This is a genomic window from Sinorhizobium sp. P24N7 (assembly GCF_042436655.1).
Taxonomy (GTDB): Bacteria; Pseudomonadota; Alphaproteobacteria; order Rhizobiales; family Rhizobiaceae; genus Sinorhizobium; species Sinorhizobium meliloti_A.
Map to the genome: position 1 here is coordinate 1 of NZ_JBHMIW010000022.1, position 56,306 is coordinate 56,306.

The 56,306-nt window shown below is 63.8% G+C and carries 50 protein-coding genes (1 of these 50 running past the window's edge); 22 read left to right on the forward strand and 28 right to left on the reverse strand.

Annotation, left to right across the window (positions count from 1 at the left end):
- Positions 1–176: 176 nt before the first annotated feature.
- A complete protein-coding gene (locus ACFHWW_RS29545) occupies positions 177–704 on the forward strand; it encodes a hypothetical protein (protein ID WP_379942759.1) in 528 nt (175 codons plus the stop codon).
- 129 nt (positions 705–833) lie between these two features.
- On the opposite strand, the gene ACFHWW_RS29550 is transcribed toward ACFHWW_RS29545, so the two are convergent.
- The 3 genes from ACFHWW_RS29550 to ACFHWW_RS29560 form a co-directional block, all read right to left on the reverse strand.
- Positions 834–2,795, reverse strand: coding sequence for an elongation factor G (locus ACFHWW_RS29550; RefSeq protein ID WP_379942761.1), 1,962 nt, complete (start codon positions 2,793–2,795; stop codon positions 834–836).
- A 118-nt stretch (positions 2,796–2,913) separates the two neighbouring features.
- Complete coding sequence (gene hutC / locus ACFHWW_RS29555; protein ID WP_234835674.1) at positions 2,914–3,600, reverse strand: histidine utilization repressor; 687 nt, start codon at positions 3,598–3,600, stop codon at positions 2,914–2,916.
- Positions 3,601–3,789: 189 nt separating this feature from the next.
- Positions 3,790–3,978, reverse strand: a complete 189-nt coding sequence (locus tag ACFHWW_RS29560; protein WP_324764410.1) for a hypothetical protein — start codon at positions 3,976–3,978, stop codon at positions 3,790–3,792.
- 370 nt (positions 3,979–4,348) lie between these two features.
- On the opposite strand from ACFHWW_RS29560, the gene repA reads away from it, so the two are divergent.
- From repA to repC, 3 genes are all read left to right on the forward strand, one after another.
- A complete protein-coding gene (gene repA, locus ACFHWW_RS29565) occupies positions 4,349–5,542 on the forward strand; it encodes a plasmid partitioning protein RepA (protein ID WP_379942895.1) in 1,194 nt (397 codons plus the stop codon).
- Between the two features lie 3 nt (positions 5,543–5,545).
- Positions 5,546–6,550 (forward strand): plasmid partitioning protein RepB, encoded by a 1,005-nt coding sequence (gene repB / locus ACFHWW_RS29570; protein WP_379942763.1) that lies wholly within the window; start codon positions 5,546–5,548, stop codon positions 6,548–6,550.
- A gap of 155 nt (positions 6,551–6,705) precedes the next feature.
- Positions 6,706–8,016, forward strand: coding sequence for a plasmid replication protein RepC (repC, locus tag ACFHWW_RS29575; protein WP_379942765.1), 1,311 nt, complete (start codon positions 6,706–6,708; stop codon positions 8,014–8,016).
- A 456-nt stretch (positions 8,017–8,472) separates the two neighbouring features.
- Here the strand turns inward: repC and ACFHWW_RS29580 are convergent, their stop codons facing one another.
- Positions 8,473–9,312 (reverse strand): glycosyl transferase, encoded by an 840-nt coding sequence (locus ACFHWW_RS29580; protein WP_379942767.1) that lies wholly within the window; start codon positions 9,310–9,312, stop codon positions 8,473–8,475.
- A 373-nt stretch (positions 9,313–9,685) separates the two neighbouring features.
- On the opposite strand from ACFHWW_RS29580, the gene ACFHWW_RS29585 reads away from it, so the two are divergent.
- Positions 9,686–10,843 carry an RHE_PE00001 family protein gene (locus tag ACFHWW_RS29585; RefSeq protein ID WP_379942769.1) on the forward strand — a complete coding sequence of 386 codons (1,158 nt, stop codon included), beginning with the start codon at positions 9,686–9,688 and terminating at the stop codon, positions 10,841–10,843.
- 23 nt (positions 10,844–10,866) lie between these two features.
- On the opposite strand, the gene ACFHWW_RS29590 is transcribed toward ACFHWW_RS29585, so the two are convergent.
- Positions 10,867–11,397, reverse strand: coding sequence for a hypothetical protein (locus ACFHWW_RS29590; protein ID WP_379942897.1), 531 nt, complete (start codon positions 11,395–11,397; stop codon positions 10,867–10,869).
- Positions 11,398–11,586: 189 nt separating this feature from the next.
- On the reverse strand, positions 11,587–12,447 hold the full coding sequence (locus ACFHWW_RS29595; RefSeq protein WP_379942771.1) for a DMT family transporter: 861 nt from the start codon (positions 12,445–12,447) through the stop codon (positions 11,587–11,589).
- Between the two features lie 81 nt (positions 12,448–12,528).
- On the opposite strand from ACFHWW_RS29595, the gene ACFHWW_RS29600 reads away from it, so the two are divergent.
- The gene (locus ACFHWW_RS29600; protein WP_379942773.1) at positions 12,529–13,953 is read left to right on the forward strand and encodes a PLP-dependent aminotransferase family protein; all 1,425 of its coding nucleotides are present in this window, start codon (positions 12,529–12,531) and stop codon (positions 13,951–13,953) included.
- A gap of 211 nt (positions 13,954–14,164) precedes the next feature.
- Here the strand turns inward: ACFHWW_RS29600 and ACFHWW_RS29605 are convergent, their stop codons facing one another.
- Entirely contained in the window at positions 14,165–14,884 is a 720-nt protein-coding gene (locus ACFHWW_RS29605) for a cytochrome c biogenesis CcdA family protein (RefSeq protein WP_379942775.1), read from the reverse strand.
- Between the two features lie 3 nt (positions 14,885–14,887).
- A complete protein-coding gene (locus tag ACFHWW_RS29610; RefSeq protein WP_379942777.1) occupies positions 14,888–15,289 on the reverse strand; it encodes a thioredoxin family protein in 402 nt (133 codons plus the stop codon).
- Between the two features lie 211 nt (positions 15,290–15,500).
- Between ACFHWW_RS29610 and ACFHWW_RS29615 the strand changes: the two genes are divergently transcribed.
- Complete coding sequence (locus ACFHWW_RS29615; RefSeq protein ID WP_379942779.1) at positions 15,501–15,953, forward strand: YHS domain-containing (seleno)protein; 453 nt, start codon at positions 15,501–15,503, stop codon at positions 15,951–15,953.
- A 15-nt stretch (positions 15,954–15,968) separates the two neighbouring features.
- Here ACFHWW_RS29615 and ACFHWW_RS29620 read toward each other — a convergent pair whose 3' ends face one another.
- The 3 genes from ACFHWW_RS29620 to ACFHWW_RS29630 are packed head-to-tail and all read right to left on the reverse strand — an operon-like array spanning position 15,969 to position 20,028.
- Positions 15,969–17,252, reverse strand: coding sequence for a CaiB/BaiF CoA transferase family protein (locus ACFHWW_RS29620; RefSeq protein WP_379942781.1), 1,284 nt, complete (start codon positions 17,250–17,252; stop codon positions 15,969–15,971).
- A 9-nt stretch (positions 17,253–17,261) separates the two neighbouring features.
- A complete protein-coding gene (locus ACFHWW_RS29625; RefSeq protein ID WP_379942783.1) occupies positions 17,262–18,419 on the reverse strand; it encodes an OpgC family protein in 1,158 nt (385 codons plus the stop codon).
- Positions 18,397–20,028: a thiamine pyrophosphate-binding protein gene (locus tag ACFHWW_RS29630; protein WP_379942785.1), complete on the reverse strand. Its 1,632-nt coding sequence runs from the start codon at positions 20,026–20,028 to the stop codon at positions 18,397–18,399. Before ACFHWW_RS29630 ends, ACFHWW_RS29625 begins: the two co-directional genes overlap by 23 nt.
- Before the next feature lie 100 nt (positions 20,029–20,128).
- On the opposite strand from ACFHWW_RS29630, the gene ACFHWW_RS29635 reads away from it, so the two are divergent.
- Positions 20,129–20,926, forward strand: a complete 798-nt coding sequence (locus ACFHWW_RS29635) for an alpha/beta hydrolase family esterase (protein ID WP_379942787.1) — start codon at positions 20,129–20,131, stop codon at positions 20,924–20,926.
- A gap of 20 nt (positions 20,927–20,946) precedes the next feature.
- Here ACFHWW_RS29635 and ACFHWW_RS29640 read toward each other — a convergent pair whose 3' ends face one another.
- The 8 genes from ACFHWW_RS29640 to ACFHWW_RS29675 form a co-directional block, all read right to left on the reverse strand.
- Entirely contained in the window at positions 20,947–21,426 is a 480-nt protein-coding gene (locus ACFHWW_RS29640; RefSeq protein ID WP_379942899.1) for a hypothetical protein, read from the reverse strand.
- 66 nt (positions 21,427–21,492) lie between these two features.
- Positions 21,493–22,809, reverse strand: coding sequence for a tetratricopeptide repeat protein (locus ACFHWW_RS29645; protein WP_379942789.1), 1,317 nt, complete (start codon positions 22,807–22,809; stop codon positions 21,493–21,495).
- Positions 22,806–23,057 carry a hypothetical protein gene (locus tag ACFHWW_RS29650; RefSeq protein WP_324764424.1) on the reverse strand — a complete coding sequence of 84 codons (252 nt, stop codon included), beginning with the start codon at positions 23,055–23,057 and terminating at the stop codon, positions 22,806–22,808. The genes ACFHWW_RS29645 and ACFHWW_RS29650 overlap by 4 nt, the downstream gene beginning before the upstream one ends.
- An 81-nt stretch (positions 23,058–23,138) precedes the next feature.
- Positions 23,139–23,717 (reverse strand): RNA polymerase sigma factor, encoded by a 579-nt coding sequence (locus ACFHWW_RS29655; protein ID WP_160167969.1) that lies wholly within the window; start codon positions 23,715–23,717, stop codon positions 23,139–23,141.
- A 183-nt stretch (positions 23,718–23,900) separates the two neighbouring features.
- The gene (locus ACFHWW_RS29660; RefSeq protein ID WP_275599561.1) at positions 23,901–24,761 is read right to left on the reverse strand and encodes a shikimate dehydrogenase; all 861 of its coding nucleotides are present in this window, start codon (positions 24,759–24,761) and stop codon (positions 23,901–23,903) included.
- Between the two features lie 82 nt (positions 24,762–24,843).
- Positions 24,844–25,860, reverse strand: a complete 1,017-nt coding sequence (locus tag ACFHWW_RS29665; RefSeq protein WP_102761510.1) for a TRAP transporter substrate-binding protein — start codon at positions 25,858–25,860, stop codon at positions 24,844–24,846.
- A 60-nt stretch (positions 25,861–25,920) separates the two neighbouring features.
- Complete coding sequence (locus tag ACFHWW_RS29670; RefSeq protein ID WP_379942793.1) at positions 25,921–27,201, reverse strand: TRAP transporter large permease subunit; 1,281 nt, start codon at positions 27,199–27,201, stop codon at positions 25,921–25,923.
- A gap of 10 nt (positions 27,202–27,211) precedes the next feature.
- Positions 27,212–27,775 (reverse strand): TRAP transporter small permease, encoded by a 564-nt coding sequence (locus ACFHWW_RS29675; RefSeq protein ID WP_275599560.1) that lies wholly within the window; start codon positions 27,773–27,775, stop codon positions 27,212–27,214.
- 298 nt (positions 27,776–28,073) lie between these two features.
- On the opposite strand from ACFHWW_RS29675, the gene ACFHWW_RS29680 reads away from it, so the two are divergent.
- Together ACFHWW_RS29680 and aztD are read left to right on the forward strand one after the other, a co-directional pair.
- The gene (locus tag ACFHWW_RS29680; protein WP_379942901.1) at positions 28,074–28,736 is read left to right on the forward strand and encodes a TetR/AcrR family transcriptional regulator; all 663 of its coding nucleotides are present in this window, start codon (positions 28,074–28,076) and stop codon (positions 28,734–28,736) included.
- 224 nt (positions 28,737–28,960) lie between these two features.
- Positions 28,961–30,196 (forward strand): zinc metallochaperone AztD, encoded by a 1,236-nt coding sequence (gene aztD, locus ACFHWW_RS29685; protein ID WP_379942795.1) that lies wholly within the window; start codon positions 28,961–28,963, stop codon positions 30,194–30,196.
- A 24-nt stretch (positions 30,197–30,220) separates the two neighbouring features.
- Here aztD and ACFHWW_RS29690 read toward each other — a convergent pair whose 3' ends face one another.
- Positions 30,221–31,078: a sigma-70 family RNA polymerase sigma factor gene (locus ACFHWW_RS29690; RefSeq protein ID WP_100671016.1), complete on the reverse strand. Its 858-nt coding sequence runs from the start codon at positions 31,076–31,078 to the stop codon at positions 30,221–30,223.
- Positions 31,078–31,551, reverse strand: a complete 474-nt coding sequence (locus ACFHWW_RS29695; RefSeq protein WP_102761515.1) for a carboxymuconolactone decarboxylase family protein — start codon at positions 31,549–31,551, stop codon at positions 31,078–31,080. The genes ACFHWW_RS29690 and ACFHWW_RS29695 overlap by 1 nt, the downstream gene beginning before the upstream one ends.
- Positions 31,552–32,085: 534 nt before the next feature.
- Between ACFHWW_RS29695 and ACFHWW_RS29700 the strand changes: the two genes are divergently transcribed.
- Positions 32,086–33,060 (forward strand): C45 family peptidase, encoded by a 975-nt coding sequence (locus ACFHWW_RS29700; protein WP_379942798.1) that lies wholly within the window; start codon positions 32,086–32,088, stop codon positions 33,058–33,060.
- A gap of 45 nt (positions 33,061–33,105) precedes the next feature.
- Here the strand turns inward: ACFHWW_RS29700 and ACFHWW_RS29705 are convergent, their stop codons facing one another.
- The 4 genes from ACFHWW_RS29705 to ACFHWW_RS29720 form a co-directional block, all read right to left on the reverse strand.
- Positions 33,106–34,611: a tripartite tricarboxylate transporter permease gene (locus tag ACFHWW_RS29705; protein ID WP_275599555.1), complete on the reverse strand. Its 1,506-nt coding sequence runs from the start codon at positions 34,609–34,611 to the stop codon at positions 33,106–33,108.
- Between the two features lie 12 nt (positions 34,612–34,623).
- A complete protein-coding gene (locus ACFHWW_RS29710) occupies positions 34,624–35,085 on the reverse strand; it encodes a tripartite tricarboxylate transporter TctB family protein (RefSeq protein ID WP_100671026.1) in 462 nt (153 codons plus the stop codon).
- 205 nt (positions 35,086–35,290) lie between these two features.
- Positions 35,291–36,268, reverse strand: coding sequence for a tripartite tricarboxylate transporter substrate binding protein BugD (locus ACFHWW_RS29715; RefSeq protein WP_100671028.1), 978 nt, complete (start codon positions 36,266–36,268; stop codon positions 35,291–35,293).
- Between the two features lie 230 nt (positions 36,269–36,498).
- Entirely contained in the window at positions 36,499–37,329 is an 831-nt protein-coding gene (locus tag ACFHWW_RS29720) for a pseudouridine synthase (RefSeq protein ID WP_379942801.1), read from the reverse strand.
- Between the two features lie 147 nt (positions 37,330–37,476).
- Here ACFHWW_RS29720 and ACFHWW_RS29725 point away from each other — a divergent pair, with 147 nt between their 5' ends.
- Positions 37,477–41,094, forward strand: coding sequence for a hydantoinase B/oxoprolinase family protein (locus ACFHWW_RS29725; protein WP_379942803.1), 3,618 nt, complete (start codon positions 37,477–37,479; stop codon positions 41,092–41,094).
- Between the two features lie 138 nt (positions 41,095–41,232).
- Here the strand turns inward: ACFHWW_RS29725 and ACFHWW_RS29730 are convergent, their stop codons facing one another.
- Both ACFHWW_RS29730 and ACFHWW_RS29735 read right to left on the reverse strand, forming a co-directional pair.
- Positions 41,233–41,799, reverse strand: coding sequence for a dienelactone hydrolase family protein (locus ACFHWW_RS29730; protein ID WP_379942805.1), 567 nt, complete (start codon positions 41,797–41,799; stop codon positions 41,233–41,235).
- Positions 41,800–42,333: 534 nt separating this feature from the next.
- Positions 42,334–42,804 (reverse strand): Lrp/AsnC family transcriptional regulator, encoded by a 471-nt coding sequence (locus tag ACFHWW_RS29735; RefSeq protein ID WP_010974948.1) that lies wholly within the window; start codon positions 42,802–42,804, stop codon positions 42,334–42,336.
- Between the two features lie 116 nt (positions 42,805–42,920).
- Between ACFHWW_RS29735 and ACFHWW_RS29740 the strand changes: the two genes are divergently transcribed.
- From ACFHWW_RS29740 to ACFHWW_RS29775, 8 genes are all read left to right on the forward strand, one after another.
- The gene (locus ACFHWW_RS29740; protein WP_324764433.1) at positions 42,921–44,999 is read left to right on the forward strand and encodes a transketolase C-terminal domain-containing protein; all 2,079 of its coding nucleotides are present in this window, start codon (positions 42,921–42,923) and stop codon (positions 44,997–44,999) included.
- Positions 45,000–45,001: 2 nt separating this feature from the next.
- A complete protein-coding gene (locus tag ACFHWW_RS29745; RefSeq protein WP_379942808.1) occupies positions 45,002–46,165 on the forward strand; it encodes a dihydrolipoamide acetyltransferase family protein in 1,164 nt (387 codons plus the stop codon).
- Between the two features lie 130 nt (positions 46,166–46,295).
- Entirely contained in the window at positions 46,296–47,318 is a 1,023-nt protein-coding gene (locus tag ACFHWW_RS29750; RefSeq protein ID WP_379942810.1) for an ABC transporter substrate-binding protein, read from the forward strand.
- Positions 47,319–47,487: 169 nt separating this feature from the next.
- Positions 47,488–48,993: a sugar ABC transporter ATP-binding protein gene (locus tag ACFHWW_RS29755; protein WP_379942812.1), complete on the forward strand. Its 1,506-nt coding sequence runs from the start codon at positions 47,488–47,490 to the stop codon at positions 48,991–48,993.
- Entirely contained in the window at positions 48,993–49,985 is a 993-nt protein-coding gene (locus tag ACFHWW_RS29760) for an ABC transporter permease (protein ID WP_100671042.1), read from the forward strand. Before ACFHWW_RS29755 ends, ACFHWW_RS29760 begins: the two co-directional genes overlap by 1 nt.
- Positions 49,982–50,938, forward strand: a complete 957-nt coding sequence (locus tag ACFHWW_RS29765; protein WP_379942815.1) for an ABC transporter permease — start codon at positions 49,982–49,984, stop codon at positions 50,936–50,938. Before ACFHWW_RS29760 ends, ACFHWW_RS29765 begins: the two co-directional genes overlap by 4 nt.
- Positions 50,935–51,936 (forward strand): LacI family DNA-binding transcriptional regulator, encoded by a 1,002-nt coding sequence (locus ACFHWW_RS29770; protein WP_100671046.1) that lies wholly within the window; start codon positions 50,935–50,937, stop codon positions 51,934–51,936. The genes ACFHWW_RS29765 and ACFHWW_RS29770 overlap by 4 nt, the downstream gene beginning before the upstream one ends.
- Positions 51,937–51,989: 53 nt before the next feature.
- A complete protein-coding gene (locus tag ACFHWW_RS29775) occupies positions 51,990–53,234 on the forward strand; it encodes a Gfo/Idh/MocA family protein (RefSeq protein ID WP_379942817.1) in 1,245 nt (414 codons plus the stop codon).
- Between the two features lie 148 nt (positions 53,235–53,382).
- Here ACFHWW_RS29775 and ACFHWW_RS29780 read toward each other — a convergent pair whose 3' ends face one another.
- Positions 53,383–54,609, reverse strand: coding sequence for an ROK family transcriptional regulator (locus tag ACFHWW_RS29780; RefSeq protein ID WP_275599547.1), 1,227 nt, complete (start codon positions 54,607–54,609; stop codon positions 53,383–53,385).
- Between the two features lie 331 nt (positions 54,610–54,940).
- Here ACFHWW_RS29780 and ACFHWW_RS29785 point away from each other — a divergent pair, with 331 nt between their 5' ends.
- Positions 54,941–55,954 carry a substrate-binding domain-containing protein gene (locus ACFHWW_RS29785; protein WP_379942819.1) on the forward strand — a complete coding sequence of 338 codons (1,014 nt, stop codon included), beginning with the start codon at positions 54,941–54,943 and terminating at the stop codon, positions 55,952–55,954.
- A 93-nt stretch (positions 55,955–56,047) separates the two neighbouring features.
- Positions 56,048–56,306: the 5' end (the start) of an ABC transporter permease gene (locus tag ACFHWW_RS29790; protein ID WP_102761533.1), read on the forward strand. It continues 728 nt past the right edge of the window; only the first 259 of its 987 coding nucleotides appear in the window; its start codon is at positions 56,048–56,050; its stop codon lies beyond the right edge, outside the window.

Genomic DNA, 56,306 nt, shown 5'->3' on the forward strand with positions numbered 1-56,306 from the left:
CATCCGAACCCGCTCTTCCATCCGACAAGTCTCGTTAAACGGCATCAAAAGGTCCCCCTCAGATGCCAATCTAACCTGTCGACAATCATCCCGGTCTAATCTGTCGACAATCTACCCGGTCTGAACCTGCCGTCGCCCTCCCCCGGCTTCGTCCCCCTGCCTCCAGGAGATGCGCTATGATCCCCGGATTTTCCATCGAGACCCTTCTTGCCTTGCATGTCGCGGTCAGTCTGATTGGCATTGCGAGCGGCCTCGTCGCCCTGCACGCGCTCGCCGCCGGCCGCTGGCTCGGCCATCGGCACGCAGTTTTCCTCGTCACCACCGCGGCCACCAGCATCACCGGCTTCCTCTTTCCCTTCAGCGGGATCACGCCCGCACTGGTGGTCGGGGCGATTTCCGTCCTCACCCTCGTCATCGCCTTTGCCGCGCTTTATGCCTTCACGCTCCGCGGCTGGGCGCGGCCGGCCTATGTGGTGAGCGCGACATTCGCGCTCTATCTCAACCTCTTCGTTCTTATCGTGCAGAGCTTCCTCAAGGTTCCGGTGCTGCAGCCGCTGGCGCCGACGCAAACCGAGGCGCCTGTCGTCGCTGCGCAAGCCCTGTTGCTGACGGCAGGCATGGTGCTCGGCGCAACTGCGGTCATCGGGTCGCGACGGGCGGCATTGCCGCTGCCCGTGCGCCCGAGATCCAGGAAAAGTGCGTAGCGGTTTTCCGTCGGCAGTGCGTAGTTTCAAAAAGTTGGAGCGTTCGGTGTTTTAAGGAAACGCTGAACGCTCCAGGCCGGGGATGACCCAACAAGCGCCGTATCGATACGGCGCGCTTCGTGCTGTCGGTCAATGCTCGTTGGCCGGCGCTCCGTGAGCGGTGACGATCGCCTGGGCTTCCTTGCCGTAGAGTTCCTCGAAATGATCGAAACTCTTGGAAAAATAGCCGATGCCCTGGGTGGCGGATCTGAGCGAGCGCGCCAGGTCGTCGAGCGCGCTGCCGGGTAGAAGGGCGCGGAAGATATCCCAGCCTTTCGCCGCTTCGTCCCGATCGAAGCCCAGCACCTGGCCCTTCAACGAGGCAACGATCGGCACGAGACTGCCCGAATAGACCGACGGGACATGGATTTCGACGCGAAAGACCGGTTGCATCAGTACGGAGGCGGCCTGCGACAGCGCCTGCCGCACGCCAAGCTTGCCGGCCGTGCGGAACGCATATTCCGAGCTGTCGACCGAATGGTGTTGGCCGTCGGTGAGCAGCACGCCGACATCGATGACCTTGAAGCCAAGGGGTCCCTTCTCCATCGCCTCGCGTGCGCCCGCCTCGACCGCAGGGATGTAATTGCGCGGCACGGCACCGCCCTTGACCGTCTCGGCAAAGGAAAATCCGTCGCCTCGTCCGTTCGGATGGACGCTGAGCTTCACATCCGCGAATTGCCCGGCCCCGCCGGTCTGCTTGCGATGACGGTAATGGACGTCCGAGGACTTCGAAACGGTCTCCCGGTAGATCGGGCTCGGGGGCCGGTCGCTCACCTCGACATGGAAGACGTCCGACAACGTCCTGCAGACTTCGCGCAGATGCACCGGGCCTTGGGCGCAAACGAGCTGCGCCCCTGTCCCCTCCTCCTGCATCACCTTCAGGCCGCGATCTGTCTCGGCGAGTTTCGCAAGGGTCTCGGAGAGCTTGGTCTCGTCGCGTTCGCTCGCCGGCACCAGTATCCGCTCGAGCATGGGGTTCGGGGGGGTCGTCCAGTCGGGCGGAGCGAGGGCGGCACCGGCCGTCAACAGCGACGGGACCGGCAGGTGGTCGGATTTGACCGCTCCGAAGAGCTGGCCCGCCTCGGTCACGCCCGAACCGATGGGCCGGCCGCTTGCGGGATCCTGCAGAGCGCCGAGACTTCCGCCGCCGAGCGTCGCCCCCTGCTTCACTCCGTTCTGGAGAGCGCGGGCAAGAACCGTCTTGCCGACGCTCTGGCGATAATGGGCATGGAAACTGACTGCAAGGAGCGTCGCCTCGTCGACGCCGGCACCCGCGGCAAGGCGCTTTCTCAGCGCCTCAGCGCGCGGCGCCTCGTGGCGGAGCGCCTTCATCAGCCGCATCAGGCCGTTGCCGTGGCCGGCGGAGCCGAGGAGCACCGGAATGATCTTGTTTTCGTTCAGAACCCGTGTCGAGATCGAATAGATCGCGTCGCTGGCCGGCTCGCGGTCCTCGATGAGCTCTTCCAGCAGCCAATCGTCGAATTCCGAAAGGTGCTCGAGAAGCTCCGCGCGTGCCTCGTGTTCGCGCTCCACCGCGCTTTCGGGGATCTCAAAGAGAGAGGACGGCTGTCCCTCGCGATAGCGCCAGGCCCGCTCCGAAATCAGATCGCAGCTGCCGATGATCCTGTCGCCGTCGCGGATGGGAATCTGCCGCAGGATGAGCGGACGGCTGCAGAAATCCTGCAGGGCGGCGACGATGTCCCTTATGCGCCCTCGCGGCTCGTCCATGCGGTTGATGAAGAGGATGCAAGGCGTGCCGGACGCCTCGATCATGCGCAAGTAAGGGGCGGCGAGAACCGCCTCGTCCAGTATCGGCGAAACACAGAGAACACATGCGTCGCTCGCGAGCAGCGCATGCTGCGCATGCGCCAGGGCCTCGTTATTGCCGGGAACGTCGAGCGCGCACCAGGCCTCGCCGCCAAATTCGAATTCGGTGAGGCCCAGTCCATATGGCGTAACTGATTTTTTCGGCTCGCCTCCCAGCGAGCCCACCCTCTCCACGAGCGTGGATTTTCCGATCTGCGAAGGACCGAGTACAGTAAAGCAGCGCATCGGCGTTCCTCCCTCTGCCAGGATGACACTGCAGACAGGATGCCCTTCGACGAGCCAAAGCGCCAGAGATTGGTGCTTTTTCTTGCAAAAATTGCGCGTTAGCAGGAATTGACGCGGTCTATGCGGGCGCGCTCGGCGCGAACTCCGCAATGAGCTCGTGGCGATCTCCGGGATAGGTGAGCAGCACGCTGGTGACCGGTACGCCGCCGCTCCAGGTCCGTCGCTCGATGACGAGACAGGCCGCGCCGACCGCCACTTCGAGCGCCTGGGCCGTCGGGCGGCTCGCCGCGACGGCCCTGATGCGATGTTCCGCGGTGCTCCAGGGCACCTTACCGAGCAGCCACGAGCCCGGGGCAGCGGTCTCGAAGGTCTCGGTCTCGGCTTCCGGCACCGCCGAAAGATTGATCAACCGCTCCTCGAGGCAGAAAACCCGGCCGCCGGCAAAATGGCGGCAGGTGACATCGAGAAGCCGGGACGAGAGAGGCAGATCGATGCGCCCCTCATCGCCGGCACGCATCTTGCGCACCGCTCGCTCGCCGAGACGGTAGGCGTAGTCGAGCCCGAGGGACTGCACCTCTCGCTTGACGTCGTGAATCTCCATCACCGCGGATTGGACCTGCGGAAAGCTGACATAGCTTCCGGACTTGCGCCGCCGCTCGATCAGTCCCCGCTTCACGAGTTCGCTCAGGGCCTTGTTCACGGTCATTCGCGAACAGCCGTATTGCTCCGTGAGTTCGTGCTCGAAAGGAATGCGGTACCCCGGCGGCCAGTCGCCGGAAAGAATGTGGCCCTCGACCTCGCTCAGAATTTTCTGATGCAGTGACTGAGGCTGTTCCTGACGTTTTTCTTCGGTGTAGGCACGATTGCTGGAAATGGCGGGACCCTCGCTCGTAAACGACCCCGTACCTTACCCATTTCGCGCCAAGACGACAGCCCTCCCGCATGTTTCCCGACACATCGTCGCTTCAAGAGAAGGACTTGCGACAGAGGCGTTTCAATAGAAGAGGTGCCACGGCGCCAGGAAGGCTCGAGCCCACTCCCGATCCACTTCGCCGTCACACAGCGCGTTCTCCCGGTCGGGACGGTCGTTCGCCGGCTCCTTGCTGGCCGCGGGTTTGCGGGCCACGCCGGTGCGCCGAGGTGGAACGAGGTAGCCGAGGGTCATTCCGCCGAGATAGAACATGCCTTATCCTTCTCTTATCCGACCTGCCGCGCTCGATCCTGTCACAATCCGGTCCGCTGTCGATAGTCTACTAAAATTATGATCTATAGCGGCCCCGTGGCGGTTGCACCGTCAGGAGGAGATTTGCGCGACCGCTCGGATGCGCGACGCTTCGCCAACGCCAATGTCGGCCGGATCGGTCCGGCTGGACTGCTTGCGAGTTGTCCGCGGACAACCAATGAACTGCCGGATGACAAAACTGCAGCGCTCCGGCAGCACAACCGAGCTTTTTGTTAAGCGTTTGTAAAATGGCAACGAATCGGCGCATAGTATAACTGCGCAGATCAGCTCCCATTGGGGAATTTTGCGCAGTTTTTGGAGAATAGGAATGTTGCAACAGAGAATCCAGAGTCTTGAGGAGCAGGAGCATTTGCCGTCGCTCTTGTCTGCCGACGCTCAGGAACTCGCACACCAGTTGCAGGAGCATCAGAAGAAGATCTTTTCTCCGTCGGCGCAAAAGACGATGCGGCTCTTCAGTCCGGCAGAGGCAGCGGCCTTCATCGGAATCGGCGAAGGCTATCTGCGCCAGATCGCCTCAGAAGGCCATGGCCCGCAGCCGCTGTCAAACGGCCGCCGCATGTATGCGATGGAGGACATCGACCGTATCCGCCGGGTTCTCGACGAAGGCAGCAAGACCGGCAAATATATTCCGCATCGCCGACCAGGCGAAAAGCTGCAAGTCATCTCCGTCATGAATTTCAAAGGCGGTTCAGGCAAGACGACGACATCCGCTCACCTCGCGCAGTATCTCGCCTTGCGCGGCTATCGGGTGCTGGCGATCGATCTCGATCCACAGGCCTCCCTCTCCGCCCTCTTCGGCCATCAGCCGGAACTGGACGTCGGCGAAGGGGAAACGCTCTACGGCGCCATACGCTACGAGGCCCCCAGGCCGATCGCGGAGGTGGTTCGGTCGACCTATACCGCCAATCTTCACCTCATTCCGGGCAATCTCGAACTCATGGAATTCGAGCACGAGACTCCGAAAGCGATGATCGCGGGCTCCACCGAGACCATGTTCTTCGCGCGGATCGGCGAGGTGCTTTCCGAGATCGAGAGCTTCTACGACATCGTCGTCATCGACTGCCCGCCGCAGCTCGGCTTCCTGACCATGTCGGCGCTTTGCGCGGCGACCTCCGTGCTCATCACCGTGCACCCGCAGATGCTCGACGTCATGTCCATGTCCCAGTTCCTGTCGATGACGAGCGAGCTCATGGCCGTTGTCGAGAACGCCGGCGGGCGCACCAGCTATGACTGGATGCGCTATCTGGTCACGCGTTTCGAGCCGAACGACGGACCGCAGAGTCAGATGACCGGTTTCATGCGCGCGATCTTCGGTAACCGCATGCTGCAGAACGCGATGGTGAAATCGACCGCGATTTCCGACGCCGGCGTGACCAAGCAGACGCTCTATGAGGTGGAGCGCTCGCAATTCATACGCGGTACCTACGATCGGGCAATGGATTCGCTCTCCCTCGTCAATGCAGAGATCGAAGAGATGATCCGCAGGGTCTGGGGGAGGAAGTAACCGATGGCCCGCAAGAACCTGATCGGCATTTCCGACAGCCCCCTCACCTCCGAAGACGGGGAGCGTCCGGCCGTCGGTCGTCCGATCGCGGGCCTTGCGCCCGCCCAGCGCTCCAATGGCCTCGTCGGCGGCATCACCAGATCCCTTTCGAACATCACCCAGAAGGTCGAACGGGCGGAGGAATTGGAGCGCCAGCTTGCCGAGGGGCACGCGATCGTCGAACTGGACCCGGAGCTGATCGATTCCTCTTTCATCATCGATAGGCTGGGTGTCGCCCCCGAGGTTCAGGCCATGCTGGTTCAGCAGATCCGGGACCACGGACAACAGGTTCCGATCCTCGTACGGCCGCATCCGGCGGAAAACGGCCGATATCAGGTCGCCTACGGCCACAGGCGGCTTGCGGCATTGCGCGAGATCGGCACCAAGGTCAAGGCGGTCATCCGGAACCTGAACGACGAGCAGCTCGTCATTTCCCAGGGGCAGGAAAACAACGCCCGCACCGACCTCTCCTTCATAGAGCGAGCCTTATTCGCATCGCGTCTTGAAGATCGCGGCTTCTCGCGGGACACGATCATGTCGGCCCTCGGAGTCGACAAGGCGGCGCTCTCCAAGATGATCGCCGTCGTCCGCCGATTGCCGTTGGAGATCATCGAAGCCATCGGTGCCGCGCCGGGTTTCGGCAGGAGGCGGTGGATCGAACTCGCCGATCTCATCGACCGCGATGACTGGCGTCCGAAGGCATTGGATTTCATCGATGCGCCGGAGTTCAAGGCGCTGGAGAGCGATCAGCGTTTCGAAAAGCTGTTTGCCTTGCTGAGCCTCGCCAGGAAGCCCTCAAAGGCGGAAACCTGGATTGCTCCGGACAGGAGCCGCGCCGTGCGGATTCGTGAAACGGATGCGGAAACGACGCTGGCCTTCAGCAAGAAGGCGGCACCGGGCTTTGCAGAATTCGTGAGGAAGAGGCTTGAAGCGCTCTACCTCGAATATCAACGGGAAACAGGAGACTAAACAGAGCAAAAGAAAAAGGCTTCCGAACGACTAGCGCTGCGGAAACCCTTCTCTCGTGTAGCAACTAGAGAATCCCATTTCCGCGAATCAGTGTCAAGCATTTTTGACGTCGTTTCGGCGAACGAATTTCTTTTGCCTTGGAAAAGGTGAAGAAAATGGAACGTGGAAGTGTGACGACGCCCTTTGGGCGGCGGGCGATGACGCTTGGCATGCTCGCAAGTCAGATCGCCGCCGGCAACGTCCCACCGGACCGGTCGGTGGACAAGTGGAAATTGTTTCGTTCTCTCTGTGAAGCGAAGACGGTGATCGGCGTGTCCGATCGTTCGCTTGCGGTGTTGAACGCCCTTTTAAGCTTCTATCCAGGAGCCGAGCTCTCGGGTGAAAATGGCCTCGTCGTTTTCCCCTCCAATGCGCAGCTCTCGCTCCGAACCCACGGAATGGCGGGCACCACGCTCCGCCGGCATCTTGCATGCCTCGTGGAATCGGGTCTGATCCTGCGGCGCGACAGCCCGAATGGTAAGCGTTACGCTCGAAGGAGCCGCAATGGTGCGGTAGGCGAAGCTTTCGGATTCGACCTCTCCCCACTCGTAGCCCGGGCCGATGAGTTCAAAATCGCCGCTGCCGAACTTGCCGCAGCCAAACAGTATCACCGTCAGATGCGTGAAAGGCTGAGCCTCTGCCGGCGCGACATCGCCAAGCTGCTCGAGCTCCTTCGTGAATCAGGCGTGCCAGCCGGCTGGGAGCAGCAGCAGCGGCGATATGAAGAATTGTCCGCGCCTCTCTCGCGCAAGGCATCGGTCAGCGACGTCGAGGCCCTTCACGACGCTATGGCGGAAATTCGCGCCGATCTGTCCAATCAATTGGAAAAACTACTTAATTCGGAAAAAATGGATGCCAATGATCGCCATAATGGGCAGCACATACAGAATTCACATCCAGACTCTCAATTTGAATCTGAACCTGGCTTGGGAAAAGGGTCGGGGAAATTTTCGGCAAGCGCCCGAAGCTGCAACGTGGATCCTGTAACGCCGAAGGCGAAGCTCTCGGAGGTCTCGACCGATGTCGATGCGCAGACCCCTGTCAGACCGGCGCCTCCATCTCTGCCGATCTCCCGCCTCGCCCGGGAAATTCCCCTGCCCGTCCTCCTATCCGCTTGCCCGCAGATCACCGATTACGGACCACAGGGCCGGATAACGACCTGGAAGGAACTGCTGACCGCTGCAATCGTCGTCAGGACCATGCTGAACGTGAGCACGGATGCCTATGACGATGCATGCACGGTCCTCGGCCAGGAAAATGCTGCCACCGTCATCGCCTGCATCCTGGAGAGAGCCGATTGCATAAGTTCGCCGGGCGGGTATCTTCGGGTTCTTACCGCGAGAGCGCGGCGCCAGGCTTTCTCTGTTGCTCCGATGGTTGCTGCACTGAGGCGCGCGCGAGGGCCAAACATGCCGCTTGCCGGTTGACGCCTCTCGCTCAGCGGACCCCATAAGACAGGGATCTCAAGCGCTGTAGGATCTGTCTGTCGTAAGGTTGGGTCTGGCTTGCGACGCGGACCACTCGCGGTTGCCTTGACGCTCCAGATAGGGGAAACTCGCCTCAGTTGGGGATTCGCATTCGTTTGATTTGCCGCCTTGGTGTCTGTTTTTTAACAATTTTGCTTCTATCGTAAGGTATTGGCGAACAAAGCGATAAATCGGCAATGCGGAAGCTAAATCGCCAATAAGTTCCGTCACGCGGACGGCCCATTGCGAAGCTTGGTAACCGCAACGACGGCGGCCAACCACCTCCCCTATTCTCCAATCGAGCGACGTCGTCCGGACGGCCAACCAATTTGGGAACATCGGGACCGATGATATGCAAGTGTCGATCCCTGCTGCCGTTTCCCCAGTTGACAGCTGTCAACAATGCGAACTTTGCCGTCACTCGCGCCAGTGTTCCGCGACCCATGGGCTCGGGAGAATATAGTGCCGGAGGTAGCGGAACGGGCTCCTTTCTCTTCTGTCTGGAGAGAAGAGCCCGCGAATATGATCGATCGGCGTCGCCACCCGCCCCTTATATCCGAACTGCCCGTCTATCGCATGTTGCGGCAGCAGACCGCGCGGAAAAATAACCACGCGTGCATCCGCCGGCAGCTGGGGCGGCAGGAAGTAGTTCAAGGGGAATGGCCGCCGACAATCCTGGCGGAAATGCAGAACGAAACGCCGCGGGAAGAATTTCGCACCTCCTGGCGCGTTGCGCGTCACGAAGCGTTGCTCGAATTCATATTCGTCCGCCACCTGTTGCGGGTCGGCGCGGAACTTCTCCTGCAATGGGACCAGCTTTCCGACGGGGAAGCGGAACAGCGACGTCTGCCCGAGACGCTCAAGCGGCGTCGTCTGATTGCGGGTCATCACGATATCGTTGGGACCGCCGATCTCGAAAAACGCGTCGAGCGATCCGACGACCACCAGATCGAGGTCGAGAAAGAGCACCGGTCCCTTGAGGTTGCCGAGTTCCGGGCCCCACAGGCGCGCCTTGGGCCAGATTCCCTTGGTATTCACCGGCATCTCGACGTCGAGCGGCGGAAGGTCCTCGCAGAGTATTTCCGACCGAAGGCCTTCCCTATTGTCGGTAAAACAGGTGAAGGTGAAAGGCGGCGTGATGTTGCGGGCGACCATCGCGAAGAGGCGGTTCACGAAAGGTGCGCCGTATTTCGTTCCCCAATTTATACAGATTACCTGCTTGACGCCGCCGGAAGCGGCGAGAATATCGGATACCATAGACGCTTGCCTTCCTTGTGTCTAACGGCGCATCCGCACAGCTGAGCCTTGCCGAGGGGCGACTTGCTCCGGTCCGGAACTCTCCCGCTGTGCAGACAGCCGTTACCTTCTGGAGTTCCGGGAGCGTCGGGCGACCCGAGATCGAGGGCGCTCCGCCATGCCGGCCCGGAGTTGACAGCTGTCAACTCCATCAAGTTGGTTGGTCTTAGGCCGGTCTTAAGATCAACGCCGCCGGCGCGCAAGCGTCCTCGTGGACAGCGTGCGGGGAACAGATGTGAGCGGAGCACAATAGGGGTGGAAAACCTTCGAATAGCTGTGCCGGAACGAAGGCGCGTGTTACCTTCCGTTTCACCGCCAACGCTTTGCTTTCAAAATGAGATATAAGATCCCTGATCCGCTCGATCCGGCGCTGCTGCCGGCCCTGATTGCCGCCGAAGACGGGCTCGCCAGGCTCGACGAGCGGGCAGGCCGTCATGCCGTCGCCGAGGGCTTTCGGGAGCGCGGCCAGTTTTTCGACGCGGCGGCGGCCCTATGGGTCGCCGGTGAACTGGTCCATGTCGAGGACCTGGTTCTACACGATTCGCATATGGACGCGCGCGCTCCGTCGCACGAGCTGACCATCGCGCACGCGGTTCTGAGGGCGCGGCGGCGATTGGATTTGGCTGATGCCGACTGGGCCTTGTCGCCGCCCGGGCTGAGCGCGTTGCGCGGCGAGGCGGGTCCGGCAGTCAGGCATGACTCTCCCGACACTTCGGCTTTCCGGGACGATCCGGACGAAACGGATGCGCCCGACATGGCGGACGGTCCGATGGACAGCTCCCTTTCCGACGCATTCGCCGAGATCGATGCGGCGATTGCCCGGTCCGCGCGGCTGCTGGACATTCATGCTGGAAGCGCGGCCATGGCGGAACAGCCCGCAATCGAAACGCAGTCGCCGAGAGTGGAGCCGACGGGCCAACTCGGCCTGCTTTTCGATGACGACTGGGATGAGGCCGCCCGGCTCGACGCGTGGCGCGCCGTGCTGCCGGTTGCCGACCAACTGCCCGCCGCGCTTGGGGCTGCCGTTCTTTTCGATGCATGGGAGCGCATCGAGCCGTTGCGCCGGCAGCACTGGCTCGGCTCGCTTCTCGTCGGCGCCTATCTTCGATTTCGCGGCAAGGTCGGTTCGCACGTGCTCGCCTATAATACGGGCTTGAAGACGATCCGCCACGAGCGTCGACGCTCAAAGGACCGGCTGACGCGTCTCACCGGTTTTCTGGAGGCGATGTCCGCGGCGGCCGAACTCGGCATGAAGGAACTCGACCGTCTGTCGCTCGCCAGGACGCAGATGGAAATGCGGATCAAAGACCGCCGATCGAACAGCAATCTCCCGGGCCTGATCGATCTCGTTCTGTCGCGGCCGATCGTCTCCGCACCTCTGATCGCGCGCCATCTCGGGGTCACGCCGCGCGGCGCCCTCAATCTTGTGCGCGAACTCGGGGTGCGCGAAATGACGGGCAGGGGGCGCTATCGCGGCTGGGGCGTGCTCTGAAAGAGCGAGGGGAAACGGCCGCTTCAGCTCCGCCGCAGATTGAGCTCGCTCGTCACCACGCGTTTTCCTGTCGCCGGATCCACGTCGACAGTACTGAGGCGCATTCCGTTCTCGCCGCGTTTCTGCACGATGAGCGTCGCCTTGCGATCGCCGTTGACTTCCCTTGCCCAGGTGACGCCGAGATTGATGGCGTTGCCGCGGCGGCTCCCGGACAAGGCGGACCGCCCGCCTCTCGGGCCGACATAGATGCCGGTATAGCGGGTGCCGTCGGATCGCAGATCCGCGCTGATCGAGCGTGACACCACGAGCAGACCGCGGCAGGTTCCTCTCATGGCGAGGGCGGTACCGGTCGCATCCGAGCTGAAATTGCACGAGACATTGATCGGTCCTCGGTCGATGCGAAGCAGCACCGTGCCGCCGCCGGTCCATCGGCCCTCCAGCGAATTGAGAAAGGCGGCCTCGTCGGCCGGGGCAGCGCTCGTCTCCAAGGGAAGTATCCCCCCGACGAGCACGAGCCCCGCAAGCACGAACCGGGATATCTTCCGCCGCATCATCGTCATAAGCCTCCCGTTCTGGAGCGGAGTGAGGAAAGGCACGCGGTCTTCCGCAGACGCTCGTTGAGCGACCGGTCCGAATGAAACGGCGGATGGCTGCGAAGGTTCCGGCGGGCCGTTATCGCAACAGTATCACCGATCGGTCGCGGCGGGCAGACGCCGGATGACTCCAGGAACGCTCGCCGGAGGTCAGGCAAATTTTCTGGCGCCGGCGACGCAGGCGACGATGGCGACCGTCGCGGCAAGCATGCCCCAGCTGACGGTTTCGCCGAGCAATGTCGAAGCCAGCGCAAGACCGAAGAAGGGCTGCAGCAATTGTAACTGGCCGACCGCCACGATCCCTCCCAGCGCCAGACCGCGATACCAGAAGATGAAGCCGATGAGCATGCTGAAGACGGAGACGTATCCGAAGCCGAGCCAGGAAGCGGCGCTCAGGCCCGCAAGAGTCGACGGCATGGTGGCGAGCATCAGGGCCGTCATGATCGGAAGGGAGAGGACGAGGGCCCAGGAAATGACCTGCCAGCCGCCGAGCCTGCGCGACAGCTTCGCACCCTCCGCGTAACCGAGCCCGCACGCGACGATGGCAGCGAGCATCAGGAGATCCCCGATCGGGGAGGCGGAAAAGCCCTGCCGTGCCGCGAAGCCGACCACGATCGCGCTGCCGAGGCCGGAGAACACCCAGAAGGTCGGGCGTGGACGCTCGCCGCCGCGAAGCACGCCGAAAATCGCCGTCGCAAGCGGCAGAAGGCCGATGAAGACGATGGAATGGGCGGAAGTCACGTGACGCAGCGCAAGCGCCGTCAGAAGCGGGAAACCGACGACGACGCCGAGCGAGATCACGGCCAGCGATGCGAGGTCTCCGCGGGCAGGCCGTCTTTCTCGGAACGCGAAGAGCAGGCAGAAGGCGAGAATTCCAGCGATCGTCGCCCGTGCCACGGTCAGGAAGATGGGGTCGAAGTCCATCACTGCGACGCGGGTCGCCGGCAACGAGCCGCTGAAGATCACGACGCCGATCAAACCACTCATCCAGCCACTTGCTGCCTTGTTCATACCTATGCTCCCTTTTCTCCGGTATCGGGCTGGATCGCTGGCCGTTCCAGAGACAGTAGGGTACAGTTGATAAGAACTGTCATGGAGAAAGGGCAAGTACGGATGCAGCTGAAAGCGACGAGTGCCGCTGGCGAAAGCCTGATCGCCAGGGTAATGGGCACGGTGAAGCACCGGATAGCCGCGCGGAGTTTGACGCCCGGCGCGAGGCTCCCGTCCATCCGTTCCTTCGCTTTGACGATGAAAGTTTCCAAGTCCACGGTGGTCGAGGCCTATGAGCGCCTTCAGGCCGAGGGTGTGATCCGCTCGCGGCCGGGCTCGGGCTTCTTCGTAGCGGCGCCGCTCGCGCCGCTCACGCTTGCCGAGATCGGCCCGCGCGTGGACCGGGCCGTCGATCCCCTGTGGATCTCGCGCCAGGCCCTTGAGCCGGGGGAGGGGGTACTGAGGCCCGGCTGCGGCTGGCTGCCCCCGCACTGGATGCCGGAGGAAGGACTACGGCGGGCGTTGCGGGGCATCGCCCGCGGCGGCGCCGCCACGCTCGTCGACTATGGTTCGCCACTCGGATTGCTGCCGCTGCGTCAGCTTCTGGCACGGCGCGTGGCGCAGCACGGCATAGAGGCATCGCCCGATCAGATATTGCTCACCGAATCCGGCACGCAGGCGATCGATCTGCTTTGCCGTTTCCTGCTGAAGCCGGGGGATGCGGTGCTCGTCGACGATCCGTGTTATTTCAATTTCCACGCACTCCTCAGGGCGCATCAGGCAAAAATCGTCGGTGTTCCCTATACGCCCGGCGGGCCGGACATCGGCCGCTTCGCCGAAGCGCTCGCAGAACACAAGCCGCGGCTCTACATCACCAATTCCGCCATTCACAACCCGACCGGCGCAATGCTGTCGCCGCTCGTCGGCCATCGTCTGCTCAAGCTTGCGGAGCAGGCCGGGCTGACGATCATCGAGGACGATATCTTCGCCGATTTCGAAGAGACGCCGGCGCCGCGCCTTGCGGCTTTCGACGGGCTCGAAAGGGTGGTGCACATAGGCAGCTTCTCGAAAACGCTTTCGGCGGCGGTGCGCTGCGGCTTCATCGTGGCGCCTCGCGGATGGGTGGAGGCGTTGACCGACCTCAAGATCGCCACGTGCTTCGGCGCCGCCGGCTTCTCCTCCGAACTGGTGCTGACGCTCCTGAAAGACGGCAGCTATCGCAAGCACATGGAGACGGTGCGTCAGCGCCTGGCAGGGGCGATGGCCGAGACTGCCCGAAGACTCGCCCGGATCGGCATCACGCCCTGGATCGAGCCGCAGGCGGGCATGTTCCTCTGGTGCCGGCTGCCCGATGGCATCGATGCCGCCAAGCTCGCGAGGCAAGCGCTCGCCAGAGGCATCGTGCTCGCACCGGGCAATGTCTTCAGTCATACGCAGACGGCCAGCGGCTTTTTGCGCTTCAATGTCGCCCAGTCGGAAGACGAGCGGCTTTTTCGCGAGCTTGCAGCACTCATGGCCGCTGCGTAGATCACGATCATTCCAGGCCCGTTCTAAGGCCTGTTGCGTCTCGTAAAACGCGCGGCGCTGTAGGAAACTTTTCGGGGGCCTGCAACCTTTCCTCGTTCCTGTGACAAGCACAGGAATGAGGAAATCAAACAAGCCGCTGGGGTGGCCAGATCTCAACAGGCCTTAGCCCGCCACCCCGATGCCTGCACCGGAGAAACCGTGGAGGCCCCTGTCAGAAACGCGTGGTCAGGCTCGTGAGCCAGGCCGGGGAAGCCTCGACCAGCGCGGCCTCCAGCTGCTTGTCCACGCCTGTCAGGATGGCGATCCCGATCACCAGCAACACGGCGCCGAATACGGCTTTTGCGACCTTGCCAAAGCCCAGCATCCGGTCCCGCCAGCGGTTGAGGACCTCACGCGACAGCTGGCCGAGGAGCAATAGCGGCGCGGCGGCCCCAAGACCGAAGGCGGCCATGGTCAGGAAGACCTGAGTGAGGTTCTCGCCCCGCGCTGCCATCAGTGACGCGGCGCCGAGGGTCGGACCGACGCAGGGGCTCCAGACGGTGCCGAGCAAAAGGCCGACGACGAATTGGCCTCTCCAGCCATCGCCCTGTTGACCACCGAAGCGGCGCTCCGTCCAATTGCCGATCGGTCCCGCTGCCGTAGCGAACCGAACCTGCATCGAGGGACGGATGAGGACGACGCCGAGGCCGATCATCAGCAATGCGCCGAACGAGCGGAAAAAGTCGAGGTCGAGCCCGATACCGAAGCCGAGCAAGGCGACGAACATCCCGATCGCCACGAAGGAGCCGGCCAGCCCTGCCGCAAGTGCAAGATGGCCATAGCGGTGCTTGCCGATGGCGGTCGCGAGCACGATAGGCACCAGTGGCAGAACGCAGGGCGACAGGATGGAAAGCACGCCCGCGATCGTCGCGAAAATCAGCGTTGAAATCATCGTTCAGTTCGTCAACGCCGATCTGAACAATGCCTCGATCGAGGCCGGGTCGGTATCGCCGACCGAGCGGGCCGTCTCGGAAGCTCCCTTGAAGGCGATCAGCGTCGACTGGCGCTGTGCACCGAGCGCCTGCACGACGTCCTTCTGCTTGTCGAAATCCACCTTGAAGACCGTTACTGCCGAGAAATCGGGCGATGCGGCGAGCTTTTCGACGATTGGTTCCTGGGCGGCGCAGGTCGGGCACCAGCTCGCCCAGATATCGACGACGATCGGGTTACCCGCCTGCTGCGCCGCCTCGAAAGCTGTGGTTTCGAAGGGTTTCAGTTCGCCCGCGAATGCGGTCGCCGCGGTCAGGGCGACGAATGCGGTACCGGCAAACGCTGCCATGCGTGTGAAAGCTCTCATCTTTGAACTCCTCTCATGAGCCGCTACCCACGAAGCGGCCGCTGCCGAGCGACGGCTCGGGACGGGGATGCCCCGAAGCGCCGTTCGGTGGATTCGACAGGCCATGGCGGGGAAACGTTACGCTTTGGAGGAACACAAGATCGTGATCGGCGGCGGCGAAACGGCAAGCGGCTTTCGTTGGTCTCATCCTCGGAATTTCAGGAGGATACGCATGACAAATTCCCACTGCACGCGCGCCGTTGCCGCCGCCTGCCTGTCGCTCACCCTTGCCGCTGCTCCCGCAGCGGCCGGGGAAATCTTCGAGCTGAACGGCGTGGCCATCTCGGGCTACGATCCGGTCAGCTATTTCTCATCCGGCGGGCCCACCAAGGGCTCGCCCGAAATCAACGCTGCCTACAAGGGTGCGACTTTCCATTTCGCGACGGCGGGCAACCGCACGCTCTTCATAGCGGAACCGGAGAAGTACCTGCCGCAATACGGCGGCTACTGCGCCTACGGCACCGCGCGCGGCTATAAGGCGCCCACCGAGCCACATGCATTCACGGTCGTCGGTGGGAAACTCTACCTGAACTACGACGCGGCAATTCAGGACACCTGGCGTCAGGACAAGGCGGGCTATATCTCCAAGGCGGACCAGAACTGGCCCGCGGTCAAGGATCAATAGGCTGGAGGAGGGCTTTCAGGAGCCCGTTCGCCGATCCGGACCGATATCGCGGGGATGCGGGCACGGCCTCCCTTCGCGGATCACGCCCCCATCGCGGTGGGCCACGTCGCTGCCTTCGACCAGTCCGATGATTTCGGCGCGATGCTGGTCGAGATGCGGCGGAGGGTGCTGGTAGGCAACCGGGGTCGCGGAAAGCTTCAGCGGATTGCCGAGGAGACGCACCGGCCGCCCGTCCTCCTGCTCCATGGTGATGACCATGTCCCGTGCCAATGTCTGCGGGTCGGCGAGCACTTCGTCGACACCGGCGACCTGCCCGGCAGGAACGCCCGCCTTCAGAAGGCGCTCGACCCAGACGTCCGCACCATCCGCCCGGAGCGCTTCAGTTATGATCTTCGCCAGGTCGTTCCGGTTTTCGACACGGTCGCAGTTGGCGCGGAAGCGGGCGTCGCAGCCCAGTTCGGGCAGGCCGATGGCGCGGCAGAAGCGCTTGAACTGCTCGTCGTTGCCGACGGCCACCGCGAGGTCACGATCGGCCGTGGGAAATGTCTGATAGGGGGCGATGTTCGGGTGGGCATTTCCGATCCGCTCGGGTCGCTTGCCCGATACGAGATGGTTGGTGGCGGCGTTGATGAGCCAGGCGACCTGGGTGTCGTAGAGGGAAAGATCGATATATTGCCCCTCTCCCGTCGTCTCCTTATGCCGGAGCGCCGCCAGAATTCCGATCGTGGCGTACATTCCGCACATGACGTCGGCGATGCCCACGCCGACCTTCGTGGGCTGCCCTCCCTCTTCGTCCGGGTGCCCGGTAATGCTCATCATCCCGCCCATTGCCTGGATCAGGAAGTCGTATCCGGTCCTGTCCCGATAGGGGCCGGTCTGGCCGAAACCGGATATGGAGCACCAGACGAGGTCGGGTTTGATGCGCGCCATATCCTCGTAGCCGATGCCGCGGCGGGCGAGGTCTCCCGGCTTGTAGTTCTCGATCACGACGTCCGAGATCGCCACGAGCTTTTTCACGAGTTCGACCTGGGCCTTGTCGGTAATGTCGATGGCAATCGATTTCTTGTTGCGGTTGGCGGAAAGGAAATAGGCGCTGAGGTCGCTATCCGCTCCCTCCGCGCCGGGCACGAAGGGAGGCCCCCAGCGCCGGGTATCGTCGCCGAAAACCGGCCTCTCCACCTTGATGACCTCGGCGCCGAGATCGCCCAGCAACTGCGTCGCCGTAGGCCCGGCGAGAATCCGCGAGAGATCGAGGACCCGAATACCGGCGAGTGCGCCTTTTTTGCTCTGTTCCACCATAAAACTCCTTCACGCCGTCCACGGCGCCCGCTTGAACCAGGCCGCCACGTAGGTTGTCGCCACCAGAATTGCGAAACCGGCGAGATTGGCAGTCGCGACCGCCAAGGCGCCGCGCCCGGAATGGTCAAGAGCGATGCCGATGAGTTGGGCGACCACCATGCCCGTCATGAAGACCGGAAGGGATTGCTGGCCGACCCTGATCAGGATCGCTGTCAGCGGCCGGACCGCCGGATGATGAAGCCGCGCGCCTTTTTCGCCGACGACCAGCATGGCGATCTGCGCAAGGGCCAGAAAATGGACCAGCCGCAGGATACCGAAATCGGTCTTGCTCGTGAGCGGGCCGATCGCCTGCGCTACCTCCCGGAAGAAGGGCGAAGCCGAAAGGATCACATGCCAGGCGAAGGGAACGGTGACGACGACAAAGGCGAGCGAAGTGATCAACAGCTTGCGGCTCCCGACCGGCAGCTTCACCGTCCCGCGCATGAGGAAAAAGCCGAGGAAGAAAATGAGCTGCCAGCCGAACGGGTCGAAGAACCAGGGACGGTCGCTCCAGGGCTCGGCCTGGAGATGAGCGAGGCCGAACTGAGCCGACAGCCACAACGCCGCCATCAGGAAGAAGGGCAGCCAGGCGGCGACGCGCTCGGCGATGAGCATGACCGGCATCAGCGCCAGGATCACCATGTACATCGGCAGGATGTCGAAGTAGTTCGGCACATAGGTGAGCGTCATCAGGCCGATGAGCAGTGGTCCGGGATCTTCGAAGAAGCGGACGAGGTTGAGGCTCTGGATATAGGAGGTGCCGTCAGGCTTGTGCCCCGCCGCCGCCATGATGGTTGCAACCGTCAGGAAGACGGCGATATGCGCCCAATAGATCTGCCAGCACCGGTGAACCACGCGCGCGGTCAGGAGCCCGAAACCTTGCCGGTCGAACAATCTGCCGAAGGCGATCGCCGAGGCCATGCCCGAGAGGAAGACGAACATCTCGGTCGCGTCGGAAAAGCCGAAGCGCGCCGGTATCCAGAGCGCCCAGGGATCGTTCGGCACATGCGCAAGAAGGATGATCAGCATGCCGATGCCACGGAAGACATCGAGCCGCGGATCGCGGGCGCGCTTGCCCGCAATGCCTGAAGCCGGCAGCGTCAGTTCAGAAGGCGTCTTGGTAAGCATCCGCATCAAACCGGCAACTGATGAGAGTGAAGGTCGAGCGGCTTTCGGCCGCCCTGAGTTCGCGCTGCAGGGCAGGGGCATCGTCGACATTGACGCCGTAACCGCCGAACCCCTCGGCAATCCTCGCAAAATCGGTCTGGCCGAGCGCGACGCCGGCGGGCGCGAGCCCGCTTGCCCGCTGCTTCAGGGCTATCAGGGCAAGGCTGCAGTCCTGGAAGACGACGACCGTCAAGGGAAGCGCCAGATCCCGGAGCGTTGCCAACTCGCCGAGCCCCATCTCCAGGCCGCCGTCCCCCATGACCGCTATGACGCGTTGCGACGGATCGGCCACCTTCGCGCCGATCGCCAGCGGCAGCGCGGCGGCCATGGTGCAGAACCCCGCCGACTGCAGGAGCGAGAGCGGGCGCCGGCAGACCCATTTCTGGGAAAGGAGTATGCGGTGGGCGCCGCTGTCCACCGTCACGAGGGCGTCTGATCCGGCCACTTCGTTCAGCGTTTCGATGATCGCATGCGGCCCCCATGCGTGGGGAGCGCGAAAGATTCGCTTCAGTTCGTTCGCGGCCCTTGCGGGTTCCTGTTCAGGCCATGACGGATGGCCGGCAACCGTCTCCGCGAGCACTTGCACCGTTGCTGCCGTATCCGCAACAAAACGGGAGCCGCAGTGATGCATGGCATGGTCGGGGGCCGCTGCCGTCAGCTCGACGATGCGGGCGGAATCAGCTGCATCGAGCCAGCCGAGACGCATTTCGATCGGATCGTAGCCGACCATCAGGACGAGGTCGGCCTCGTTGAAAAGGGCGAGCAGGACCCGGTCCGCCGCGGGCGAGAGCCCGGCCGCACCGAGCGAAAGCGGGTGCGTTTCATCGATCAGGCCCTTGCCCTTGTAGGTTGTGACCACGGGGGCCTCGATCTTCTCCGCCAGAAGGCGGATGGCCTCTCCGGCTCCCTCGCGGGCGGCTTCGAAGCCGGCGAGGATGATCGGTCTGCGGGCCGCATCCAGGCATCTGCCAAGGCTTGCGACAGCCCCGTCGTCGGCGCCGACCGAGGGGCGACGGACGGTCGGCGGCCCGACGATGCGAGGGGCTGGATCGTCCATTGCCGCTACCGCCGGCGAGAGGTCGAGATGCACCGGTCCCATCGGTTCCGCCCTTGCGATGGCGAGTGCCCGCGCAACCGTGGAAGCGGCGCTCTCCGGCTCGACTTCTAATCTCGCCTTGACGATCGGTCGGAGGAGAGCGGCGTGGTCTATCACCTGATGTGTGTAGCGCGCCCGCGTCGAGCGATCGACGACACCCGAAAGTACGACCAGCGGAACGCGTTCCTGCAAGGCGTCCGCAATGCCGTTGACTGCATTCGCAAGGCCCGGTCCGACCGTGGTGACCAGGATGCCGAGCGCGCCGCTCGAAATGCTGGCGCCGGCAGCCATCGAGGCTGCGGCCGTCTCGTGGCGCGCCAGTTGAAAGCGAATGCCGGCCCTTTCGAGCGCATCGACAAGCGTCACCACCTCGCCGCCCGGCATGCCGAAAGCATGCCGGGCGCCATGCGCGTGCAGGGTTGCGGCAATGGTGTCGGCTACTCTCGGAACAGGTCTTTCGCGGCTTTCATTCATGGGGTCGAATACCTTTCGCGACGACGTGAGCGGACGTGAAATTGTTGGCTCGCGGAAAAGGCGCTATGTCTACGGCTGTCCCGCCGACGGAGATCAACGCATGCGCATCGCTCCCCCGGCCGTTCTGGCCGCAATCTGCCTTCTTACGACGGGAACCGGCGCCGTCGCCTGCGGAGGCTCCGTCCCATGCCCCGTCGAAGGCGGTTCTTACCGGATCGAAATGCCCGAGGGGGGCAAGCCCAAGGGCGCCTATGTCTTCTTCCACGGCTATCGCAGCTCCGCGGAACTGCAGATGCGGCATCGGGCGCTGGTCGACACCGCGCGCCGGCACGGCCTGGCCTTCGTCGCGGTGGACGGGGTGCAGGGAACCTGGTCGCATCCGAATGCGCCGGGGCACTATCGCAATGAAGCAGCCTTCGTGCGCCGGGTTCTCGACGACCTCGACAAGCGTTTCGATTTCGACCGTTCCAACACGCTGGTCGGTGGCTTCTCGCAAGGTGCCTCCATGGCCTGGTACAGCCTCTGCCGTTCCGGCGACCGGCTCGCAGGTGCCGTCACCTTTTCCGGCGTCTTCTGGAACCCGCTTCCGAAACCTGAGGACTGCGTACCGGACCTGCCGCCGATCATCCACTTCCATGGCCGGCAGGATGGAACCTTCCCTCTCGCCGGAAAAGCGATCGGGAGCAGGTTCCATCAGGGAGATACGTTCAAAAGCGTCGCTTTCGCGCGTGAGGCCGCCCGGTGCGAGGGAGATGTCGAGACTATCGAAGTCGCCGACCTTTCCTGCACCGTGACCGTCGGCTGCGTACGCGGTGAGGTGACGCTCTGCCTCTACGACGGGGGACATCAGGTGAGGCCGGAATATCTCGACAGGGGCCTGACGCGACTCGGATTCTGAACGATGGGCGCTGCTGATGGTCATTTCCCGCTCTCGCGCCAGTCGACCACAAAGGCAACGACGACGCCGAAGAGGAGGTGGCCGGCGAGCGACACCCAGGTCAGCGGTATGAAGCCGAGGAAGGCGGGAAGTCCGGCGATGAGGTGCGCCATCACGTAGAGCGCGAATATCCAGAGGCCGGTCCCGAAGCCGAGCGCGGTCAGGATCAGGGGCAGTCCGGGCAGAATGAGCCGCTGAAGCGGACGCGCGATGAAGAGATAGCCGATCGGATAGAAGACGACGCCGACGACCGCATGGATGGCTTCCGCCAGGAAACGGTTCTGGAAGCCGAAGACGCTCTGGACGAGAGCCGCCGGCTCGAGCGGGCCGCCGACCAGCATCGGCGTGATGACGCGGGCCCAGAACTCCCAGGCGAGATCGGCGGCAAGGCCGGCGAGAACGATGGTGGCGAGCAATCTTGCGGAAACTGTCGGGAAAAGCGCCTCCCGCCGGGCAGTCATCGTGTGCATGTCGGTATCTCCGATACTGGTGGGGTGAACAGGCGTCCTGTGTCACGGCTTCTCGTTTCACAGGGAGGCATGGGTCTCGATGGAGCCCAGCAGCCGGTCCTCGACTTTGAGGTGGCGGCGCACGCTGCAGATGCGCGAGAATGCGGCCCTGTCGCCGTTGGCACCGGCGGCCTTGGCAAGGGCGAGGACGAAGAAGTCGCGTTGCGCATTGCTGCCGCCGATCTTGGGCAGGTCGGCGAGGATCGCGTCGAGCGAGCGGCGATCCCTGCCCGTCGACAGCCCCGCGATGATGCGGGCAAGGGGCAGCCCGACATCGGCCGCGACGCGCGCCTGCTCGCCGGTGCCTCCGGCCTTCAAGGCGAGTTCCTCGACCATCTCTCGCACGCTGTCGGTTTCGCCGAGGGCGACCAGGGCCGCGAGCGTGTGCAGGGCGGCAAAGACGAGAGTCGTGTCGCGGCGCCGGCTCAGCGCCGTCTCCGCCAGGTCCGACCAGCGCGATCCGACATCGACACCCGTCTGGCCGAGGCGCCAAAGAAGCGAAACGGCATTGGCCATGTCGCGGAAATCGTCGGTCTGCCGCGGGCGAACCTCGTCGTCGTAGATTCTCAGGACCTGATCATGGTCGCCTTGCTCCAGATGCAGAAGCGCCAGATGCCAGGCCATGTGGAAGGAGAAATTGTTGCACCGGGTCCAGGACGCCCGGCCGTGTTCCAGCCAGTTTATCCCCTTCGCCGCCTCTCCGCGCATCTCGTAGACGTGCGACACGGCGTGGCGACCCCAGGCATCATCGGGCTCCAGTCCGACCGCTTGCCGGCCGACCTCCTCGGCCGCATCGTAGAAGCCGAGCTCTTCGAGCGCGAAAGCGTGGCAGCCGAGCATGAATCCGGCAGCCGGCGTGTCCGTGCTCCACTGTTCCATGACCCGGGAACTGGCCGACAGCATGCCGGCAGCATCCCCCAGCATGAACCGCAGCGCATGGGAGATCTTGAACGGTAGAAACGTTGTCGCCCGCTCGAAAAACCCGTCATCGAGCAGTCTCGCCGCTTCGGAGAAGGAGCCGCTGACCGCTCTGTCCAGAGACTCGACGAGAATTCGCTCGTCACGCGTGCCGCCGTCACGGCTGGTCATCGCGCGCCTTGCGGCGATCAGCGCCTGCCCGGCCGGGGCGACGAGTTCCGATCGGGCAAGGATCAGGCTTGCAAATCCCTTGAGCGCGAGCGCCGCCACGTGCCCGGGATCCGCCTGCAGTGCCGCATCTAGCGCTGCACCCGTCGTCGGACGGTGGGCAGCCAGGCCGTAGACGGCTTGCTCGAATGCGGTCTGCGCCTCTTCGCTCGTCGTGCTGGTGGAAAGATTGAAGGCATCCAGTCTCATCGCTTCGGCTCCTGTGCAGGACCTTCGCGATCAGGTGCAGTCAGGCCGAGCTTCGCATAGAGATCGCCTGGAACGTCGTCGTCCAGGCTGGCTGCGGCAAGCCTCGTGGCGATCTTCATGCCCCGCACATAAGTGCGGCAATTTCGGCACTGCAGGAGATGCAGGGCGACCAGCAGGTTGGTTCGCTTCGAGCCGTCCCGGCTGACGAAGTCGCTGGCAAGATCCGGTATTTCCCTGCACTTCAGCATATTGCTCGTCTCACGATGAAGAACCTGATCGGGTCCTTCCCGTGAGACCGGCGAACTGGCCGGACGTTACAGGACAGGGGGTCACGCTTTCGTGAGCGCTGTCCGGTCGCCGGTCAATTGCGTCTCGATCTCGTCGCGGATGCGCGTACGTGCCCGATGCAAAAGGGTCCGCTGGTTTTCGGGAGTAAGGTCCAGGAGGCGGCAGGTTTCCGCAGCGTCTGCCCCTTCGACGTCGCGCATCACCAGGACCGCCTTCTGAGCAGGCGGCAAGCGATCGATCATCTGCCGCACATGCTCCCAGAGATGGCGCCCGGCGACGATCCGCTCCGGCGTGAGACCATCGAAGGAGACCGGCGCCTCGCTCCAATGGCCGCTTTCGTCGAATCGGCTGCGCAGCGTCTGCTCCGGATCCCGCCCCGGGTCTTCCCCCTTTCCCAATGCGGCATAGCGGCTCTCGCGCTTCGCGTGGTTCTTCGCCTTGTTCAGGAGGATGGAAATGATCCAGGTGGAAAGGGCCGATCTGCCTTCGAAGGACCCCAGGTTGGCGATGACGGCGAGCCAGGTTTCCTGGGCGACTTCCTCCGCGACGGCCCGGTTCCTGACGATGCTGTCCGCCAGCCTGACCAAAGCACCGTGGTGCCGTGCGATCAGCTCACTCATCGCCTTCTGGTCTCCCCTGCGGAGGAGGCTCAGAAAATGTTCGTCTATGCTGAACTTGACGGCGAACGCCGCCGCCGATAACCAGAATGTAAGCCCCATCACAACCGCCCGTTGCCCCGCGCCTCCTTGAATGACACGCTACACAAGCCGGTCGTCAAATGAAACCTGCGTGACCGGGCGCCTTCAGGCGGTCATCGCCCTGAAGTGGCCGAGCATCCGCGCCGCGTCGGGTTCGAGCCCGGTGAACAGCCGAAACGCGCCGACCGCCTGGAACACCGCCATGCCGCCGCCGTCGAGCGTTTTGCAGCCACGCCGCCGGGCCTCCCCGAGAAGCGCCGTTTCCAGCGGAAAATAGACGATCTCGGCGACCCAATGGCTTCGCGAAAGAAGCTCCGCGTCGAGCGGCAATCCGGGATATTTCGCCATGCCGGTCGGCGTCGCGTGGATGAGGCCGGCGGCATTTCCCATTTCCGAGGGGAGGTCGGTGCCGGCTGCCACCTCGGCTTTCGGAAAGAGAGGGGAGAGCATCCGGGCGAGCGCCTGCGCGCGGCCGGCCTCGCGGTCGAAGACGACCAGCCGCTGCAAGCCGAGCGAGAGCGCGGCATAGGCCGTGGCGACCCCCGCTCCGCCGGCGCCGAGCTGCACAGCGCAGGAGAGGTCGGCATCCGGCAGGCCGCGCCGGAAGCCTTCGGCAAAACCCCACCAGTCCGTATTGTGGCCGTAACGCCGTCCGCTTCTGAGGACCACCGTGTTGACGGCGCCGAGTTGCCGCGCCTCGGGGGCGAGCTCGTCGAGATAAGGAATGACCGCCTGCTTGCAGGGATGGGTGATATTGAGCCCGGCAACCCCCCGCCGCTCGGCGTCGGCGAGCAGGCGCGGCAGGTCCTTCTCGCTCGCCCCCAGCACGTTGAGATCGATCAGCTCATAATCGTAGCGAATGCCCTGCGCCGCACCTTCCGCCATGTGCATCGCCGGCGTCAGCGATGCCTGGATGCCCGCGCCGATCAGGCCCACCTTCAAGGATCTTACAAGCGTTTCGGTCATGCGTCGGGTTCCGGTTGTTTCGGTTTTCGGCTGCGGCCACGGCGCGCCGGCCCGCCCGGTTGCGGGCGGACCGGCATGACGATCACTGGCCGCGGGCGGTGCCGATTTCCTTGAAGAGCGCCTCGACCGTCTCCTGGCCGATATCGGCACTGAACTTCTCGATCATCGGCTTGACGGCATCGCGCAGTTTCTGCGTTTCCTCGGGGCTCAGTTCGCTGACCTCCATCCCCGTCTTGCGGATCTCTTCGAGTGCTGCGGCATCCTGCTCGCGCGAGACCTTGCGCTGGAAGTCGCGCGCTTCGACGGCTGCCTGTTGCAGTACGGCCTTCTCCTCGTCATTGAGGCCGTCCCAGAACTTCTTGCTGACGAGCACGATCTGCGGATTGTACTGATGACGGGTGAGCGTCATGTACTTCTGCACCTCGTAGAATTTTGCGTTGATGATGTTGGCGGACGGATTCTCCTGGCCGTCGACCGTTCCCGTTTCGAGCGCGGTATAGAGCTCGGTATAGGGGAGCGGCACCGCATTGGCGCCGAGCGCGTTGAAAAGCTCGACCGGGATTGGCGACTGAATGGTGCGGATCTTCAGGCCCTTGATGTCTTCGAGCTTGGTCACCGGATGCCGGTTGTTGGTCAGGTTGCGGAAACCGAGCTCCCAATAGGCGAGGCCTACGAGCCCGGTGTCGGGCAGGCGTTCCATCAGGCCGGTGCCAAAGGGACCGTCCATCACCTTGTCCGCCTCCTCGCCGCTGTCGAACAGGAAGGGGAGGTCGACCGCGCCGAACTCCTTGACATTGCTCGCCAGAATGCCGGCGTTCAGCACCGTCATCTCGATGACGCCGCCCTGCAGCGCCGAAACGGTCTGCACGTCACCGCCGAGCGTCCCGCCCGGGAAGAGCTTCACCTCGATTTTGCCGCCGCTCTTCTCCTTCACGAGCTCGGCGAATTTCTCCATGCCGGTCACCTGCGGATGACCCTTGTTGTTCGCCGAGGCGAATTTGACCGTCTGATCGCGGATTTCCGCGAATGCCGGGCCCGCCGTCATGAGTGCCAGTGGCACCGCCAGGCCCAATGCCATTTTGGTCAGTCTGTCGAACATGTTTTCCTCCCAGGTTGGGCCGGTATCGTGCCGGCCTTGTTGACAGTCGAAAATCGCGCGTCAGCGTCCGAACCAGGAGACCGGAACGGTCACCAGTTCAGGGAACAGGACGAGCAGGAAAAGAACGATCAGTTCCGCGAAGAGGAAGGGCATCACGCCCTTCATCAGATTCTCCATCGAAAGCTTCGACACGCCGCAGATGACGTTCAGGACGGTGCCGACCGGAGGGGTGATCAGGCCGATCGAGTTGTTGATGATGAAGAGGACGCCGAAATAGACCGGATCGATGCCCGCCTGTTTGATGACCGGCATCAGCACCGGCGTCATGATCAGGATCGTCGGCGTCATGTCCATCGCGGTGCCGACGATCACGATCAACACCATGATCGCGATAAGCAGAGCCGTCTGGTTGCCCATCAGGGGCTCGAGGAGTGCGGCGAGCGCGCCGGGAACGTCGGCAACGGTGATCAGCCAGGCCGAAACCGCCGCGCAGGCGACGAGGAACATCACCACGGCGCTGATCTTGGCGGCCGAGACGAAGACGTGGAAGAGTTGCGCCGGCGCCAGTTCGCGATAGACGACCATCGAAACGAAGAGCGAATAGACGGCGGCGATGACACCCGCCTCCGTCGGCGTGAAGACGCCGAACTTCAGACCGACGATGATGATGACGGGCAGGAAAAGCGCCCAGAGGCTGTCGACGAAGGCCCTGAGCCGCAGCCTGCCGCTCTGCCGCGGCGGCAGTTCGAATTGCTCCTTGCGGGCGACGATCAGCCAGGTGATCGAAAGCGCCGCGGCGATCATCAGTCCCGGGAATATGCCGGCGAGGAAGAGTTTGGTGATGGAGACGCCGCCGACCACGCCGAATAGGATGAAGCCGATCGAGGGCGGTATGATCGGGCCGATGATCGAGGCGGAGGCGATGAGCCCGCCGGCGCGCGCCGGGTCGTGGCCGCTTTTCAGCATCATCGGCAGAAGCAGCGCGCCGAGTGCGGCCGCATCGGCGACCGCCGAACCGGAAAGACTGGAGAGAATGCAGGCCGCGAAGATCGCGACGAAGCCGAGCCCGCCGCGGATATGGCCGACCATGGCCATGGCCAGTGCGACAATGCGACGGGAGAGGCCGCCCGTATTCATGACCTCGCCGGCAAGCAGGAAGAAGGGAACGGCCATCAGCGGGAAGCTGTCGGCACCGTTCAGCACGTTCTGCGCCACGATCTGGGCGTCGAAGAGGCCGAGATAGAGCATCAGCGCCACGCCGCTCTGGATGAGGGCGAAGGCGATCGGCACGCCAAGAGCCATGGGTCCGAGAAGGGCGCCGAGGAAGATGGATACGGTCATCGCCGCCTCCTCAATGCTTCGCCGAAAGCGGACCGAGTGCGGGGGCGGAAAGGTCGTCCAGTGCTGCTTCGTCTTCGCTGTCGCGTACGAGATCGGTCGTGGTCACGTCGATGCGGCCGGTCGCGATCGCGAAGGCATCGGCGAGCAGGATCAGGAAGGCCGGAATGCCGAAGGCGAGGCCCGCACCGTAGAAGAAGGCCATGGAGATGCCGGTCGCCGGCGCGCCGACATGGAGGTTGATCAGCGTCTGGGTCCAGCTGCCGCTGATCACCAGCCAGATTGCAAAGAGCATCAGCGCGTGGCCGCAGAGCACGGCCGCCTTCGCGGCGCGCGGCGGCAAGCGCTTGATGAGCGAGTCGACGCCGAGATGGCCGTGCTCGCGCATGGCGACCACGGCGCCGAGAAAGGTGAGCCAGACGAAAAACATCCGCGACAGCTCCTCCGACACCGTTATTCCCTGGTTGAAGGCATAGCGCAGCACGACATTGCCGAAGACGAGAACGACCATGCCGGCAAGCAGCAGCGCGATCGTCACCTTCAACGCGAAGAAATAGAAATCGATGATGCGGCTCATCCGCTCCTCCCAAGCGACAGGCGAGCGACAGCCCAAGGCGCAGACCTGTCGCAGGCTTCTCCTCCCAACCAGGCGGTCGCCCGGAGCCCTCCACCACGCTCCTTCGTGGCGTTCGGCATGTCTCGTTGCAAAATGTACTAACTAGTTCGGAAAATCAATCCCGCGAGGTTGAAAGGGTTCGGCAAGGTGATATGTCTTGATCCATCGTTCGGGAGGTCCGTGGTTCGACCGCCGCCTTGCTTCGGCAAATTGGATCGGTAAACGGCTTGAGGGAGAGCGGGGGAGCAGCGCGGTGAAAATGGCGGAGCGGCAGGCAAACGGCAGGAAGAACGATCCGCAGCGGACGCAGGACGACATCCTCGAAGTCGCGACGGAGGAGTTCTCCACCCATGGCCTCGCAGGCGCGCGCGTCGATCAGATCGCCGAGCGCACCCGCACGTCGAAGCGGATGATCTATTATTACTTCGGCAGCAAGGAAGCGCTGTATCTCGCCGTCCTCGAGCGGTCCTATCGCAAGATCCGCACGCTGGAGGCCGACCTGGAGCTTGCGAACCTGCCTCCGGAAGAGGCACTTCGCACGCTGATCGCGACCACCTTCGACCATGACGAGGCCAATCCGGACTTCGTCCGTCTGGTCAGCATCGAAAACATTCATCGCGCCGCCCACATGCTGCGCTCTGATGCGATCCGCGACCTCAACGTCTCGGTGATCCAGATGATCGACGCGATCATCGAGCGCGGCCTTGGCGACGGGACCTTCCGCCGCAAGGCCGACCCGATCGACGTGCACATGCTGATCAGCGCCTTCTGCTTCTTCCGCGTGTCGAACCGCTACACCTTCGGCACGATCTTCCGTCGGGACCTGTCGGAGCCCGAGACGATCGCGCGGCATCGCACGATGATCGCCGATGCCGTGGTGAGCTATCTGAAGGGCGACGAGCCCGGCGCGGCGCTTCGCTAGATCCTCTCCGTTTTCATTTCTGCGATCAGCAGGGGAGCGAGGGCGAAAAGCATTCGCTTGTAGCGTTCTCGGGATTGACAGGCACGGCTTTGGTAATGTTATTACGTCGCTATCGAGTAATGTAATAACATAGCGACTCCGGGAATATCCGCTGCGCGATAGGCCCGGCCGTGCCGACGGACTGCGCGGACGAAAACTGTTTCAAAACAAAGAAAGGACCCCCCATGACATTGTCTCTCACCCGGGCCCGCCTGATGGCAGCAGTGGCGACCGCTTTCGTCCTGGCCGCACCCGGCGCACGCGCGGATGATCATGAGACGAAGGAGGCCTGGCGCCTGTTCGTCGCCGATCACACGCAGCCGGTGGTACGCGCCATCGACTTTTCGGACGGCAAGGAACTGGGCCGCTACGACACCAAGGGATATGCAGCCCTGACGGTCAGCGCATCCGGTCAGACGGTCTTCGCCGCGCAGTCGGAAGAGGACATCGTACACGTTATCAAGACCGGCATCGGGTTCTCGGATCATGGGGAGCATCGCGATCTGGAAGTCTCCGATGTGGCGCTTCTCCCGGTGGCGCTCGAGGGCAAGCGCCCCGCCCATGTGGTGCCGCATGGCGATCACGCGATCATTTTCTACGATCGCGGCGGCAAGGCGGACATCGTCGATGAAGCCGCACTTCTCGAAGGCAAGGCGCAGGTCAGGACCATCGATACGACCAGGCCGCACCATGGTGTCGCCGTGAGCATGGGGCGCCACGTCCTCGTCTCGGTGCCGGACACGGAAATCGAGCCGAAGCCGGACGAACTGCCGCCGCGCGTCGGCGTGCGTGTGATCGACGAGAAGGGCGGGCAGATCGGCGAGATCAGCAAATGCACCGACCTGCATGGCGAGGCCACATCAGCCCGTCTCGTCGCCTTCGGCTGCAAGGAAGGGGTGCTCGTCGCCCGCCCCGGCGGTATCGACGGGCCGAAGCTCACAATGCTTCCCTACCCCTCGGATTTCCCGAAGGGTCACACCGGCACCTTGCTCGGAGGCAAGGCGATGCAGTTCTTCCTCGGCAATTACGGCGACGATAAAGTCGTGCTCATCGATCCCGACAGCAGCGAACCGTATCGGCTGATCACGCTGCCGACCCGGCGGGTCGACTTCCTCCTGGATCCTGCAATGCCGGCCAATGCCTACATCCTGACGGAAGACGGCGACCTTCATGTGCTGGACGTGATCAAGGGGGAAATCCTCCGCAAGGGCAGGGTCACCGAGCCATACAGCAAGGACGGCCATTGGCGTGATCCGCGCCCGCGCCTGGCGGCAGCCGACGGCCAGATCGTGATCACCGACCCGCGACACGCTCTCCTCCGGGTGATCGATGCAGAGACTCTCAAGGAGACCCGCACGATCCCCATCGAAGGTCAGCCCTTTGCGATCGTCGCCGTCGGCGGTTCGGGCGCCTCGCACTAATTTCGAGCGGCTTTCACGTCGGGCTCAGTGCAGGTGCCTCAGCTTGTCGGGGTTCCTTACGACATAGATCGCAGCGATTTTGCCGCCCTCGATATCGAGGGCGGTGGTCTGGATTTCGCCGTCGGCTTCCATCGTGATGAAGCCGGGCAGCCCGTTGACGAAACCGATGCGCAGCAGTTTCGAGCCGTTCGCCCGAAAAAGCGCAGCCAGCTTCTCATGGACCTTCATAACGGCATCAAAGCCGACGATCGGCATGATCGCTGCCGAGCGCTTGCCGCCGCCGTCCGCATGGATGCTGACATCGGCCGCGAGCATCGCGCCGAACGCGTTCATGTCCCCGCTGCGCGAGGCCTTGAAGAAGGCCTCCGCAAGCTGGAGGCCGCGTTCCTTCTCGACGTGAAAGCGAGGCCTTGCCTCCCGGACATGCGAGCGTGCGCGGGCGGCAAGCTGCCGGCAGGCGGCGGCGTCGCGCTGGATGGTCGCCGCGACCTCCTCGAAACCGAGCCCGAACACGTCGTGCAACAGGAAAGCTGCCCGCTCGAGAGGGGACAACCGCTCCAGCGCCAGCATCAGCGGCAAGGTGACGTCTTCCTCTTCCTCCTCCTCCACGACGGGATCGGGAAGCCAAGGCCCCACATAGGTCTCGCGCTGGCGCCGAGCCGATTTCAGCTGATCGAGGCAGAGCCGGGTGACGGTGCGGCGCAGGAAGGCCTCCGGTTCGCGCACCGCGGCGCGGTCGGCCCCCATCCAGCGGATGAAGGCCTCCTGCACCATATCCTCGGCGTCGGCAACCGAGCCGAGCATGCGATAGGCGACGCGCATCAGCTTTGGACGCAGCGGGTCGAAACTCGCTGCCGCATCCGCTTGCGTAGCCTGTGTCATCAGGCGACCGCCTTCTCGGCGATTGTCTTTGCGGCTGCCGGTTCGACCCACAGGCCGAAGCCCACGGCGAGGCGGTTCCACCCGTTGATGACATTGATCATGAGCGTGAGCTTCACCTGCTCCTCCTGCGTGAACTCGGCCTTCAGCGCCTCATAGGCGGCGGCGTGAGTATGGCCCTCCGACAGCCGCGTCAAAGCTTCCGTCCAGGCGAGCGCAGCGCGCTCGCGGTCGGTATAGCACGGCGCCTCGCGCCATGCCGAGAGCAGGTAGATCCGCTGCTCGCTCTCGCCCTTGGCACGCGCCTCCGTCGTATGCATGTTGATGCAGTTTGCGCAACCGTTGATCTGCGAAGCGCGGATCTTGACGAGCTCGATAAGGCTCGACTCGAGGCTCGAAGCGATCGTGGTCGAGATGCTGAACCAGCTCTTCATCAGCGAAGGGGCGGCGGCAAAGGGATCAAGTCTGGCAGTCATGGTCGGTCTCCTTTTGTTGGTTCCGACACCATGACGAGACAGCGTCCGCCGGTGTGACATCGATGCGAAATTTTTTGTGCGTGGATCGAACTTTTACTGTTCCAGCGAACCGCCGGAGTTCCTCGTATCGTCCGCCCCGGGAGCCATCACGCCAATCCCGAAGGGTTCGAAGTGCTTCAGATTCCTAGTGACCACGACCAGGTCATGGACTTTCGCTGTGCCGGCGATCAGCGCATCGGCCATGCTGGGACTGTGACCGGCCGCGACCGCGATTGCTTCCAGTTGGCCCGATATCGGAGGAATTCAAGGGTCGATCTCGGGCTCGGCCACGCGGCGGGAAGACGACGACGGCGGCAACCGCGATCTTGATGGCCGAGAGGACAACACAGGTGCGATCGCGGCCGCCGAGCCGTGTGCGATAGGCGACGCGCGAAGAACCGTCGCCGGTGCTTCGCTGGATGTCTCCGCGGGTGGAAAGCGGGCATCAAGGCTGCGTTGCCAAGCCAATCATTCCGTCCTTATACTCCTCGGGCTATGGAGAAGACCTTCGTCGCGGCGCAAGAGGAACGGCCTGGGGAAGCTTGGCTTTCGCGGTTTGCCGCCGGTCGAGCCGAGGCGGAGAGCTGGTATTTCGGGCGGGCCCGACGAGCATCGGGTCCGAGCGCCAAAGAATGTCGCGAGGCCTTACGGCAGTACATGCCGGAACTCGTTCCTCACTATGAGCACGCCTGCGCTCTCGTTGGAGATGATGAGGTTGCTCATCGGATGCTCAGTCACTTTCGACCCGCGCCGGATGCTTACGGCTGCAGTCAATCTGTCTGGCTCGGGGAAGGGGGCCCGGCACTGATCCGCAATTTCGACTATCCGCCGAGTGTCGCCTCCGATCGTTTCGAAATGACCCAGTGGTCCGGGACGAAGGTGATCGCGAAGGCGCAACGCCCTTGGGGAGGCTGCGTGGACGGGATGAATGAGGAAGGACTGGCCGCAAGCGTTACTCTTGGGGGCGGACGTTCTCAGGGCAAAGGGTTCTCGATCATCCTCGTGATCCGCTACGTGCTGGAAACCTGTCACCGGGTCGAGCAGGCTGTCAAAGCTCTATGCCGAATACCTGTGGCGCTCGCGCAGAACGTCACCGTACTGGATAGTGCCGGCAATTATGCCACTCTGTTCCTCGGACCGGGCCAGCGCCCGATCATTACGCGCCTGAAGGCATGCGCAAATCATCAGCGGGCGGCACGACCGTCATCATTCTCGGTGGCTCGACAGCAATTTATTCTGCAAGCACTAGAGGATCCTTCCATGTCGCTGGAGAAGCTGACGGATGGCTTCCTTCGGCCGCCGCTTTATTCCGTGAGCGGCCCCCATCCCACCCTCTACACAGCCGTCTATCGACCTGCAAAAGGCAGAGTAGACTATATCTGGCCCGGGAAACGCTGGTCTCAGTGTTTCGAGGATTTCCAGACAGGCGAATACACGCACACCTTCACCGATCGATTTCCCGGTCAGTGAGCGGGCGCATGGGGCCATGCGCCCGGTGCACCAGACCGATCCGGTTCAATCCTCCTCGACGAAGACCTGCTCGCGCTTTTTCTTGATGCTCGGCAGGAAGACAACGACGAGCACGGCGAGGGCGATGAGGAGCAGGGTCGCACTGATCGGCCGGGTGACGAAGGTCGTCGGGTCGCCGCGCGAGAGGATCATGGCGCGCCTGAGGTTTTCCTCGAGCAGGGGGCCGAGCACGAAGCCGAGGAGCAGCGGCGCCGGTTCGCAGCGCAGCTTCAGGAGCAGGTAGCCGACAAGGCCGAAGAAGGCGACGGCGTAGAGGTCGTAGACGTTGGAGTTGACGCTGTAGACCCCGATTGAGCAGAAGGCCATGATGATCGGGAAGAGCACGAAATAGGGGATCTTCAGGAGTTTCACCCAGAGACCGATCAAGGGCAGGTTCAGGACCACCAGCATCAGGTTGCCGATCCACATCGAGGCGATGATGCCCCAGAAAAGCGCCGGCTGCTCCACCGCCACGTTCGGGCCGGGTACGATGCCCTGGATGATCATCGCACCGATCATAAGCGCCATCACCGGATTTGCCGGAATGCCGAGGGTGAGCAATGGAATGAACGAGGTTTGCGCGCCGGCATTGTTGGCGCTTTCAGGTCCGGCGACACCCGCGACAGCGCCGCGGCCGAATTCCTCCGGCCGGTCGGAGAGGCGCTTCTCCACCGTGTAGGAGGCGAAGGCGGCGAGGATCGCGCCGCCGCCGGGCAATACGCCGAGCGCCGAGCCGATGGCCGTGCCGCGCAGGACCGGAGCGACCATCTGCCTGAAGTCCTCGCGCGTCGGCATCAGATCGGTGACCTTCGCCATCAGCACTTCGCGCGTCTTCTCGCTTTCGAGATTGCGGAGGATTTCGGCGATACCGAAGACGCCGACCGCCAGCGCCACGAAATTGAGGCCGTCCGAATATTCCCGAATGCCGAGGGTGAAGCGCGGTGTGCCGGTATAGATATCGGTGCCCACGAGGCCGAGAAGCAGGCCGAGCGCCACCATGGCAAGCGCCTTGATGACCGATCCGTGCGCAAGCGCGACCGAAGAGACGAGGCCGACGATCATCAGCGAGAAATATTCCGCCGCGCCGAACTCGAGCGCGATCTCCGTCAAAGGCGGCGCGAAGAGCGCGACCAGGAATGTCGAGACCGTGCCGGCGAAGAACGAGCCGAGCGCCGCGATCGCGAGCGCCGTGCCGGCGCGGCCCTTGCGCGCCATCTGATAGCCGTCGATGGCGGTGACGGCAGAAGAGGATTCGCCGGGCATGTTGATCAGGATCGCGGTGGTCGATCCGCCATATTGAGCGCCGTAATAGATGCCGGCGAGCATGATCAGCGAAGAGACCGGCTCAAGCTGGAAGGTGATCGGCAGCAGCATGGCGATGGTCGCCGTGGCGCCGATGCCGGGCAGCACGCCGATCAGGGTTCCGAGGAGTACGCCGATCAGACAGAAGAGCAGGTTCGCCGGCGAGGCGGCTGTGGCGAAGCCGAGGGCAAGATTGCTGAAGAGTTCCATCGTCGCCGACTCCTAGAACCGGGTCCACGGGCCGAACCGCTCGAAAGGCAGGTTGAGACCGTAGCTGAAGACGCCGACCGAAAAGATGGTCAAGGCAAGCGAGAGAGCGATCGCCCAGAGCGGCTTCATCCGGCTGGAGGCGAAACAGGCGATCAGCGCCGTGAAGAAGAGGGAGGGGACGAAGCCGAGGCCGCGCACCGTCAGCCCGAAGAAGATCGGCGCCGGCAGGATGAAGACGATGCCGCGGATGGCGATCGGCCCCATCGGCTCGCCGTGAACGCGCGCCGATTGCACCAGGATGATCAGACCGAGCAGGATCAGCACGGCGGAGAGAACCAGCGGGAAATAGCCGGGGCCCATGCGGAAGGCGGTGCCGAGCTCGAGCCCGAGCGACTGCCAGGCGAAGAACAGCCCGACGGCCGTCAGAATGCCGCCGCACAGCGCGTTGGTCGTGTCGAAAGAGATGGATTTCATCGTTTCCCCATTATTTCCGTGAGTGCCGATCCCTTTTCCGAGGAGCGTGCCGCACCGGTTTTTGGCGAATATCTTCGCATGTTCTGCTGGCTGATGCATGTCGCCCGAAAGTGGGAAGCCGAGGCATCGCCTGTTGACAGCTGTCAACGCCGGTGCGGGCGCATTCTCGCTAGGCGCCCGCACGGATTGAAGGCCTGACGCGCGATCAGTCGGCGTACTGGCCGGCGGCCTCGATCACCGGCTTCCAGCGGGCGATCTCGCTTTCGAGCTTGGCCTTCAGCGCCGCTGGGGTTGCGTCGGCTTCGCTCGACGGCTCGGTGCCGAGTTCGCCGAAGCGGGCAACCACGTTCTCGTCCTTGAGTGCCTTCTGCAGCGACTTGGAGAGGCGGTCGGTGACTTCGGCCGGCGTGCCCTTCGGCGCATAGATGCCGTGCCAGATGCCGACCTGGAAGCCGGCAAGGCCCGCTTCCTCGGCGGTCGGCAGATCGGGGAAGATCTTGAGGCGCTGCGGCGAGGTCACCGCATAGGCCTTGATCGTGCCGCCCTGGATCTGCTTCGTCGTGTTCGTCGTCTGGTCGCACATGATGTCGACCTGGCCGCCGAGCAGGTCGGTCATCGCCGGGCCGGTCCCTTTGTAGGGCACGGTCGTCAGCGGCGTTTCGATCGCGCTCATGAACATCATGCCGCAAAGATGCGACGCCGCGCCGATGCCGGCATTGGCGACCGTCACCGTGTCCTTGTTCGCCTTGACGTGTTCGATCAGGCCCTTGAGGTCGGTCGGCTCGAAATCCTTGCGGGCAACGATGGTCATCGGAACTTCGGTGACGAGGCCGACATATTCGAAGGCATTCAGCGTGTCATAGGCGAGCTTGCGATAGAGCGTCGCGCTGGTGGCCATGCCGATGTGATGCAGAAGCAGCGTGTAGCCGTCAGGATCGGCCTGAGCGACGCGGCCGGCACCGAGCGTCCCGCCGGCGCCGCCGACATTCTCGACGATGATCTGCTGGCCGAGATCCTTCGACATGGACTCGGCGACGAGGCGGGCCACCGTATCGGTCGGGCCGCCGGCCGAGAACGGCACCACCATGGTGATCGTGCGCTCCGGATAGGTTTGGGCGTTCGCCGAAGCGGCAAAAAGGGAAACGGCGGCGGCTGCGCCCAGAAGCGCGTTAAGGATTTTCATCTTTTCCTCCCGGATGAAATTATCGACCAGCCGGCATGGTTCCTCCCGCCGGTTCTGGGTTCACCCATTAGCAGGCCGGATTTTAGCACAGACAACCGCTGCCCGACGCCGTTTCATGCATTTACCGACCATCGGCGCGTCAAATGGGTGGATTTGGAAACAAAAGCGCCTGTCGATGGGTGGATTTCGGGACATCGGGCTTGTCGCCCCGGCAGCCGGGGAAAGCCCCGTCAGAGCCCAGTGCGGTGTCTGAGATAAACGATCTCCGCCTCCGTCAGCGGCCGGCTTGCTCCCTTCGGCAGGTCGCCGAGGCTTATGTCGCCGATCGAGACGCGCAGGAGACGCAGGCACTCGAAGCCGAGCGCGTCGAGCATGCGGCGGATCTGACGGTTGCGTCCTTCGTCAAGCTCCACCTCGATCCAACTGTTCCTGTCTCCGCTTTTCAGGAGTTCGACCCGCACGGCGCGCAGCAGTTCGCCACCCTCCGTAACGCCTTCCAGCATCCGTGCGGCCATGGCCTCGCCGAAAATGCCGCGCACCTGAACATGGTATACCTTGCCGAGATGGGTCTCCGGATCGAGCAGACGCTGCGCCAGCACCGTGTCGTTGGTGAAGAGCAGAAGCCCTTCGCTGGCCTTGTCGAGCCTGCCGACCGGCGAGAGGGACGGGACGTCGACATTGTCGAGGCAGCTGAAGACAGTCGGCCGGCCCTCGGGATCGTCGCGGGTGGTCACGAGGCCGCGCGGTTTGTTCAGCATGATATAGACTCTGGCTTGCGCGGCGATGACGGTTCCGTCGACGGCGATCCTGTCCGTTTCGATGTCGACCCAATGGGAGAGATCCGTGATCTTCCGGCCGGCGACGCTGACACGCCCCTCGGCGATCAGCTTTTCGGCCTGCGTCCTCGAGCAGTAGCCGAGCTTGGAGAGCGCCCGGGCGAGCGTCACCCGCTTGCCGGGCAGTTCGCCGGCTTTCGCGCCTCCGATCCGCCTTTTCGCCGTAGGGTGGCGCTGTTTCACCTTTTCCGCCTCCGCGCTGTTGGATCGTGCCTCCTCTGACATAAATGGCGGTGCGAGGCCAGAGATCCGGCAGAGGTATAGGCGCCCTTTTCGATGGTGGCGCGCCTCTTCTTCCCTTGCCTGCCGATCGTCGCCGGCCCATAAAAAGCGCCCATGGAAGCGGCGGGCGGAATTGTGGAGGAACTGGAGATGAGCGTGACGGGAGCTTGGGATTTCTGGGTGGATCGCGGCGGTACCTTCACCGACGTGGTCGGCCGCGATCCGGCGGGCGCCTTGCACGCGCTGAAGGTCCTTTCGGAAAATCCCGGCGCCTATCGCGATGCGGCGGTCCACGGTATCCGGCAGCATCTCGGCCTCGGCCCCCGCGATCCGGTTCCGGCGGGCGTGGTCGGCGAGGTCAGGATGGGCACGACGGTTGCCACCAATGCTTTGCTGGAGCGCAAGGGCGAGCGGCTGGCGCTCGTCACGACGCGCGGCTTCCGCGATGCGCTCAGGATCGGCTATCAGGAACGCAAGAAGATCTTCGCCACCGAGATCATCAAGCCCGAGGCACTCTATTCGGAGATCGTCGAGCTCGACGAGCGGGTGCTCGCCGACGGCACGATCGAGCGGCCGCTCGACGAGGCGGCAGCGGGCCGGGCGCTCGAAGGCTTGAAAGCCAATGGCTACGGGGCGGTCGCCATCGTCCTGATGCACGCCTACAGATATCCCGCCCACGAGGCGATCGTCGCCCGCATCGCGCGATCGATGGGATTCGAGCAGGTATCCGTCAGCCACGAGGTCTCGCCGCTCGTCAAATATGTCGGCCGTGGCGATACGACCGTGATCGACGCCTATCTCTCGCCCGTGCTTGGACGCTATGTGGCGCAGGTTTCGGAAGAGCTGGACGTCGCCCGGTCCGGCGCCCGGCTCATGTTCATGATGTCGTCCGGCGGGCTTACGGCGGCGGAGATGTTCCAGGGCAAGGATGCGATCCTCTCCGGACCTGCGGGCGGTGTCGTCGGTCTGGCGCGGACGGGCGAGGCGGCCGGATTCGGCCGCGTGATCGGCTTCGACATGGGCGGAACCTCGACCGACGTCGCCCATTTTGACGGCGAGTACGAGCGCGCCTTCGAGACCGAGGTTGCCGGCGTGCGGGTGCGAGCGCCGATGATGCTGATCCACACTGTTGCCGCCGGCGGCGGCTCGGTCCTCCATTTCGACGGCGAGCGCTTCCGTGTCGGTCCGGATTCGGCCGGCGCCAATCCCGGTCCCGCCTGTTACCGCAACGGCGGGCCGCTCGCCGTCACCGATGCCAATGTCATGCTCGGCAAGCTATTGCCGGAACACTTTCCGGCGATCTTCGGGCCGGAACAGAATCTGCCGCTCGACGTGGAGACCGTGCGCGAGCGTTTCGTCGCGCTAGCGGCCGAGATCGGCGACGGGCGGAGCCCCGAGGACGTCGCCGACGGCTTCATCCGCATCGCGGTCGCCAATATGGTTGAGGCGATCAAGAAGATTTCGGTGAGCCGCGGCTATGACGTGACGCGCTATGCGCTCAACTGCTTCGGCGGCGCCGGCGGGCAACACGCTTGCCTGGTCGCCGACGCGCTCGGCATGAAGAGTATTCTCCTGCACCCGATGTCGGGGCTGCTCTCGGCCTATGGAATGGGCCTTGCCGACATTCGCGCGACGCGGCAGAAGGCGCTCGGGGCCAGTCTCGACGAGGCCGCGCCGAGGGCGCTTGCCGCACTTGCCCGGGCACTGCAATCGGAATGCCTGACGGAACTCGAGGCGCAGGGGATTTCCCGTGAGCGGATACGCACACATTTGCGCGCGCATATCCGCTATGCCGGAACCGACACGGTGCTGCCGGTGGAAGCGACCTTCCCGGATACGGACGACCAGGCGCGGCTCCGCGCTGAATTCGAGCGTCTGCACAGGCGCCGCTTCGGATTCGTCGCCGAAAACAAGGCTTTGGTGATCGATGCGGTCGAGGTCGAAACGGTCGGCGGCGGGGCTGCGGAAATGGAAGCGGAAGGTCTTGCCGTGACGGCCGGAGATGTCGCCCCGAACCGGCGGACCCGCTTCTATTCGCAGGGTGCGTTTCACGACGCTCCGGTGGGGCTGCGTTCGCAAATCAGGCCCGGCCAGAAGCTCACCGGGCCTGCAATCATCATCGAAGCCAACCAGACGATCGTCGTCGAGGACGGCTGGCAGGCGGAACTGACGGCGAAAGACCATATCGTCCTGAGGCGGATCAAGGCGCTGCCCGAGCGCGCCGCGATCGGCACGAAGGCCGATCCGGTCATGCTGGAGATCTTCAACAATCTCTTCATGTCGATTGCCGAGCAGATGGGCGTGACGCTGCAGAACACCGCCTATTCGGTCAATATCAAGGAGCGGCTCGATTTCTCCTGCGCGGTCTTCGACAACAGGGGAAATCTGGTCGCCAATGCGCCGCATATGCCGGTGCATCTGGGCTCCATGGACGCTTCGGTCGCGACCGCCATCCGTGAGAACCCGGTCATCCATCCGGGCGATGTGTTCCTGATCAATGCGCCCTACAACGGCGGCACGCATCTGCCGGACCTGACGGTCTGCACGCCGGTCTTCGACGAGGAGGGCCACGAGATCCGCTTTTGGGTCGCAAGCCGCGGTCACCATGCGGATATTGGCGGTATCTCGCCGGGCTCGATGTCGCCGCTGGCCACCAATATCGAAGAGGAAGGCGTCTATATCGACAACTTCAAGCTCATCGACCGCGGCCGCTTCTGCGAAAAGGAACTGGAGAGCCTGTTGAACGGAGCGCGCTATCCGGTGCGCAACATCCTCCAGAACGTCAACGATCTCAAGGCACAGGTCGCGGCCAACGAGAAGGGGGTGGCGGAACTCACGAAGATGATCGCGCAATTCGGAGAGGATGTGGTCGAGGCCTATATGGGCCACGTCCAGGATAATGCGGCCGAAAGCGTGCGCCGCGTGCTCGACCGATTGCCGGACGGCGAATTCTCCTACGAGATGGACCAGGGCTGCCGGATCGTCGTGAAGATATCCATCGACCGCGAGAGCCGGGAAGCAACGGTCGATTTCACCGGAACGTCGCAACAGCGCTCGGATAATTTCAACGCGCCGGAGCCGGTGACGCGTGCCGCCGTGCTCTATGTCTTCCGGGTGCTGGTCGAGGCCGACATCCCGATGAATGCCGGCTGCCTGAGGCCTATCCGCATCGTCATTCCGCAAGGCACCATGCTTTCGCCGCGCTACCCGGCGGCGGTCGTCGCCGGCAATGTAGAGGTCAGTCAGGCGGTCACCAATTGCCTCTTCGGCGCCGTGGAGGCGCAAGCCGCCGCGCAGGGAACAATGAACAACCTGACTTTCGGAAACGCCGACTACCAGTATTACGAGACGATCTGCTCCGGCGCGCCGGCCGGCCCCGGCTATGACGGCGCCGATGCGGTTCACACGCACATGACCAATTCGCGCCTCACCGACCCGGAAATCCTGGAGACGCGCTTCCCGGTCGTGCTCGAAGACTTCCATATCCGCAAGGGCTCGGGCGGGCGCGGCAAGTGGTCGGCGGGCGACGGTACACAGAGGACGATCCGCGCGCGCGAGCGGCTGGACTTCGCGATCCTTTCCGGCCACCGCCGCGTCCGGCCCTTCGGCCTGAAGGGGGGCGAGGCGGGGGAAACCGGCCGCAACTTTGTCCGCCGCAATGACGGCCGCATCGAAGAGCTGCCGGGCTCGGCTCATACGGTGCTCGAGGCGGGCGAGACTTTCACCGTCGTGACGCCGACGGGCGGAGGTTATGGGAAGGCTTCGTAACGTCAAAGCTTCACGGATCGCCCCTCTCTCCCGGTTATGACGGAAAGGGGATCCAAGAACGTGCGGCTTGCTCCTTTCTCCCCGCCTGCGGGGAGAAAGTGGCGGTAGCCGGATGAGGGGCAGACTTCGAGTGTCCGCTCAAAGTGCTGCAAGGCAACGTTCGATGCGGCTCCAGGTGAGCCGGGCGGCTTCGGAGTCGTAATCGGTAAGCGTGGCGTCGGTATAAAGATGCCCGGCACCGGGATATATGAAGACTTCCAGTGCCACCGGCGTCCGTTCGGCATCAGCACGCCAGGCGGCGACCTCGTCTGCAGGCTCGAAGATATCCGGGTCGGCGAGATGGACCTGCACCGGCAGCCCGCGACGTGCATTTGCCGGAATTTCGGCGATGCTGTGCAGAAAGAGAATTCCGGCCGCCTCGGGCCGCTTCGGCCACAGGCTGGCGGCGACAGCAGCGCCCATGGAAAAACCGCCGAGAACGGCATCGGCGGGCAGATCCGCGACCGCCCGCTCGGCGCGCTCGCAAAGGGTGCCCCAGCCGATCTCTTCCTTCAGGGCAAAGCCCTCCTCGATCGAGGAAGCAACCCGGCCCTCGTAGAGGTCGGGCGTGAACACCTCGTGGCCCGCGACAGTGAGGCGCTCGGCGACGCCCCTCTCGAACGGGCGCAGGCCGTAGACGGAATGGAAGAGGATCACTGTCGTCACGGCACGGCTCCCTGGGCTGTTGGCGCAGGATGCACTTGAACACGCGGAGCCAGCGACGGCAACGGTGCATCCATGACCTGCAGTCCGTTTCGAAGAAGCGATGGCGGCGCCCCCGAGGGAGGAGAAAGGGCGCCGCCTGTCGGTCGACTCTTCGGGGAGGGGGGAGGGAATGACGAGCCGACCCTCTTACGCTTCCAGTCGCTTCGGGCAAAAGCGACCGCGTCTAACGTCTCGCCCGGCGGATGGTTCCGAGAAAATCGCGACATGTGAGGGGACGTTCGGCGCCGTAGACGGCAAAATGGGAGGGAATGCTCGAGGCGAGGGTCGCAGAGCGATACAGTTGGGGCTGGGGCGTCTTCGCTCTGCGACCCTCGCGCGCCCGGGCGGCAGTTGGGGCTTTCCGTTATCCCGAGAACGCGCAACCACCGGCATAGGTTATGGGAACTCGGCACGCAACGGTCCTAGGACCTATGGCCGGAAGCATCGGACTAAGGTCTTAGAGCATTTCCGGGAAAAGGGCGTCACTTCAACGATCTAGACGGGAACGGCAGTGGAGTATTTGACGCTCTTCAACGCGAAGTGAGACGACGAGTTCGCCACTGCCTCGTGGGTGAGGATGCCGCGCATCAGAAGGCGCTCGTAGTCGGCGACATCGGCAACGAGGACCCGTAGCAGATAATCCCAATCACCCGACATGGAATAGCATTCGAGAACTTCCTCGTGGCTTTCCACGAAGCGTTCGAAATTTCGGCGCGCAACCGGATCATGGGACTTCATGCGCACCTGGCAGAAGACGTTCAATCCGCGTCCGACCAGGTCGGGATTGACGAGGCTCACGGTCTTGACCAGCACCCCCGCCGTCTCGAGCGCCTTGATGCGCCGCCAGCAGGACGCCGGCGAGGCACCGACCGCCTCCGCCAAGGCTGCATGGCTGATGTCGCCCCGGTCCTGGAGGATTCCTAGAATCTTTCGGTCGATCGCGTCGAGATTGAATGAATTCATCATAAACTCCTCAAAACCGAAACATTCTCATCAAAGCCTAGCTAAAAAACGACCAGATTGAAACCGTTTTGCGCGTCGAGCGGCGTAGTCTTGATCTCGGAGGACCGGAGGAGACCCTGATGGCTCAGGCCGCACTCAAAAAGGACCGGCGCAACGCACCGGACGAGAGCATCGACTGGAAAAAGGTCGTGCAACTTCTGCTCCTGTCGCGCGCCCTCGACGAGATGGAAGAGCAGCGGCTGGTCCCGGAGAAAAAGGTCCTCTACCAATTTTCGGCCCGCGGCCATGACATGGCGCAGATTCTCCTGGGGCTTCACCTCACGGGCAGGCATGACGCGGCATGCGGCTATTATCGCTCGCGCCCGCTGCTGCTCGCGCTCGGCGTCGATCCGGCGGACGCGCTCGGCTCGGCGATGGGGCGCGCGGGCGGATATTCCGACGGCCGGGATATCGGTGTCGTCTTCAACTATCCCAACCCGCACGGCGCCTCGGCCCTGCCGATGTGCGGCGGCGTGGGCACCCAGTACACGCCGACGGCCGGCTGGGCGCAGGCGATCACCTATTTCAGCGAAGTTCTCGGAAAGGAGGAATATCGGAAGGATGTTGCCGTCGTGCTGGGCGGTGACGGTTCCGTTGCCTCCAACGGCTTCTGGTCCGCTCTGACGATCGCGACGACGCAGGGCCTGCCGCTGCTCTTCTATATCGAAGACAACGGCTTCGGCATCTCCGTTCCGTCGAGCTTCCAGACACCCGAGGGCAATATTGCCGGCAATCTCGCCGGCTGGAAAAACTTGACCGTTCTCGACGGCGACGGCTCGGATCCCGAAGAGGCAGCCCGGCTGACGAAGGGCGCCGTGGAACTGGTGCGCGAAGGGCGGATGCCGGTGCTGCTCAGGCTCGAGGTGCCGCGCCTCGAAGGGCACAGCTTCCAGGATACCCAGACCTACAAGAGCGAGGAGCTCGTCAGGAGCGAATGGGCACACGATCCCCTGCCGCGGCTGAGGGACTACCTCGTCCCCGCCCTGTTGAGCGCAGAGGAATGGAACGAAGCTGCGAGAGACGCGAAGGCTGCCGCCGAACGGGCGCGCATGGAGGCCGAATCCCGGCCGGTCGCCGACCCCGAAACAGTGACCAGCAATGTCTTCTTCGAAGGCCAGATGCAGGTCATGGGCGGACAGCACTCTGCCGGCTACCGTCCGCCGGAAACGACGGAAACCGTGACGGGCGACGGCCAGAGGATCAACATGGTGACGGCGATCCGCCGCACGCTCGATCACGAGATGTCGGTGAACGAGAGGGTCGTCCTCTTCGGCGAGGATATCGGCCCGAAGGGCGGCGTCCATGCCGTGACCCTCGGGCTGCAGGAGAAATACGGTACCGCCCGCGTCTTCGACACGTCGCTCTCGGAGGAAGGCATCATCGGCCGGGCGGTGGGCATGGCGCTCGCGGGGCTCGTGCCGGTGCCGGAAATCCAGTTCCGCAAATATGCCGAGCCCGCGATCGAGCAGCTCAACGATTGCGGCACGATCCGCTGGCGGACCAGCAACCGCTTCGCCGCGCCGATCGTCGTGCGGATGGCGGGGGGATTCTTCAAATGCGGCGATCCGTGGCACAGCCAGACGAACGAGGTCGCCTTCGTCCACCAGCCCGGCTGGAAGATCGCCGTACCCTCCAATGCCGAGGACGCCGTCGGGCTCCTGCGCACCGCCTTGCGCGGGAACGACCCGGTGATCTTCTTCGAGCACCGGGCCATGCTCGATCATCCCTGGGCGCGGCGGCCCTATCCCGGCGATGCCTTCGCCCTGCCTTTCGGCAAGGCGAAGTTCGCGCGTGAAGGTCGCGACATCACCATCGTCACCTGGGGCGCCATGGTGCCGCGTTGCGAAGAGGCGGCCGAGGGGATCTCCGCCGATGTGATCGATCTGAGAACCCTGATGCCCTGGGACAGGAAAGCGGTCATCGCTTCCGTGCGCCGCACCCGCCGGTGCCTCATCGTCCACGAGGACCTCGCAACGGCGGGTTTCGGCGCGGAGATTGCCGCAGCGGTCGCCGACGAAGCCTTCATCGATCTCGACGCGCCGATCTCGCGTCTCACCATGCCGGATATTCCCAGCCCCCATAATCCCGTCCTGCTCGACTGGGCGGTTCCATCGACGGAACGCATACGCCAGAAGATCACCGACCTTCTGGAGTTCTGAGAATGGGCGATCTCATCGACATTCAGGCTCCGCTGGAGCAGGAGGGGACCAAAGCGGTCGTCCGCAATTGGCTAAGGAAGATCGGCGAGACGGTCAAATCGGGCGATCCGCTGGTCGAGCTCGAGACCGACAAGGTGACCCAGGAGGTGTCGGCGCCCGCCGACGGGGTGCTCGCGGAAATCCTGATGCGAAATGGCGACGATGCCCCGCCCGGCGCCGTTCTCGGCCGGATCGGCAGCGAGGCTGCCGGGGCGGGACACGCGCCGCGTTATTCGCCGGCCGTGCGGCATGCAGCGGAAGAATATGGCCTGGATCCGGCCACCGTCACCGGCACCGGCAGGGGTGGTCGCGTCACGCGCGCCGACATGGACAGGGCGTTCACGGCCCGGCAGGAAGGCACTGCTTCGGTCGCGGCCGAGGCTGGCGGCAGGGGAGCGGCACCCAAGTCGCGCAGGATACCCCATAGCGCCATGCGCGCCGCGATCGCCGAACATATGCTCACCTCCGTCACGACGGCGCCGCATGTGACGGCGGTGTTCGAGGCCGATTTCTCGGCGGTGATGCGCCATCGGGACGAACATGGGAAGAGGCTTGCCGCTGACGGCGCCAAGCTCTCCTATACGGCTTATGTGGTTTCGGCCTGCGTGGCGGCGATGCGCGCGGTCCCCGAGGTCAACAGCCGCTGGCACGAGGATGCGCTCGAAACATTCGACGACATCAATATCGGCGTGGGTATTTCCCTCGGGGACAAGGGCCTGGTCGTGCCGGTCCTCCATCGGGCGCAGGACCTGTCGCTTGCCGAGATTGCGGCCCGGCTACAGGAGCTGACGACGCGCGCGCGTTCGAACGCGCTCTCCCGCGCGGACGTGACGGGCGGCACCTTCACTATTTCCAATCATGGCGTCTCCGGATCGCTGCTCGCGGCGCCGATCATTATCAACCAGCCGCAATCGGCGATCCTGGGCGTGGGCAAGCTCGACAAGCGGGTGGTCGTCCGCGAGGTGGATGGCGCCGACACGATCCAGATACGCCCGATGGCCTATGTGTCGCTGACGATCGACCATCGTGCGCTGGACGGCCACCAGACCAATGCGTGGCTGACGCATTTCGTCCGCGTGATCGAGACCTGGCCTACTGATCGGGGGCGATTACAGGCCCCAGATTAAAGATCTTTGCGCGTCTGATAAGACGCGCGGCTGTAAATGACCCTCCCGGCCCCTGATCGTCGCCCAAAACGGCGATTGAAATCGATTACATTTTCTGGCTTCATGTGCCGGCAAGATTTGGGAGGATCTTATGAAGAAACTTATCGCATTTGCGCTGGGCACCGTCGCGTCCATCGTCCTTTCGGCATCCGCTCACGCCGAGACCTTTAAAATAGGTCTCTCCAACGGCTGGGTCGGCAGCGAGTGGCGTACCCAGATGATCGACGAGGCGAAGGCCGCCGCTGCGGCATGGAAGGAAAAAGGCGTCGACGTCGAGGTCTCCGTCCAGAGCGCCAATGTCGACGTGCCCGGGCAGATCGCGCATATCCGCAACTTCATCGCGGAAGGGGTGAACGCCATCATCGTCAACCCCAACAGCCCGACCGCCTTCGATCCCATCTTCGCCCAGGCGAAGGAAGCCGGCATCCTGGTGATCGCCACCGACGCGGAAGTCTCTTCGCCCGATGCCATCTATGTCGGCATCGACCAGACCGCCTGGGGTGCCGCGGGCGCCAAGTGGCTCGCCGAAACGCTCGGCGGCAAGGGCAAGGTGGTTGCGATCAACGGCGTCGCCGGCCATCCGGCGAACGAGATGCGCGTCGCCGGCTACAAGAGCGTCTTCAAGGATTATCCGGATATCCAGGTCGTCAACGAGGTCAATGCCAACTGGGACCAGGCGCAGGGCCAGCAGGCGATGCAGAACATTCTTGCCACCTATCCGGACATCAACGGCGTGCTGGTGCAGGACGGCATGGCGGCCGGTGCCTGGAAATCGATCATGGACGCCGGCAAGGCCGGCGAGATCGCGGCAACCGGCGAAATCCGCAAGGACTTCATCGACCTCTGGATCAAGGAAAAACTGAACTCGGGAGCGACCGTGAATCCGCCCGGCGTCATGGCGAGTGCCCTCAACGTCGCCGTTTTGATGCTGCAGGGCAAGGAACTGAAGGAGCCGGCAAAGGCCGGACAATACGGCAACGCGCTCTACCTGCCGATTCCCTTCATCGACTCCAAGAACGTGGCGGAAGCCGCAAAGCAGCTCGAGGGAAAGCCCGGCTATTATTCCTATACGAGCTCGCTTTCGATCGAGGAGGCGGAAGCGCTGTTCAAGTGAGCCTTCGGCGGGGCGCTGAGGCATTGCGCGTCCCGTTGGGCGCGCATGCTCCCGGTAACACTTTGTCTTGCTGCATGTTTCTATCCCTAAATCCGCCAGGATTTGAGGAAACATAAAGTAGCCGATCCCGGCCAGCGCCCGCCAAACCGAAGCGAACGGACGAGTTTCCATGTCGAAATTGAAACTGAGCGGCGTGAGCAAGGCTTACGGCGCGACCCTGGCGGTCCGCCGAGGCGATCTTGAGCTCATGGCCGGCGAGGTCCATGTCCTGATGGGTTCCAACGGCTCGGGAAAAAGCACCCTCTGCAAGATCATTGCGGGCAGCGTGCGGCCCGATGGCGGCAGGATCCTGGTCGACGACCAGCCTGTGACGATCAGCGGACCGCGCTCGGCGCGAGCCCACGGCATCGGCATCTTCTATCAGGAACTCAGCCTCGCCGCGCACCGCTCGGTCGAGGAAAACATCTCGCTTGGCAAGCTGCCGGTCAAATCGCGGGTCTTCATCGACCGCTGGGAACTCCGGCAGCGCGCGGCGCGCTATATCGGCCTTTTCGAAGGCGTCTGCGGCGAAGGGTTTTCCGCCGACACACTCGTCGGCAACCTGCGCCCCGACCAGCGTCAGCTCGTCGAGATCATGAAGGCGCTGGCCAGCGAGGCGCCGCTCCTCATCTTCGACGAGCCGACCTCGGCGCTCGACCGAGCCCAGGTGGAGCGCTTCTTCGAAATCCTGCGCGATCTCAAACGTCGCGGGCGCGGCATCATCTTCATTTCGCACCGCATGGACGAGATCAAGGCGATCGGCGACCGCGTCACCATCATTCGCGACGGCGAGACCATCACCACGCTCAACCTGGGCGACACGGACCCGGCGACCGTGATCCGGCTGATGGTCGGCGGCGCCGGCGACATGCCGGCGACGCAATCGTCAGTGCCGGCGGTGGTGGAGGGTGAAGGAGGCGCCGCGCTGACAGTGCGCGATCTTTCCGGCCGCGGTTTCCGCAATGTGAGTTTCGAGGTTGGCCGCGGCGAGATTCTCGGCTTCGGCGGGCTGCACGGCCAGGGCCAATCGGCGGTGCTCAGAGCGATCTTCGGCGCCGGCTCGATCGCCTCGGGCGAAATCCTCATCGGCGACAGCCGATTCGACGCTTCGAACCCGCGTGACGCGATCCGGCGCGGCTGCGCCTATGTCTCCGGCGACCGCAGCCGCGACGGCGTCATCAGCGGAAGACCGATCATCGAGAACGTCACGCCGATCCATTATCTGCGCGACCGGCTGATGATCGCTCGGCCGGGCAAGCTGCGCGACAGGGTGGCGCCGGCGCTGGAAAGCATGCACACCAAATTCGCGAGCGTCTTCCACCCGATCGGTTCGCTTTCGGGCGGCAATCAGCAGAAGGTGATCATCGCCCGCTGGCTGATCGACCGCCCCGACGTGCTGCTGCTCGACGACCCGACGAAGGGCATCGACCTGTCCGCCAAGGCGGACCTCTTCGCGCTGATCCGGCAACTGGCGGCGGAGGGGCTCGGCATCGTTCTCTATTCTTCCGAGGATGCCGAACTGCTCGGCAACGCCAACCGCATTCTCGTCTTCAACGGCGGATCGGTCAGCCGGGAGCTCACGGGGGCGGACCGCACCCGCTACAATCTATATCAAGCCGCTTACGAGGCCGCGTGATGGCAGAGACCGCAACCGTCCCGACATACCGGCGCGCCGGCGGCATCGGCAGGCTGCTGGAGCGCTATCCTTTCCTGCCCGCACTCGTGATCGTCGCCGTACTCCTTCTCCTCAACGGCTTCTTTTCGCCGAACAGCCTGACATTCCGGGCTCTGACCGGGCTGCTCAGCACCTATATGGCGCTGATCCTGCTCGCGATCGCACAGACCTACGTCGTCTATGCCGGCGATATCGACCTCTCTGCCGGCGCGATCCTCTCGCTGGTCAATGTCGCGATCGTGGTTCTGATGGAGCGCTGGGGAGGGGGTGCCGGCGCGGTGTTCCTGGCGCTGGCCATCGGTCTCCTGCTCGGACTGGCCTGCGGGCTCGTGAACGGCCTCGTCGTCGCGGCATTGCGGCTGCAGGCGATCGTCGCGACCTTCGCGACCAGCATCTTCTTCACGGGCCTTGCGCTTTACATCCTGCCCGTTGCCGGCACGCCGGCGCCGGCGCTCTTCTGGCGCACCTATGGCGGCCGGCTTTTCGGCGTTCCCTTCGTCTTCTACATCCTGGCGGCCCTCGTCATCCTCCTCGCGGTGATGAGCCGCACCAGGCTGGTCACGCAACTGCTTGCCGTGGGCGACGACCAGCAGGCGGCCTACCAGACCGGTCTGCCTGTCATAGCGACCCGGATCAAGGGCTATGTGCTCTGCGGCCTCTTTTCCGCGCTCGCCGCCTTCTGCATCACCGGCGATACCGCAAGCGGCGATCCGCTGGTCGGGGGCAAGATGACGCTCTACAGCGTCGCGGCGGTCGTGCTCGGGGGCAGCGCGCTCTCCGGCGGCTGGGGTACCGTCGTCGGCTCGCTGCTCGGGGCGCTGACGATAGGGCTCATCAACTCGGTCGTCTTTTTCATGGGCACGCCGTCCGAGTGGCAGAACTTCGTGCAGGGCCTCGCGATCCTCCTCGTCCTGATGGCGGGCGTGCTTGCCGGCAGGAGGGCGCGCTCATGAGCCGAGTGGTGTCCTTCGTCCGGCAGCCGATCGTCGTCGCGCTCGCGCTCATCGTGCTGCTCCTCTATCTCGGCGAGGCGCTGTCGCCGGGCTTTGCGACCGGCGGTCAGATCCTGCGGCTCCTGATCGTCGCCTCGCTGCTCGGCATCGTCGCGGCCGGTCAGAACGTCGTCATCCTCGGCGGACGCGAAGGAATCGATCTCTCGGTCGGCGGCGTCGTCTCGCTCTCGGCGATCCTCGCGGGCAACGTCATGAACGGCGCCGATGGCGGCATCTTGCCGGCCGTCGCCGCCTGTCTTGCGGCCGGCGCCTTCTTCGGCCTCCTGAACGGGCTCGGCGTCACGCTTCTCAGAATCCCGCCGCTGGTGATGACGCTCGGAATGCTGGGCGTGCTGCAGGGGCTTCTCGTCGTCATCCGGATGGGAATTCCCTCCGGCCAGGCCGCGCCCGCGCTCTCGCGCTTCGTCACGCAACCGCTCGCCTATGGCATTCCCGGCATAATCTGGCTCTGGATCGTGATCGGCATCCTGATGGCGCTCATGCTCAACCGCACCGTCTTCGGCCATCGCATCTATGCGATCGGCTCCAACGAGCACGCGGCCTACATGGCCGGCGTGCCGGTCAAGCTGGTCCGCATCGCGCTCTTCATGATCTCCGGCATGTTCGCCGCGACCGCCGGCCTCTGCCTGCTCGGCTATTCCGGCACGTCTTTCGCCAATGTCGGCGAGCAGTACATGCTCCCCTCGATCATCGCGGTCGTCTTCGGCGGCACATCGCTTGCCGGGGGCAAGGGCGGCTACACCGGCACCATGGCGGGCGCGGTCCTGCTGGTCATCCTGCAGAGCATCCTGACGACAATCAACATCGAGGAGTCCGGACGCCAGATGGTGTTCGGCGCGACGCTGCTCCTGTTGATGATGTTCTACGGACGGGGCCGGGCGATGCGCGCATGAGGGACCGGCCGAAGATCAAGGACATCGCCGAGAAGGCGGGCGTGTCGGTGGCCACCGTCTCGCGCGCCCTCGCCGCTTCGACGCTGGTGACCGCCGAGACGCGCCAGCGCGTGCTCGACCTGGCGCGCGAGCTCGATTACCGCCCGAATGTCAGCGCCCGGAACCTGCGCACCCGCAGGTCCATGACGGTGCTGATGGTCGTACGCGACGTCGGCAATCCCTTCTATCTCGACATCCTCAAGGGTGTCGAAGCGACGGCGCGCGAAGCCGGCTATGCCGTGCTGATGGGCAATACCGAGGATGACCCGGCCCGCGAGACCGAATATTTCAACATGCTGCGCGACGGGCATGCCGACGGCATGATCCTGATGACCGGCAAGCTGCCGCCGGCCGGCGGCTGGAACCATCTGCCCGTGGTGGTGGCGTTGGAAATGATCGAGGGCTCTGGTCTGCCGCATGTGCAGGTCGACAATGTCGCCGCGGCCCGCGGTGCCGTCGAGCACCTGATTTCGCTCGGCCATCGGAGGATCGCTCATATATCCGGGCCGGTTCCCGAGCCGATGAGCGTCTATCGGCGGGAGGGGTTTCGCCTGGCGATGCGCGCTGCCGGGCTGCCGATTCCAGCCGGCTACGAGGTGCGGGGCGACTTCCTGATCGAAAGCGGCGAGGAATGCTGCCGCTCGCTCTTCTCTCTTTCCGATCCGCCGACCGCGCTCTTCGTCGCCAATGACGAAATGGCCTATGGTGCCGTCCACGAGCTGAGACGGATCGGACGCGACGTGCCGGGCGACGTTTCGGTCGTGGGCTTCGACGATCTTTATCTGAGCAAGGCCTTCTATCCGCCGCTGACGACGGTCGTCCAGCCTCGCTCCGAGATCGGCCGCACCGCCATGGCGGTGCTCCTTGGAATTCTGGCGGGCGGCTCGGAGGGGGCCGAACCGATCGTGCTGCCCACGGTCCTGAAGGTACGCGGCAGCACGGCGCCGCCACTTATCTGAAAGCGCATGAGGGCGGCTCGAGGCGGTCGCCGCTGGATGTCGGGGAGGAAAGAATGACCACATTACCGAAACAGACCTTGCGAGTAGGCTTCGTCGGCACCGGATTTATCGCGCATTTCCACCTGAAATCGCTCATCGGGGTACGCAATGTCGAGGTGACCGGCGTCTACAGCCGCAATCCCGAAAACCGCGCGCGCTTCGTGAGCGAAGTCGGGGCGCTCGACGTCGGCGCGTGCCGCGCGCATGAGAGTCTCGAATCGCTCCTGTCCGCCGGTGACGTCGACGCGGTCTGGATTCTGTCGCCGAACTACACGCGGCTCGACGTCATGCGGACGCTCCACGGGGAGATCAATGCGGGACGCAGCAAGATCTTCGCTGTCGCCTGCGAGAAGCCGCTTGCGCGCACCGTAGCGGAGGCACGCGAGATGCTGCACCTGGCCGAGGATGCAGGTCTCAACCATGGCTATCTCGAAAACCAGGTCTTCTGCACGCCGGTGCTGCGAGGCAAGGAGATCATTTGGCGGCGCGCCGCCTCGACCACCGGCCGGCCCTATCTCGCACGCGCCGCGGAAGAACATGCCGGTCCGCACGAGCCCTGGTTCTGGCAGGGCGACAAGCAGGGCGGCGGGGTGCTTTCCGATATGATGTGCCACAGCGTCGAGGTGGCGCGCCATCTGCTCACGGCGCCCGGCGCACCTCGCAATTCGTTGAAGGTCAAATCGGTGAACGGCACGGTCGCGAACCTCAAATGGACGCGGGCCGGCTATGCCGATGAGCTGCGCCGCCGCTTCGGTGAGGATGTCGACTACCGTCGGCGCCCATCGGAGGATTTCGCCCGGGCGACCGTGACGCTGGAGGACGAGGAGGGCAACGAACTGATGATCGAGGCAACGACCTCCTGGGCCTATGTCGGCGCCGGCCTGCGCATTCAGCTCGAGCTCCTCGGCCCCGAATATGCGCTGGAGTATAATTCGCTCGGCACCGGCTTGAAGATCTTCCTGTCGCGGGCCGTGCAGGGCACAGAGGGCGAGGACCTCGTCGAAAAGCAGAATGCCGAGCAGGGCCTGATGCCGGTGCTGGAGGACGAAGCCGGCGTCTACGGCTATACGGACGAAAACCGCCACATGGTCGAATGCTTCCGCAAGGGGATAAGGCCGCTCGAAACCTTCGAGGACGGCCTGGCGGTCGTCGAAATCCTGATGGGCCTCTACCGCTCCGCCGAGATCGGCGCGACGCTGCATTTCCCGGCGCCGGAGCTCGAAAACTATATTCCCGTCGTGGCGCGCGTGGGGGCGTGAACGGCCGTTGAGACGCCGCCTGACGACGCCACGCCTCGGAGGGCTCCGGATTACGATGTAGGTTGGATCGACCTAAAACATGAACCTGAGCGATTCCGATAAGTTGAAACGCTGGATGAAGGCGGAAAGCCGCACAGCACAGGTTTCCTCATCCCGCTCTGGTAGACGGGGCGGCGGCCGCAGCATATCGTGCGAGAAGTTCACCGGTCTTCGTCGGGGCGAAGATATCGTCCAACAGGAGGTGGGCGGCGCCGTACAGAGCGCTGTCGTCATGGATGCTGGACAGCTCTATCGAGAGGTTTCTGGTGGCGAGCGGCAGGCAGCGCTGATAGACGAGCTCGCGGATGCCGGACAGCAGCAAATCGCCGCCGCGCGCCAGAGTACCGCCGACGACGATCAGGCTCGGATTGATGATGCTCACCGCATCCGAAATGACCTCGCCGACCGTTCGCCCGGCAGCCCGCAGCAGCATCAGTGCCTCGGGCTTGCGCTGTTCGACGAGGTCGAGCACATCGCGGGCGGTTTCAGCGCGAAAGCCGCGGGAGGAGAGGTCGCGGGCGATCGCCCAGCCGGCGGCGCGCGCCTCCACGCAGCCGAATTTGCCGCAACGGCAGAGCGGTGCGTCATCCGACAGGAACTGGATGTGGCCGATATCGCCGGCAGCGCCCTGGGCGCCGCGGAAAAGGCGTCCGCCTGCAATCAGTCCGCTGCCGATGCCCGTGCCGACCTTTACGAAGAGCATGTCGTCAACGGTCGGCAAGCGACGCTTGTGCTCGCAGATCGTCATCAGGTTCACGTCGTTCTCGACATAGACCGGCACTGAAAACCGGGTGTTGAGACGGCCGATGATGTCGAATTCGTCCCAGCCGGGCAACACCGATGGGCCGACCACGCAGCCGCGCTTGAAATCCACCGGCGTCGGCAGGCTGAGACCGATGCCGAGGAGGAAACCATGCGTCTCTTCGGCCCCTGCCGCCAGCGCGGCGAAGGCTTGGCCAATCTGTTCCAGCGTCACCTCGGGGCCGCTTGCCACGCAAAAGGGCAGCGTCATCTGGGAGAGGATCGCCGGCGTCAGATCCATGGCGGCGAGATGGATGTGCGTCTCACCGACATTGGCGACCAGCAGAAAGCCGCTCGTCGCGTTGATCGCGAGCACACGCGTCGGCCGTCCGCCGCTAGGCAGGGTCTCCTCGGTCTCGCGTACCAGCCCGCTGGCGAGGAGCGCGCTCAGCCGCTGAGTCACCGTCGCCCGCGACAAGCCGGAGGCGGCCAGCAGTTCGGCGCGCGAGACGGCGCTGCCGGTCGCGATGAGGGAAAAGATACCTCCGGCGCCTTCGAGAGTGGGTCTGTCGGGCCCCTGTACCGGCCGTGCCATGCAAAACTCCGTTTTCGGCCCGGTTTAGCGGCAAAGCGGCGCGCGAGAAAGCACCGAACCTCAGAGATCATAACTTATGGGAAATAAGATACATAAGTCCTCCCAAGCGTTCATCCGCATCGCTGCCTCTGACGCGCCTCTTTCCTCATCGGGTTATCGTCCGGGAGGACTCTTCGCGTTATTTTGTATAAAAATATACATAAGATCGGCGATATTAAGTTGACTTCATCTAAAATGGCTGAGTTAATCCCTGTGGCCTTTGAGGAGAGGCCGTCCACGCCGAAAGAGCCGGAGGGGTTCATGGCGTCTTTGGATTTGGGAGGAGGATCTAATGGCACTTCACAATATTCGCGCGTCCTCGCGCTCCGCCGTCCTGTGGGGCGGCATCGCCGCCGGCGTACTCGTTTTCGGCCTTGCCTTCGGCCCGGGCTCCGCCGCCGCCAGCGAGGTGATCGTCGGACTCGTCACGAAAACCGAGGTCAATCCTTTCTTCGTCAAGATGCGCCAGGCGGCCGAGGCGCGTGCCAAGGAGAAGGGCGTGAAGCTGATCGCCCGCGCCGGCAAGTTCGACGGCGATAACGAAGGACAGGTCGCCGCCATCGAGGACCTGATCAGCGCCGGTGCCAAGGGCATCCTGGTCACGCCGAACAATTCTTCCGGCATGCTCGACATCATCAAGAAGGCCCGCGATGCCGGCGTGCTGGTGATCGCGCTTGATACGGCGACCGATCCGGCCGATGCGGTCGACGCCACCTTCGCCACGGACAATTTCGAGGCCGGCGTGCAGCAGGGCGCCTACGCCCGCAAGGCGATGGGCGACAAGCAGGCGGTCGTCGCAATGCTGGACGGCACGCCCGGCGGTACGGTCGATACGTTCCGTCACGACGGTTACCTGAAGGGCTTCGGAATAGCCGAGGGTGACCCTTCCATAGCAGGCGCGGCCATCACCAATGGTGCGCAGGACAAGGGTCAGATCGGCATGGAGAATTTGCTGTCCAAGAACGGCGAGATCAACGCCGTCTACACGATCAACGAGCCAGCGGCGGCCGGCGCCCATGCGGCGCTCAAAGCTTTCGGCAAGGAAGGTGACGTGATGCTGACCTCGATCGACGGCGGCTGTGCCGGCGTGCGCGACGTCAAGGACGGCAAGATCGCCGCGACGGTTATGCAGTTCCCTTACAAGATGGCGACCATGGGCGTCGACGCGGTGGTGGAATATGCGGCTACCGGCAAGAAGCCGAGTGGGTTCGTCAACACCGGGTCCGTCCTCATTTCCGACAAGCCGGTCGAAGGGCTGGATTCGAAAGATACCTCCTGGGGCCTCGAAAACTGCTGGGGCGACTGATCCGCTACCGCGGCGGGATCGCGCGGCGCTCTGCGCCGCAGCGATCCCGCGGGCGAACGGCCGCGCAACAAAACCCTGAGGCACGGGACGTCCATGAACACAGCAACCGTATATCCAGCTGAGGCGCCGCGAAGCCTGAAAGCCCGTATATTGGGCAGCCCGTCGGCGGGACCTCTTCTGGTGCTGCTCGGATTCTGCGTGATTTTCGCGCTGACCAATCCCCGCTTTCTCGCCACCCACAACTTGTCGATCATCCTGCAGCAGACGGTCGTCATAGGCGCTCTGGCGATCGGTCAGACGCTGGTGATCCTCACTGCCGGGATCGACCTTGCCGTCGGCGCCATTTGCGTGC

Coding starts and splice junctions, on each gene's coding strand:
- ACFHWW_RS29545 (WP_379942759.1), top strand. CDS start 177: ATGATCCCCGGATTTTCCATCGAGACCCTTCTTGCCTTGCATGTCGCG.
- ACFHWW_RS29550 (WP_379942761.1), bottom strand. CDS start 2,795: ATGCGCTGCTTTACTGTACTCGGTCCTTCGCAGATCGGAAAATCCACG.
- ACFHWW_RS29560 (WP_324764410.1), bottom strand. CDS start 3,978: ATGTTCTATCTCGGCGGAATGACCCTCGGCTACCTCGTTCCACCTCGG.
- repB (WP_379942763.1), top strand. CDS start 5,546: ATGGCCCGCAAGAACCTGATCGGCATTTCCGACAGCCCCCTCACCTCC.
- repC (WP_379942765.1), top strand. CDS start 6,706: ATGGAACGTGGAAGTGTGACGACGCCCTTTGGGCGGCGGGCGATGACG.
- ACFHWW_RS29580 (WP_379942767.1), bottom strand. CDS start 9,312: ATGGTATCCGATATTCTCGCCGCTTCCGGCGGCGTCAAGCAGGTAATC.
- ACFHWW_RS29585 (WP_379942769.1), top strand. CDS start 9,686: ATGAGATATAAGATCCCTGATCCGCTCGATCCGGCGCTGCTGCCGGCC.
- ACFHWW_RS29590 (WP_379942897.1), bottom strand. CDS start 11,397: ATGATGCGGCGGAAGATATCCCGGTTCGTGCTTGCGGGGCTCGTGCTC.
- ACFHWW_RS29595 (WP_379942771.1), bottom strand. CDS start 12,447: ATGAACAAGGCAGCAAGTGGCTGGATGAGTGGTTTGATCGGCGTCGTG.
- ACFHWW_RS29600 (WP_379942773.1), top strand. CDS start 12,529: ATGGAGAAAGGGCAAGTACGGATGCAGCTGAAAGCGACGAGTGCCGCT.
- ACFHWW_RS29605 (WP_379942775.1), bottom strand. CDS start 14,884: ATGATTTCAACGCTGATTTTCGCGACGATCGCGGGCGTGCTTTCCATC.
- ACFHWW_RS29610 (WP_379942777.1), bottom strand. CDS start 15,289: ATGAGAGCTTTCACACGCATGGCAGCGTTTGCCGGTACCGCATTCGTC.
- ACFHWW_RS29615 (WP_379942779.1), top strand. CDS start 15,501: ATGACAAATTCCCACTGCACGCGCGCCGTTGCCGCCGCCTGCCTGTCG.
- ACFHWW_RS29620 (WP_379942781.1), bottom strand. CDS start 17,252: ATGGTGGAACAGAGCAAAAAAGGCGCACTCGCCGGTATTCGGGTCCTC.
- ACFHWW_RS29625 (WP_379942783.1), bottom strand. CDS start 18,419: ATGCTTACCAAGACGCCTTCTGAACTGACGCTGCCGGCTTCAGGCATT.
- ACFHWW_RS29630 (WP_379942785.1), bottom strand. CDS start 20,028: ATGAATGAAAGCCGCGAAAGACCTGTTCCGAGAGTAGCCGACACCATT.
- ACFHWW_RS29635 (WP_379942787.1), top strand. CDS start 20,129: ATGCGCATCGCTCCCCCGGCCGTTCTGGCCGCAATCTGCCTTCTTACG.
- ACFHWW_RS29640 (WP_379942899.1), bottom strand. CDS start 21,426: ATGACTGCCCGGCGGGAGGCGCTTTTCCCGACAGTTTCCGCAAGATTG.
- ACFHWW_RS29645 (WP_379942789.1), bottom strand. CDS start 22,809: ATGAGACTGGATGCCTTCAATCTTTCCACCAGCACGACGAGCGAAGAG.
- ACFHWW_RS29650 (WP_324764424.1), bottom strand. CDS start 23,057: ATGCTGAAGTGCAGGGAAATACCGGATCTTGCCAGCGACTTCGTCAGC.
- ACFHWW_RS29655 (WP_160167969.1), bottom strand. CDS start 23,717: ATGAGTGAGCTGATCGCACGGCACCACGGTGCTTTGGTCAGGCTGGCG.
- ACFHWW_RS29660 (WP_275599561.1), bottom strand. CDS start 24,761: ATGACCGAAACGCTTGTAAGATCCTTGAAGGTGGGCCTGATCGGCGCG.
- ACFHWW_RS29665 (WP_102761510.1), bottom strand. CDS start 25,860: ATGTTCGACAGACTGACCAAAATGGCATTGGGCCTGGCGGTGCCACTG.
- ACFHWW_RS29670 (WP_379942793.1), bottom strand. CDS start 27,201: ATGACCGTATCCATCTTCCTCGGCGCCCTTCTCGGACCCATGGCTCTT.
- ACFHWW_RS29675 (WP_275599560.1), bottom strand. CDS start 27,775: ATGAGCCGCATCATCGATTTCTATTTCTTCGCGTTGAAGGTGACGATC.
- ACFHWW_RS29680 (WP_379942901.1), top strand. CDS start 28,074: ATGGCGGAGCGGCAGGCAAACGGCAGGAAGAACGATCCGCAGCGGACG.
- aztD (WP_379942795.1), top strand. CDS start 28,961: ATGACATTGTCTCTCACCCGGGCCCGCCTGATGGCAGCAGTGGCGACC.
- ACFHWW_RS29690 (WP_100671016.1), bottom strand. CDS start 31,078: ATGACACAGGCTACGCAAGCGGATGCGGCAGCGAGTTTCGACCCGCTG.
- ACFHWW_RS29695 (WP_102761515.1), bottom strand. CDS start 31,551: ATGACTGCCAGACTTGATCCCTTTGCCGCCGCCCCTTCGCTGATGAAG.
- ACFHWW_RS29700 (WP_379942798.1), top strand. CDS start 32,086: ATGGAGAAGACCTTCGTCGCGGCGCAAGAGGAACGGCCTGGGGAAGCT.
- ACFHWW_RS29705 (WP_275599555.1), bottom strand. CDS start 34,611: ATGGAACTCTTCAGCAATCTTGCCCTCGGCTTCGCCACAGCCGCCTCG.
- ACFHWW_RS29710 (WP_100671026.1), bottom strand. CDS start 35,085: ATGAAATCCATCTCTTTCGACACGACCAACGCGCTGTGCGGCGGCATT.
- ACFHWW_RS29715 (WP_100671028.1), bottom strand. CDS start 36,268: ATGAAAATCCTTAACGCGCTTCTGGGCGCAGCCGCCGCCGTTTCCCTT.
- ACFHWW_RS29720 (WP_379942801.1), bottom strand. CDS start 37,329: ATGTCAGAGGAGGCACGATCCAACAGCGCGGAGGCGGAAAAGGTGAAA.
- ACFHWW_RS29725 (WP_379942803.1), top strand. CDS start 37,477: ATGAGCGTGACGGGAGCTTGGGATTTCTGGGTGGATCGCGGCGGTACC.
- ACFHWW_RS29735 (WP_010974948.1), bottom strand. CDS start 42,804: ATGATGAATTCATTCAATCTCGACGCGATCGACCGAAAGATTCTAGGA.
- ACFHWW_RS29740 (WP_324764433.1), top strand. CDS start 42,921: ATGGCTCAGGCCGCACTCAAAAAGGACCGGCGCAACGCACCGGACGAG.
- ACFHWW_RS29745 (WP_379942808.1), top strand. CDS start 45,002: ATGGGCGATCTCATCGACATTCAGGCTCCGCTGGAGCAGGAGGGGACC.
- ACFHWW_RS29750 (WP_379942810.1), top strand. CDS start 46,296: ATGAAGAAACTTATCGCATTTGCGCTGGGCACCGTCGCGTCCATCGTC.
- ACFHWW_RS29755 (WP_379942812.1), top strand. CDS start 47,488: ATGTCGAAATTGAAACTGAGCGGCGTGAGCAAGGCTTACGGCGCGACC.
- ACFHWW_RS29760 (WP_100671042.1), top strand. CDS start 48,993: ATGGCAGAGACCGCAACCGTCCCGACATACCGGCGCGCCGGCGGCATC.
- ACFHWW_RS29765 (WP_379942815.1), top strand. CDS start 49,982: ATGAGCCGAGTGGTGTCCTTCGTCCGGCAGCCGATCGTCGTCGCGCTC.
- ACFHWW_RS29770 (WP_100671046.1), top strand. CDS start 50,935: ATGAGGGACCGGCCGAAGATCAAGGACATCGCCGAGAAGGCGGGCGTG.
- ACFHWW_RS29775 (WP_379942817.1), top strand. CDS start 51,990: ATGACCACATTACCGAAACAGACCTTGCGAGTAGGCTTCGTCGGCACC.
- ACFHWW_RS29780 (WP_275599547.1), bottom strand. CDS start 54,609: ATGGCACGGCCGGTACAGGGGCCCGACAGACCCACTCTCGAAGGCGCC.
- ACFHWW_RS29785 (WP_379942819.1), top strand. CDS start 54,941: ATGGCACTTCACAATATTCGCGCGTCCTCGCGCTCCGCCGTCCTGTGG.